Annotated in this window: 45 protein-coding genes, 1 tRNA gene and 3 pseudogenes (1 of these 49 running past the window's edge); 24 read left to right on the top strand and 25 right to left on the bottom strand. The window is 47.8% G+C overall.

Features of this window, described 5'->3' with window-relative positions:
• The 6 genes from fdxH to darG all read left to right on the top strand — a co-directional run.
• Positions 1 to 35 carry the final stretch of a formate dehydrogenase subunit beta gene (gene fdxH / locus LPW36_RS06360; RefSeq protein WP_230608672.1) on the top strand. 859 nt of this gene lie to the left of the window's left edge, so 35 of the gene's 894 nt are visible here — the last part of the coding sequence; its start codon lies beyond the left edge, outside the window; its stop codon occupies positions 33 to 35.
• Positions 22 to 663: a formate dehydrogenase-N subunit gamma gene (gene fdnI / locus LPW36_RS06355; RefSeq protein WP_268991536.1), complete on the top strand. Its 642-nt coding sequence runs from the start codon at positions 22 to 24 to the stop codon at positions 661 to 663. The genes fdxH and fdnI overlap by 14 nt, the downstream gene beginning before the upstream one ends.
• The gene (gene fdhE, locus LPW36_RS06350) at positions 656 to 1,573 is read left to right on the top strand and encodes a formate dehydrogenase accessory protein FdhE (RefSeq protein WP_230608671.1); all 918 of its coding nucleotides are present in this window, start codon (positions 656 to 658) and stop codon (positions 1,571 to 1,573) included. The genes fdnI and fdhE overlap by 8 nt, the downstream gene beginning before the upstream one ends.
• Positions 1,574 to 1,915: 342 nt before the next feature.
• Positions 1,916 to 2,491 (top strand): DarT ssDNA thymidine ADP-ribosyltransferase family protein, encoded by a 576-nt coding sequence (locus LPW36_RS06345; RefSeq protein WP_230608670.1) that lies wholly within the window; start codon positions 1,916 to 1,918, stop codon positions 2,489 to 2,491.
• A gap of 2 nt (positions 2,492 to 2,493) precedes the next feature.
• Positions 2,494 to 3,150, top strand: a complete 657-nt coding sequence (darT, locus tag LPW36_RS06340; protein WP_230608707.1) for a type II toxin-antitoxin system toxin DNA ADP-ribosyl transferase DarT — start codon at positions 2,494 to 2,496, stop codon at positions 3,148 to 3,150.
• Positions 3,147 to 4,214: a type II toxin-antitoxin system antitoxin DNA ADP-ribosyl glycohydrolase DarG gene (darG, locus tag LPW36_RS06335; protein ID WP_230608669.1), complete on the top strand. Its 1,068-nt coding sequence runs from the start codon at positions 3,147 to 3,149 to the stop codon at positions 4,212 to 4,214. The genes darT and darG overlap by 4 nt, the downstream gene beginning before the upstream one ends.
• A 113-nt stretch (positions 4,215 to 4,327) precedes the next feature.
• Here darG and LPW36_RS06330 read toward each other — a convergent pair whose 3' ends face one another.
• The 4 genes from LPW36_RS06330 to LPW36_RS06315 form a co-directional block, all read right to left on the bottom strand.
• Complete coding sequence (locus tag LPW36_RS06330) at positions 4,328 to 5,401, bottom strand: ABC transporter ATP-binding protein (protein WP_230608668.1); 1,074 nt, start codon at positions 5,399 to 5,401, stop codon at positions 4,328 to 4,330.
• Positions 5,394 to 7,163, bottom strand: coding sequence for an ABC transporter permease (locus LPW36_RS06325; protein WP_230608667.1), 1,770 nt, complete (start codon positions 7,161 to 7,163; stop codon positions 5,394 to 5,396). The genes LPW36_RS06330 and LPW36_RS06325 overlap by 8 nt, the downstream gene beginning before the upstream one ends.
• Before the next feature lie 72 nt (positions 7,164 to 7,235).
• Positions 7,236 to 8,321 carry an ABC transporter substrate-binding protein gene (locus LPW36_RS06320; protein ID WP_230608666.1) on the bottom strand — a complete coding sequence of 362 codons (1,086 nt, stop codon included), beginning with the start codon at positions 8,319 to 8,321 and terminating at the stop codon, positions 7,236 to 7,238.
• 663 nt (positions 8,322 to 8,984) lie between these two features.
• Entirely contained in the window at positions 8,985 to 10,049 is a 1,065-nt protein-coding gene (locus LPW36_RS06315; RefSeq protein WP_276574009.1) for an NAD(P)-dependent alcohol dehydrogenase, read from the bottom strand.
• A 226-nt stretch (positions 10,050 to 10,275) separates the two neighbouring features.
• Here LPW36_RS06315 and selA point away from each other — a divergent pair, with 226 nt between their 5' ends.
• Positions 10,276 to 11,667, top strand: a complete 1,392-nt coding sequence (selA, locus tag LPW36_RS06310) for an L-seryl-tRNA(Sec) selenium transferase (RefSeq protein ID WP_230608665.1) — start codon at positions 10,276 to 10,278, stop codon at positions 11,665 to 11,667.
• Positions 11,664 to 13,544 (top strand): selenocysteine-specific translation elongation factor, encoded by a 1,881-nt coding sequence (selB, locus tag LPW36_RS06305; RefSeq protein WP_230608664.1) that lies wholly within the window; start codon positions 11,664 to 11,666, stop codon positions 13,542 to 13,544. The genes selA and selB overlap by 4 nt, the downstream gene beginning before the upstream one ends.
• Before the next feature lie 30 nt (positions 13,545 to 13,574).
• Here selB and LPW36_RS06300 read toward each other — a convergent pair whose 3' ends face one another.
• From LPW36_RS06300 to LPW36_RS17955, 4 genes are all read right to left on the bottom strand, one after another.
• Positions 13,575 to 14,162 carry a YgjV family protein gene (locus tag LPW36_RS06300; protein WP_230608663.1) on the bottom strand — a complete coding sequence of 196 codons (588 nt, stop codon included), beginning with the start codon at positions 14,160 to 14,162 and terminating at the stop codon, positions 13,575 to 13,577.
• Positions 14,163 to 14,504: 342 nt separating this feature from the next.
• The gene (locus LPW36_RS06295) at positions 14,505 to 14,723 is read right to left on the bottom strand and encodes an alpha/beta fold hydrolase (RefSeq protein ID WP_230608662.1); all 219 of its coding nucleotides are present in this window, start codon (positions 14,721 to 14,723) and stop codon (positions 14,505 to 14,507) included.
• A 313-nt stretch (positions 14,724 to 15,036) separates the two neighbouring features.
• Positions 15,037 to 15,177: a type B 50S ribosomal protein L36 gene (gene ykgO, locus LPW36_RS06290; RefSeq protein WP_230608661.1), complete on the bottom strand. Its 141-nt coding sequence runs from the start codon at positions 15,175 to 15,177 to the stop codon at positions 15,037 to 15,039.
• 187 nt (positions 15,178 to 15,364) lie between these two features.
• Complete coding sequence (locus LPW36_RS17955; RefSeq protein WP_420844734.1) at positions 15,365 to 15,775, bottom strand: PsiF family protein; 411 nt, start codon at positions 15,773 to 15,775, stop codon at positions 15,365 to 15,367.
• Positions 15,776 to 16,204: 429 nt separating this feature from the next.
• Between LPW36_RS17955 and LPW36_RS06275 the strand changes: the two are divergent.
• From LPW36_RS06275 to LPW36_RS06265, 3 genes and pseudogenes are all read left to right on the top strand, one after another.
• Positions 16,205 to 16,420: pseudogene (locus LPW36_RS06275) on the top strand (IS5/IS1182 family transposase); the annotation flags it as partial.
• A 157-nt stretch (positions 16,421 to 16,577) separates the two neighbouring features.
• Positions 16,578 to 16,742, top strand: coding sequence for a YnfU family zinc-binding protein (locus tag LPW36_RS06270; RefSeq protein WP_268991534.1), 165 nt, complete (start codon positions 16,578 to 16,580; stop codon positions 16,740 to 16,742).
• A 229-nt stretch (positions 16,743 to 16,971) separates the two neighbouring features.
• Positions 16,972 to 17,823 carry a beta-1,6-N-acetylglucosaminyltransferase gene (locus LPW36_RS06265; protein WP_230608660.1) on the top strand — a complete coding sequence of 284 codons (852 nt, stop codon included), beginning with the start codon at positions 16,972 to 16,974 and terminating at the stop codon, positions 17,821 to 17,823.
• A 21-nt stretch (positions 17,824 to 17,844) separates the two neighbouring features.
• On the opposite strand, the gene LPW36_RS06260 is transcribed toward LPW36_RS06265, so the two are convergent.
• A complete protein-coding gene (locus tag LPW36_RS06260) occupies positions 17,845 to 18,060 on the bottom strand; it encodes a type II toxin-antitoxin system RelE/ParE family toxin (protein WP_420844733.1) in 216 nt (71 codons plus the stop codon).
• Between the two features lie 29 nt (positions 18,061 to 18,089).
• Here LPW36_RS06260 and LPW36_RS06255 point away from each other — a divergent pair, with 29 nt between their 5' ends.
• Entirely contained in the window at positions 18,090 to 19,013 is a 924-nt protein-coding gene (locus LPW36_RS06255) for an IS5 family transposase (RefSeq protein WP_230608659.1), read from the top strand.
• 44 nt (positions 19,014 to 19,057) lie between these two features.
• Here the strand turns inward: LPW36_RS06255 and LPW36_RS06250 are convergent, their stop codons facing one another.
• Positions 19,058 to 19,243: an ORC-CDC6 family AAA ATPase gene (locus LPW36_RS06250; RefSeq protein WP_230608658.1), complete on the bottom strand. Its 186-nt coding sequence runs from the start codon at positions 19,241 to 19,243 to the stop codon at positions 19,058 to 19,060.
• 15 nt (positions 19,244 to 19,258) lie between these two features.
• Positions 19,259 to 19,810, bottom strand: a complete 552-nt coding sequence (locus LPW36_RS06245; RefSeq protein WP_230608657.1) for a recombinase family protein — start codon at positions 19,808 to 19,810, stop codon at positions 19,259 to 19,261.
• 162 nt (positions 19,811 to 19,972) lie between these two features.
• Between LPW36_RS06245 and LPW36_RS06240 the strand changes: the two genes are divergently transcribed.
• Complete coding sequence (locus LPW36_RS06240) at positions 19,973 to 22,978, top strand: Tn3 family transposase (RefSeq protein WP_230608656.1); 3,006 nt, start codon at positions 19,973 to 19,975, stop codon at positions 22,976 to 22,978.
• A 95-nt stretch (positions 22,979 to 23,073) separates the two neighbouring features.
• Here LPW36_RS06240 and xylB read toward each other — a convergent pair whose 3' ends face one another.
• Positions 23,074 to 24,525, bottom strand: a complete 1,452-nt coding sequence (gene xylB / locus LPW36_RS06235; protein WP_230608655.1) for a xylulokinase — start codon at positions 24,523 to 24,525, stop codon at positions 23,074 to 23,076.
• A gap of 309 nt (positions 24,526 to 24,834) precedes the next feature.
• Positions 24,835 to 26,154: a xylose isomerase gene (gene xylA / locus LPW36_RS06230; RefSeq protein WP_230608654.1), complete on the bottom strand. Its 1,320-nt coding sequence runs from the start codon at positions 26,152 to 26,154 to the stop codon at positions 24,835 to 24,837.
• A gap of 576 nt (positions 26,155 to 26,730) precedes the next feature.
• Between xylA and xylF the strand changes: the two are divergent.
• The 9 genes and pseudogenes from xylF (at position 26,731) to LPW36_RS06185 (ending at position 35,499) form a co-directional block, all read left to right on the top strand.
• Positions 26,731 to 27,725 (top strand): annotated as a pseudogene (gene xylF, locus LPW36_RS06225) (D-xylose ABC transporter substrate-binding protein).
• A gap of 78 nt (positions 27,726 to 27,803) precedes the next feature.
• The gene (locus LPW36_RS06220; RefSeq protein WP_230608653.1) at positions 27,804 to 29,330 is read left to right on the top strand and encodes a xylose ABC transporter ATP-binding protein; all 1,527 of its coding nucleotides are present in this window, start codon (positions 27,804 to 27,806) and stop codon (positions 29,328 to 29,330) included.
• A pseudogene (gene xylH, locus LPW36_RS06215) lies at positions 29,323 to 30,493 on the top strand (xylose ABC transporter permease XylH). The gene LPW36_RS06220 and the pseudogene xylH overlap by 8 nt, the downstream one beginning before the upstream one ends.
• A gap of 200 nt (positions 30,494 to 30,693) precedes the next feature.
• Complete coding sequence (gene xylR, locus LPW36_RS06210; protein ID WP_230608652.1) at positions 30,694 to 31,872, top strand: D-xylose utilization transcriptional activator XylR; 1,179 nt, start codon at positions 30,694 to 30,696, stop codon at positions 31,870 to 31,872.
• Between the two features lie 131 nt (positions 31,873 to 32,003).
• Positions 32,004 to 32,098 (top strand) — tRNA-Sec (locus LPW36_RS06205).
• A gap of 162 nt (positions 32,099 to 32,260) precedes the next feature.
• Entirely contained in the window at positions 32,261 to 33,475 is a 1,215-nt protein-coding gene (locus tag LPW36_RS06200) for a tyrosine-type recombinase/integrase (RefSeq protein WP_230608651.1), read from the top strand.
• A gap of 94 nt (positions 33,476 to 33,569) precedes the next feature.
• On the top strand, positions 33,570 to 34,013 hold the full coding sequence (locus LPW36_RS06195; protein ID WP_230608650.1) for a DUF2787 family protein: 444 nt from the start codon (positions 33,570 to 33,572) through the stop codon (positions 34,011 to 34,013).
• A 93-nt stretch (positions 34,014 to 34,106) separates the two neighbouring features.
• The gene (locus tag LPW36_RS06190) at positions 34,107 to 35,117 is read left to right on the top strand and encodes a DUF1281 domain-containing protein (protein WP_230608649.1); all 1,011 of its coding nucleotides are present in this window, start codon (positions 34,107 to 34,109) and stop codon (positions 35,115 to 35,117) included.
• A gap of 157 nt (positions 35,118 to 35,274) precedes the next feature.
• On the top strand, positions 35,275 to 35,499 hold the full coding sequence (locus LPW36_RS06185) for a SymE family type I addiction module toxin (protein ID WP_230608648.1): 225 nt from the start codon (positions 35,275 to 35,277) through the stop codon (positions 35,497 to 35,499).
• A gap of 47 nt (positions 35,500 to 35,546) precedes the next feature.
• Here the strand turns inward: LPW36_RS06185 and LPW36_RS06180 are convergent, their stop codons facing one another.
• From LPW36_RS06180 to LPW36_RS06155, 6 genes are all read right to left on the bottom strand, one after another.
• Entirely contained in the window at positions 35,547 to 35,801 is a 255-nt protein-coding gene (locus LPW36_RS06180) for a DUF596 domain-containing protein (RefSeq protein ID WP_230608647.1), read from the bottom strand.
• 103 nt (positions 35,802 to 35,904) lie between these two features.
• The gene (locus tag LPW36_RS06175) at positions 35,905 to 39,225 is read right to left on the bottom strand and encodes a hemagglutinin repeat-containing protein (RefSeq protein ID WP_230608646.1); all 3,321 of its coding nucleotides are present in this window, start codon (positions 39,223 to 39,225) and stop codon (positions 35,905 to 35,907) included.
• 543 nt (positions 39,226 to 39,768) lie between these two features.
• Positions 39,769 to 40,266: a contact-dependent growth inhibition system immunity protein gene (locus LPW36_RS06170; protein WP_230608645.1), complete on the bottom strand. Its 498-nt coding sequence runs from the start codon at positions 40,264 to 40,266 to the stop codon at positions 39,769 to 39,771.
• Positions 40,266 to 41,180, bottom strand: a complete 915-nt coding sequence (locus LPW36_RS06165; RefSeq protein ID WP_230608644.1) for an endonuclease toxin domain-containing protein — start codon at positions 41,178 to 41,180, stop codon at positions 40,266 to 40,268. The genes LPW36_RS06170 and LPW36_RS06165 overlap by 1 nt, the downstream gene beginning before the upstream one ends.
• 490 nt (positions 41,181 to 41,670) lie before the next feature.
• Positions 41,671 to 42,702: a site-specific tyrosine recombinase XerC gene (gene xerC / locus LPW36_RS06160; protein ID WP_230608642.1), complete on the bottom strand. Its 1,032-nt coding sequence runs from the start codon at positions 42,700 to 42,702 to the stop codon at positions 41,671 to 41,673.
• Positions 42,695 to 45,694: a CHC2 zinc finger domain-containing protein gene (locus LPW36_RS06155; RefSeq protein ID WP_230608641.1), complete on the bottom strand. Its 3,000-nt coding sequence runs from the start codon at positions 45,692 to 45,694 to the stop codon at positions 42,695 to 42,697. Before LPW36_RS06155 ends, xerC (LPW36_RS06160) begins: the two co-directional genes overlap by 8 nt.
• Before the next feature lie 101 nt (positions 45,695 to 45,795).
• Between LPW36_RS06155 and LPW36_RS06150 the strand changes: the two genes are divergently transcribed.
• Entirely contained in the window at positions 45,796 to 46,197 is a 402-nt protein-coding gene (locus LPW36_RS06150) for a helix-turn-helix domain-containing protein (protein WP_230608640.1), read from the top strand.
• 581 nt (positions 46,198 to 46,778) lie between these two features.
• Here LPW36_RS06150 and LPW36_RS06145 read toward each other — a convergent pair.
• The 4 genes from LPW36_RS06145 to LPW36_RS06130 form a co-directional block, all read right to left on the bottom strand.
• Positions 46,779 to 47,048: a hypothetical protein gene (locus LPW36_RS06145; protein WP_230608639.1), complete on the bottom strand. Its 270-nt coding sequence runs from the start codon at positions 47,046 to 47,048 to the stop codon at positions 46,779 to 46,781.
• The gene (locus LPW36_RS06140) at positions 47,048 to 48,073 is read right to left on the bottom strand and encodes a CdiA C-terminal domain-containing protein (protein WP_230608643.1); all 1,026 of its coding nucleotides are present in this window, start codon (positions 48,071 to 48,073) and stop codon (positions 47,048 to 47,050) included. Before LPW36_RS06140 ends, LPW36_RS06145 begins: the two co-directional genes overlap by 1 nt.
• Before the next feature lie 490 nt (positions 48,074 to 48,563).
• Positions 48,564 to 49,595, bottom strand: coding sequence for a site-specific tyrosine recombinase XerC (gene xerC / locus LPW36_RS06135; protein ID WP_230608642.1), 1,032 nt, complete (start codon positions 49,593 to 49,595; stop codon positions 48,564 to 48,566).
• A complete protein-coding gene (locus LPW36_RS06130) occupies positions 49,588 to 52,587 on the bottom strand; it encodes a CHC2 zinc finger domain-containing protein (RefSeq protein ID WP_230608641.1) in 3,000 nt (999 codons plus the stop codon). Before LPW36_RS06130 ends, xerC (LPW36_RS06135) begins: the two co-directional genes overlap by 8 nt.
• A 101-nt stretch (positions 52,588 to 52,688) precedes the next feature.
• On the opposite strand from LPW36_RS06130, the gene LPW36_RS06125 reads away from it, so the two are divergent.
• The gene (locus LPW36_RS06125; RefSeq protein WP_230608640.1) at positions 52,689 to 53,090 is read left to right on the top strand and encodes a helix-turn-helix domain-containing protein; all 402 of its coding nucleotides are present in this window, start codon (positions 52,689 to 52,691) and stop codon (positions 53,088 to 53,090) included.
• A gap of 581 nt (positions 53,091 to 53,671) precedes the next feature.
• Here LPW36_RS06125 and LPW36_RS06120 read toward each other — a convergent pair.
• Together LPW36_RS06120 and LPW36_RS06115 are read right to left on the bottom strand one after the other, a co-directional pair.
• The gene (locus tag LPW36_RS06120) at positions 53,672 to 53,941 is read right to left on the bottom strand and encodes a hypothetical protein (protein ID WP_230608639.1); all 270 of its coding nucleotides are present in this window, start codon (positions 53,939 to 53,941) and stop codon (positions 53,672 to 53,674) included.
• A partial coding sequence (locus LPW36_RS06115; RefSeq protein WP_230608638.1) for a hemagglutinin repeat-containing protein occupies positions 53,941 to 57,671 on the bottom strand: 3,731 nt, incomplete at its 5' end. The genes LPW36_RS06120 and LPW36_RS06115, both read right to left, overlap by 1 nt.

Raw genomic sequence — 57,671 nt, 5'->3', positions numbered from 1 at the left:
ACGATGACGAGGAGGATCATCATGAAGAAAAATAAGATGATTAAACGAGTCTCGTTTATCGATCGAGCGTGTCACTGGACAGTGGTCATCTGTTTCTTTCTGGTGGCGCTGTCGGGCATTGCGATGTTCTTCCCGACCCTGAGCTGGTTAACGCAGACTTTTGGTACACCGCAGATGGGGCGTATTCTGCACCCGTTCTTTGGCGTGCTGATTTTCTGTGTGCTGGTACTGATGTTTTTCCGCTTTGTGAAACACAACATCCCGAAGAAAGAGGATATCAGTTGGTTTGTCCATATTGTTGATGTACTGAAAGGCAAAGAGCATGAAGTGGCTGACGTGGGTAAATATAACCCGGGTCAGAAGGCGATGTTCTGGAGCATTATGGGGTTAATCCTTGTTTTGCTGGTAACCGGCGTGATTATCTGGCGTCCTTACTTTGCTGAGTTCTTCCCGATATGGGCTATCCGCTTAGGTTTAATGCTCCATGCCGTAGCGGCGATCGTACTGATCCACGCTATCCTTATCCATATTTATATGGCATTCTGGGTAAAAGGTTCTATTACCGGGATGATAGAAGGCAAGGTCAGCCGCAAGTGGGCCGCCAAACATCATCCTCGTTGGTATCGTGAAGTTGTAGCCGAGGAAGAAAAAAAGAATGAGTAGTATCCGCATCGTCTCCCCGGACGAAGTGGCAAAAACGGCGGGAGCAATTCCGCCGTTGTTATTTGCCAATTTAAAGAGTCTCTATTCCCGTCGTGCTGAACGCCTGCGTCAGTTGGCTGAAAACCATCCGTTAGGCGATTACCTGAAGTTTGTTGCAACGGTGGTGGATGCTCAGAGCCATGCTCAACACGATCATCCGTTAAAAATTGACCTCTCCGAGACGCTGAACATCTCGGCGGCCACCGGAAATCCTCCGCTGTCGGTGAAGTATTTCCCGCGCACTCAGCACTGGCAACAGCTGCTGTCGGCGATTATCGCCGAGCTGGAGCCGGAAGCGCCGGAGCACGTGTTACCGGTTCTGGAATCGCTGAAGAAGATGGGCACTCAGGAGCTGGAAAACCTGGCCACTGACCTGCTAACCGGTGAAATCGGTAAAGTGGGCAGCGATAAAGCGCCATTCCTGTGGGCGGCTCTGTCGGTTTACTGGGCGCAAATGGCGACTCAAATACCGGGCAAGGCTCGTGCTGAATATGGTGAAGGCCGCCATAACTGCCCAATCTGCGACAGCGCACCGGTTGCCAGCATGGTTCATATTGGTACGGAAGCCGGGTTACGCTACCTGCATTGCAGCCTGTGCGAAAGCGAATGGCATATGGTGCGGGTGAAGTGCTCCAACTGTGAACAAACCGGTAAGTTAAATTACTGGTCGCTGGACAGTGAGAATGCCCCGGTTAAAGCTGAAAGCTGTGGCGACTGTGGAAGCTATCTGAAGATTCTGTATCAGGAGAAAGATCAGTACGTTGAGCCGGTGGCCGATGATTTAGCCTCGCTGGTGCTGGACGCCAGGGTAGAGGAAGAGGGTTTCGCCCGCAGCGCGGTGAATCCGTTCCTGTTTCCTTCGGGAGAATAGCTAGCTTTCTGATATATACTAAAAACAAACAGTGGGTGTTTTTCTATAATGCCCACTGATTTGTTGATGTCTATTTTGTAATACATTCCTATAATCAAGAATTGATTTAATCATTACATAAATTCTTCGCCCATTCCTTGTTGAAATATTTATACCATCTTACTGATTGTTATCATTTGTGTAGGTAATGTCAGGCCATATTCAATGCTTTTAATAGTCAGGCTATTTTCTGGTAAAGTAATTACCAATTCTGCTGGATAAATCTAAGTATCTTAAACCTATAGTAGGATAATGTAGAAATCGTTAATCAGAACATCTGGTTAGTAGAAAGGAATCAAGTATATGGCTGACATTCGTACACAACAATTTCTTTATCACTTGACCGATATAAACAATTTGAGAAGCATTTTTGCCGAAGGATTAAAACCACGTAGTCTTTTACACGATTTTTCAGATGTTGCCGATCCCGATATTATATCGTTACGCCGAACTCGGAAATTAGAGCAATATGTCCCTTTTCATTTCTTTGCCAGAAACCCCTTTGATGGGAGGGTGTCTATTAACAATAGAGATAAAGTGTTTGTACTTATCACCGTTCATCGGAACCATGCGCAAGTTAATAATTGGCGGATAATTCCCAGGCACCTCTTGTCAGGAAGTCATATTACTTTATTAAATTATGACGAGGGAATGGCAGAAATTGATTGGAATACAATGAATCGGCGAGCTTATGATGATGATGAATGTAAGTGTGTTTGTATGGCTGAATGTTTATCTCCAGATATTGTATCTGTTAATGATTTCCACAGCATTTATGTTCCTGATAGTAAAACAGAAAAAATCGTCCTTGCTTTAAAGCAGGAATATAAGTTGAACGTGTTTATCAATAATAATTCGCATATGTTTCTTGGAACTTAATGATGGCTTATGATTATAGTGGCAGTCTCAATCCAGAAAAAGCGTTGATTTGGCGTATTGTCCATCGAGACAATATACCATGGCTATTGGATAACGGATTGCATTGTGGCCATAGTTCTGTACATACAGGCAATTGGATTAATATTGGGAATCCGGAACTGATCAATAAGAGGGCTATGCATCGAGTACCCGCTGGTATGGGAGGCATGTTACATGATTATGTACCGTTTTATTTTACTCCCTTCTCTCCTATGCTGATGAATATTCATAGTGGGCATGGAGGAATTAAACAACGGCCTAATGAAGAGGTGGTGATTTTGGTTAGCAGTTTACATGATGTGGCTGCACAAAATGTCCCTTTTGTGTTTACAGATAGTCATGCTTACTACAATTGGGCAAACTATTATACAGATTTAGTCGATTTGCACAGAATTGACTGGCGTATATTACAAACTCGGGATTTCCGACGGAACCCGGAAGACCCTGCCAAGTTTGAGAGATATCAGGCAGAAGCTTTGGTCTACAAGCACCTCCCGATCTCATTGCTGGGTGGGATGGTGTGTTACAATGATGATGTAAAAGTTCAATTAGAATTCTGGTTATCACAACGTAATTTGAAAATGCCCGTCTATGCTCGGGCAGGGTGGTATTTCTCATGATTAAATATACACAAGGCAATTTGCTGGATGCACCTGTAGAAGCATTGGTGAATACGGTTAATACCATGGGGATCATGGGTAAAGGTATTGCTCTCATGTTTAAAGAGCGCTTTCCTAATAATATGAAGGCATATGCTCTTGCTTGCAAACAGCAGCAGGTAACTACAGGAAAGATGTTTATTACCGAAACGGGGGAATTGATGGGGCCACGCTGGATTGTTAATTTCCCAACTAAACAACATTGGCGTGCAGATTCCAAAATTGAATGGATTGAAGAAGGTTTACAAGACTTACGTCGTTTTCTACTCGAAGAACAGGTAAGTTCTATTGCCATTCCTCCTCTGGGGGCGGGGCATGGTGGCCTGGCATGGTCAAGTGTTAGAGTAGAAATTGAAAATGCACTTGCTGACCTTCATGATATTGATATTTTTATCTATGAACCAACAAAAAAGTATCAGAATGTTGCCAAAAGTAGCGGCGTAAAAAAACTAACACCAGCCAGAGCAATGATTGCTGAACTGGTACGACGTTATTGGGTTCTGGGTATGGAATGTAGTTTGTTAGAGATTCAGAAACTAGCATGGTTTCTGCAGCGAGCTATTGATTTGCACCATCAGGAAGATGTGCTGAAGTTGCATTTTGAATCTCATTATTATGGACCATATACACCTAATCTAAATCATTTACTCAATGCATTGGACGGTAGTTATCTTAAATCGGAGAAACGCATACCGGATAGCCAACCTCTAGATGTTATTTGGTTCAACGATCGAGAAAAAGATCATATAAATACCTATTTACATACAGAGGCTAAGGCATGGTTGCCAGCACTTGAGCAGGTGAGTGAGCTTATTGATGGTTTTGAGTCTCCATTTGGTATGGAACTGTTGGCAACTGTTGATTGGCTGTTGACCCGTGAAAACTGTAAACCCACACTGATTTCAGTTAAAGAAGGGGTAAGACGATGGCCAGCAGGTGAACGCTGGGCTTGCCGAAAGCTTGAACTATTTGATGATAATAGTTTGCAATTTGCGATTGATCGTGTGATGACGTTTCATAGTTAAAGATAAAATATTAATTTAGAGTCATTCATACAAAACACTCCTGATATATTTTTATTTAAATGGCTCGTAAAAATACGAGCCATTTAATCAGTATAAAAAACTACATACAACGACTACCCCGGAAATATCCACACCTGATCCGCAGGCATCGAGAGCCGACAGTGGCTGCCGCTGGCAGGTTTAGTGGTGCCGAAAGCCCGCAATACCGGAGAGTCTTCATTAGACTCACGGAACAGATATTCCCAGTGGCTGCCAAGGTACATACCGGTAAGCAGCGGCAGTTCCAGGCTGTTTTGTTCAGTGGCATCGTTGAGTTTCACCTGCTCAACGCGGATCACCGCGGTGACGTTTTGCCCGACTTTCAGCACGCCTCCCGGCTTGCCCCATAGCTTCCAGCTGTTTCCCTGAATGCAGGCGTAGTCACCAGCAAGTTCAGCAACATGACCATACAGCCGGTTGTTGCTGCCCATAAATTCAGCGCTGAACAGGGTGGATGGCGTAGAGTACATCTCCTGAGGCGTGCCCTGTTGCTCAATCACACCGTTATTCAGCAGCAGAATACGATCGGAGATTGCCATGGCTTCATTCTGATCGTGAGTCACCATCAGCGCTGAGAGCCCTAAATCAACAATCAGACTGCGCAGGAACACCCGCGCCTCTTCACGCAGCTTGGCATCCAGATTGGAGAGCGGTTCATCCAGCAGTAGCACCGGCGGGTTATAAACCAGTCCCCGACCAATAGCGACCCGCTGTTGCTGCCCGCCGGATAGCTGGTGAGGGTAACGCTGGCCTAAGTGACCCAGCCCCAACTGGTCCAATACTGCCTGAACCCGCTGTTTTATTTCGGCGGTTGGGGTTTTACGTAGCTTAAGTGGATAAGCAATATTGTCGAAAATGGTCATATGGGGCCACAGGGCATAAGACTGGAAAACCAGCCCCAGATTGCGCTCTTCCACCGGGATTTCCTGATGGGTGGTGCCGTCATACACCACCCGATCCCCAATGATAATACGACCCTGACAGGGCGCTTCTAACCCGGCGACGGCACGTAATAACGTGGTTTTCCCACTGCCCGATGGACCAAGCAGGGTGACAACCTCGCCTTTTTTCAGCTGCATCGAAACCCCTTTTAATACCGGGTTAGTGCCGTAATTTAGATGCAGACTCTCTACAGTGAGTTCAGTCATTGAGTTTTACTCCAAAACGCAGTGCAATGCCTAAGCCGAACATGACTAAAACAATATTGATAAATGACAGGGCGGCGACGATATCGACGGCACCCGTAGCCCACAGGGAAACCAGCATTGAACCGATGGTTTCTGTGCCCGGAGATAGCAGGTACACACCGGTTGAATACTCCCGCTCAAAGATCAGGAACATCAGCAGCCAGGAGCCAATCAGGCCATAGCGCGCCAGCGGCACGGTAATCTGCCGGGTAACCTGACTGCGTACTGCTCCGGTACTGCGAGCCGCTTCTTCCAGCTCTGCACCCACCTGTAACAGAGCTGAGGAGATCAGCCGCAGGCCATAGGCCAGCCATACCACGGTATAGGCTAACCAGACGCTGAAGATGGTATTACGGGTTGCCCGCATCCAGACAATAACGTTATCCCGGATCCATTGAGCGCCGGGCAGAACTGACATATAACCGTCCGCCAGTGACTTATCCATCCACATTGGGGTGAACAGGAATACCCATAAGAAGGCCAGACCGGCCAGTATTCCCGGCACTGCCCGTGGAATCAGCACGCTATAGTCGAGAAAACGGGTCGTGCGATCCGGTTTACGGTGCATCGCCAGACTAATAAAGGTATAGCAAATGACTGCCAGCGCCCCGCCGAATACGCCGATGGCTACTGAGTTGATAATGGCCCGAATCAGATTTGGCTGTGAGAACACGGTGCGGAAGGTATCCAGTGAGAGCTGATCGAACAGCGAAACCCCCACCCCCCAGTTAGAGACAAACGCGCGCAGCAATATGCCGGTGAGCGGTACGAAAATAGTCACAATCAACCATAAGATAACCACGGCAGCCGATACCCAGCGCCATTTGCCCAACGGCAGCACATGAGCCTGTGACGCTTTGCCTTTTACCGTGACAAAGCGGTTGGCGGTACGCATTAAGCGGCGCTGTAGCATGATTAGCGGAATGGTAATACTGATCAACACTACCGCGACCACCGCCATCAAATGGTAAGAAGGAATGCCCAGTTTGTTGGTCAGTTTGTATAAGTAGGTTGCCAGCACTAGGTTACCTTCAGGATCTCCCAACACTAACATCAGGCCAAACACTTCCAGACCGAGGAAGAACAGCAATACCGTCGCGTACAGAATCGCCGGTCTGACCATTGGCAGGCTAACGGAAATCATCACGCGAAACGGTGAAGCACCGGAAATACGCGCAGCCTCTTCCACATCGGAACCCATATTGCGTAATGCGGAGGAGATATACAGATAGGCGTGTGGCACATGCATCAGACCGGCAATAATGATAATGCTGGTCATGGAGTAGATGTTCCAGGGCACAAATCCAAACAGATCCTGCATCCACAGAGAGAAGAAGCCAACCGGACCGGCGGCAACCACATAGCCAAAACCTAATACCATAGGGGAGACAAACACCGGTACCAGAATCATGGGTTCTATCCAACGACGACCCGGCAGATCGCTTCTGACAATCAGAAACGCCAGAATACCACCTAGAGGAATAACAATGACCACCAGCCCGATAGCCAGAATAAATCCGCTTTTCAGCGCTTTATAAAAATCCGGATCGTCAAACACGAAGCGGTAGGCATCGAGGCTGAAAGTTTTGTCAGGAACAAAAAAAGGAGCAGACAGAAAGCTTTGGGTGACAATAAGCGCTAAGGGGCCATAGATAAACAGTGCCGTTAGCATCACTACTACACCGCGCGGCAAACTCTGCTTTATTTTGCGCAACGAGTACATGATAAAACCCTGTAGAAAAGAGAAGGGTTAACGGCAAGAGCATCATGGCTCCTGCCGTTAGAGTCTTTGTTATTATTTACCGGTGACAGAACGCCATTTTTTCAGGTAGTCCAGACGCTTATTCTGCTCCAGGTACTCCAGCAGCGTTTCATTAACCGGAATCGGTTTCAGTGAACTACCCAGTAATTTGGTGGTACCCGCTACGTCGTTATCACCGCTGATATCGTCGCGGATAGAGGTGATATTGGCCTGATTGGCAACAATATCCTGACCTTTTTGTGACAACAGGTAGTCCAGCCACAGTTTGGCGGCGTTAACGTTTTTCGCCTGTTTGCTGATAAAGGTCACGCGGGAAAGCACCAGGGTGTAATCCGATGGATAAGCGATACCCAGCGATGGGTCTTTAAGCGCTCGGGTTTTTGCATAAGGTTCCAGAATGTTGTAACCGATCAGGTTCTCTCCGGAAGAGACGCGTTCCAGCATAGTACCGGTTGATGACTGAACCACCATGCCAGCACTGGAGATATCTTTCAGGTGATCCCAGTACTTAGGATCGTTTTTCATATCTTCAACCGAGAGCATAAAGCCAAGAGCAGATTTTTCAATGTCATAGGTGGTGACTTTGTTTTTAAATTTGTCCGACTGACTTTTCACTAACTCGCCCAGCGCCGCGTGAGACTTCGGAATTTCATCTTCTTTAATCAGGCGCTTGTTATAGATGAATACCAGCGGCTCATAGGTAGTGCCATAGGCGGTGTCTTTCCATACCGCCCAGGTCGGAATTTTACCGGCTTCTGGTGATTTATAAGTTAAGGCATAGTCGGTAGCCAGCTTCAGCCCGGTATCCATAGCAGAACTCCAGACAACATCGCCGCTGCCGCTGGATGATGCTTGCTCGCTGATATAACGGTTATACAGTTCGGTACTGTTCATATCATTATATTCAACGGTGATGTTTGGGTAGAGGGTTTCGAACCCTTTAATAATCGGTGCGGCGGCGGCGGTATCGGTGGTGGAATAGATCACCACTTTGCCTTCTTTATTCGCGGCATCGATGATTTTTTGGTAGTCGGCAGGGTAGTTTTCAGGGGCAGCCAGAGCGGAACCAACGGACAGGGTTAGCATACTGACGATGAATAAATTTGATTTCTTGGACATGCTAGTATTCCCATTAATTATCAGGTTATAGACAAAATTAAGTATGGGTGGAAAGGGGTGGATGACAAGGTGAGGATAAGTGAATGTTAATTAAGTGTGACGAAATTCAAGTTATTGTTGTTTGGTTGTTAATTTTTGCATTGAGGGTTTGAGGGGGCGAGGGGTTTTGGGGGTGGGGGGTGTGGTTTTTATGGAGTTAATTAAGGTTTTTTATTTAACTGTTTGATAGAAAATATTTTTTTGTAGCGTTTTTTGCCAAGAGAAGGTTTCGTTCACGAATAGTGCAGCGTCCAGATTGGCAGTGGTGGGTGTGGCCGAGCAGGGAGGCATTTGGGCGAATGCCCCCCTGCACCCCCCGCGCCTTCGCACCCGAATCCAGGTCGCCTCGCGGCGACTTCCCTCCGCCTTCGTTCGGGTTTACGCACCGGCGCAGAGCCGGAGTACTCGCCTCATCCATGAGGCTCGGCCCTTTGGGCCAGCACTTCGTGCTGTTCAAAATTGCTCCTGCAATTTTGTCCGGCGTCGCTGCGCCTCGACCCGCATCCTTGCGGGTCGTGCTGGCCTCACTCAGTCGTCGGCTGAATTCCAGTGCTCCTTTGAAGGTCAGGGAATTAAGGGCCTAAAGGTCACAAACCTAAAAGAGCAAAGAATAAGGGCTGGGAATTACAGGTTTTCCGTCTCTATCGATTTCATATCAATCACAAACCGGTATTTGACGTCGCTTTTTAGCATTCGGGTGTAGGCCTGGTTGATTTCCTGAATGTTGATCATTTCTACGTCGCAGGTGATGTTGTGCTGGGCGCAGAAGTTGAGCATTTCCTGGGTTTCGGCGATGCCGCCGATCAGTGAACCGGCCAGGGTTTTGCGGCCCATGACTAATATTCCACTGTGCATCGGGGGTTCTACCGGTTCCAGCAGACCGACCAGTACGCAGGTGCCGTCGCGTTTCAGGGTAGAAAGGTAAGGGTTAAGATCGTGCTGTTGAGGAACGGTATCCAGAATGAAATCAAAGTGATTACTCACTGCCTTCATCTGGTCAGCATCGGTAGACAGTACCACGTGATCGGCACCCAGTCGGGTGGCTTCCGGAGCTTTGCTTATTGAGCGGGTGAACAGGGTGACATCAGCTCCCAACGCTTTGGCGAATTTTAACGCCATATGGCCTAAACCCCCTAAGCCAACAACTGCCACTTTATGGCCTTTGCCAATCTTCCAGTGGCGTAGTGGCGAGTAAGTGGTAATACCGGCGCACAGTAAAGGTGCTGCGGATTTCGGATCGAGTTTTTCCGGCAGGCGCAGTACAAACTTCTCGGAAACCACAATAGATTCTGAATAGCCGCCGTAAGTGATGCTGCCATCATGGCGATCTTTACCGTTGTAGGTAAAAGTGGCGATGTTCTCACAAAACTGTTCAAGGCCGTCCTGACAGGAGGCACAATGCTGACAGGAATCCACCATACAGCCAACGCCAACCCAATCTCCCGGTTTATAGTGGGTAACATTCTTACCGACGGCGGTGACCTGACCAATAATCTCATGGCCGGGAACCACCGGATAAATAGTGTTATGCCACTCATTACGGGCCTGATGGATATCGGAGTGGCAAACGCCACAGTATAAAATCTTGATAGCTACATCGTCTTCTCGCGGGTCACGACGAATGATGGCGTGAAGAGCAACCGGAGACGTAGCGGAAGTAGCAGCAAAGCTGCGAATATTCATAGTCATAGTGATTATCACCTTGTAGCGCTGACGGAATAAAAAGATGGATGAGCGGGAGTAAAGCGTGCCCCATCCATACAGCATAAAAATTATGCTGACTGCTATTAAGCGTAGCCGCCATTGGCTGATTTCACCATTTCATTGATATCATTCACGACCTGATAAGCTTAGGCTTCACGTTATGGCGTTGAGCCGATATATTAGCGTCATTGATTTTTAACAGGCCGCACTCATGAATAATCAAACACAATCCCTGTACAGCCAGCTTCCTTCGGTGGATCGCTTACTTAATGAGCCGGATATAGAGCCACTATTGCTGCAATTTGGCCAGCATCTGGTGGTGTCGTCGCTGCGTGATTTACAGCAACAGGCCCGACAGGAGATTAGCCAGTTCAATCGATTGCCCGAGTGGAGTCATAACTGGATTGAAGCGGTTAGCAACCATCTGATGCAGAAACAGCGCAGCGGCTTACAGCCGGTATTTAACCTGAGCGGAACCGTGCTGCATACAAATCTGGGGCGTGCGCTGTTGGCGGAGGAAGCCATTGATGAAGTTGCCAGCGTTATGCGTCAGGCCGTGACGCTGGAGTACGATCTGGATGGCGCAGGGCGTGGTCATCGGGACAATGTGATTTCCGATTTGCTGAGTGAATTAACTGGTGCAGAAGCGGCCTGTATCGTGAATAACAACGCGGCGGCGGTGATGCTGATGCTGGCTGCGGTAGCGGCAGATCAAGAAGTTATCGTTTCTCGCGGTGAGCTGGTGGAGATTGGTGGTGCATTCCGGGTGCCGGATGTGATGCGTCAGGCGGGGTGTAAGCTGGTGGAAGTGGGCACCACTAACCGTACACACCTGCGTGACTACCGCGAGGCGGTAAGTGAAAACACCGGTTTACTGATGAAAGTACATACCAGTAATTACAGCATTCAGGGTTTTACGGCGGCGGTTGATGAGCAGGAGCTGGTAGCGCTGGGGCGTGAGCTGAATTTACCGGTAGCCACTGACCTTGGCAGCGGTTCATTAATCGATTTACAACAGTATGATCTGCCCGCCGAGCCAATGCCGCAAAACCTGATTGCTGCCGGTGTGGATTTAGTCACTTTCTCCGGCGATAAACTGTTGGGTGGCCCACAGGCGGGGATTATCCTCGGTTCGAAAAAGTGGATTGAGAAAATCCAACGCCATCCGTTAAAACGCGCACTGCGCGCCGGAAAGCTAACGCTGGCAGCGCTGGAAGCCACATTGCGTCTTTACCAACAGCCGGAACGTCTGGCGTACTCTCTGCCGACTTTGCGCCTGTTAAGCCGTGATGCCGTTGAAATGAGGGAAATGGCGGCGCTGTTACTTTCTCCATTACAGGCTTGTTACGGCGGGAATTTCACCGTACAGGCGGAGCATTGCCTGTCGCAAATTGGCAGTGGATCATTACCGGTAGATCGCCTGCCCAGCTATGCCCTGACTTTTGAGCCAAAAGATGGCCGGGGCCGAACGCTGGAAGCGCTGGCGGAAAAATGGCGCGCTCTGCCAAAACCGGTGATTGGTCGGATACAGGAAGGAAAACTATGGCTGGATCTACGCTGCCTTGAAGATGAATCAGAATTGCTGGAGATGCTGTTAGCATGATTATTGCCACTGCCGGACACGTTGACCACGGAAAATCCACGTTGCTGCAAGCGCTGACCGGCGCCGGCAGCACCGATCGCCTGCCGGAAGAAAAACGCCGGGGAATGACCATTGATTTAGGCTATGTCTTTTTGCCGTTGGAAGCGGGTCAGGTACTGGGTTTTATTGACGTTCCGGGCCATGAAAAGTTTTTGGCAAATATGCTGGCGGGCGTTGATGGTGTTCAGCATGCGTTGCTGGTCGTGGCCTGCGACGATGGCATTATGGCGCAAACCCGGGAACATCTGGCCATTTTACGGCTGGTGGGCATTCCTGCCATTACCGTTGCCTTAACCAAAGCAGATCGGGTCACACCGGAGCGGGTTGCCAGCGTCAAAAGCCAGATCGCTGATGAGCTAAGTGCTCAGGGTTGGAGTGGTTGTCCACTCTTTATTACTGCAGCACCACAGGGAACGGGCATCGCAGAGTTACGCCAACATTTAATCAATTTATATCAGCATCAAAGCGAAGATAGCGAAGCATCAATACACCGTTTTCGTCTGGCGGTTGACCGTAGTTTTACCATCAAAGGCAGCGGCCTGGTGGTAACCGGAACCGCATTTAGCGGACAGGTTAGCGTAGGAGATACCCTGTGGCTGACGGGCGCTAATCGACCGGTTCGGGTAAGAAGCATTCACGCCCAGAATCAACCGGCAGAGCGGGCGGGGGCCGGTGAGCGTATCGCGTTAAACATCACCGGCGATATGGGTAAGCAGGATGTAAACCGTGGAGACTGGCTGTTACAGCAAGCCCCCCCCGAAGCCGGAGACAGAGTTCTCGCGATTCTCCATTGTGATAAGCCTATTCGCCATTGGCAATCGGTACATTTGCACCATGCGGTTAACCATATTACTGGCCGTATTTCGCTGTTACAGGAAGGGGCGGTTAGCGCGGGCAGCGACGTTTTAGTGGAGCTGGTGCTGGATGAACCTCTGTTACTGGCAGAGAACGATCGCATCATTGTGCGCGATATCAGCGCCCGTGAAACTCTGGGCGGTGCGCGAGTGTTGTTACTTCAGCCGCCGCGTAGAGGAAAACGCCAGCCGGAATATCTTGAAAAGCTTGGCCAGCTCAGTCAGACACAAGATGATATGCAGGTTTTACAGCTGCGTCTGGCGGAAGGCAGCTTATCCCTTAAAGCATTCGGTTGGGCGCGTCAGTTAACCGACGACGGGCTACCAATGTTGTTAACGGCGTCAGGTTGTAAAGTGGTGGGTGATACCGCACTGCAACAGGAAAAAGTGCAAGAGTTCCAACAGCGGTTGATAGATACCCTGAGCGATTTCCATCAGCAGCATTTGGATCAGTTGGGGGTTGGGCGGGCCAGATTGCGCCGGATGGCGCTACCCTCAGAGCCGGAAGCCTTAGTGTTCTCACTGGTTGATATGTTGTTGGCGGAAAAACGTCTGAGTAACAGCCGGGGTTGGCTGCATCTGCCGGAATTCAGCCTGGCATTTACGCCTGATGAACAGGAGATATGGCAGCGTATAGAAGAGAAGTTTGGTGATGACCCCTACTGGGTGCGGGATTTAGCTTCCGAGCTGGCGTTGGATGAGCAACGGGTGAGAGCCGTATTGCGTAAAGCGGCGCAATTGGGCCATATCACCGCAGTGGTGCGTGACCGTTACTACCTGAGCGGTCGTATTCGCCAGTTTGCCGATTTGATTCGTACTATGCACACCACTCAGGGAAGTACCTGCGCTGCTGATTTTCGCGATCGGCTGGGGGTAGGACGTAAGCTGGCGATTCAGGTTCTGGAGTTTTTTGACCGTAGTGGCTTTACCCGCCGGCGCGGTAATGACCACTTACTTCGCGATCAGGGGCTGTTTCTGGATTAAACTGTTAAGCCCGCGGTATAAAGTGCGGGCTTACTTTTGTTCTTCAGGTGTTTTTTCTTCCAGCGCCTTTTCTTCTTCTGCGGCTTTAATTACTTTGCTTTCAATGGCAAAAGGATCGATACCACGTTTTTGCATACGGTAGAAACGAATAATATTGAAGCCGTTCATCAACAGAAAACTCCCTTCAATCAGGGTTCCGCCAATCGAGCCAGCCCAAATGTTGTGGGTAACCCAACAGGCGGTTGAGCACCACATAATGCTGCGCATCTTTAAACCATGAGTGCGGAACATTGCCCAGGTACTGGCAATGGTACCGGCAATCGGCAGGGCTTCAATTGGGTGCTGAATTTTCATGGTGGCTAATATTAGCGTCAGGGTAATAAAGATCATCATGACCCAAAGGTTACGCCACCAGATGGAGGTGATGGTACGTATTGCACTCAGCAGTACGCTCATTGCAGCCGCATTGGCGCCCATCATAAAGAAGTGACAACTCATGATGGTTGAATAGGCAGAAAGCTGATATTTAAAACCGCGCTCATTGCGGTTAAAAAACATGGTAATCCCTACCAGAAACGCCACGCCGCCCACAGCCTGAGCAGCCCAATAAAATGTCATGACCAGAATGTCCTTACAGAAAGTATTGCTATATTTTTGCAGATAATAAAACGTGAGAAGCGAATCTCATCACTTAGATTTATTCAGAGATACTCTTGGTCAGGTCATTTTAGAAATGGCTGTTTCAGTCGCTAATTAATGTGAAGTTTATCACACTTTAATCGGGTGCTCCCATAGCATTGTGAGCAGGGTTAAAATATAGTCGGATATCAGGACATTCCTGAATTAATCGGGGTTTCTGTTTATAAAATCATAGAACTTTAAACAATAATAAAACGGAAAGCCCATCTGGCAGTTTGCTTTACAGTGTATCGTTTTACTTCAGGGGCATTTTTATGTCGATTAGTTGTTCTCCATTGCCGTTACCGCTTTGTCGCTGCTCTCATATCCACGCAGGTCGGCAGTAACAATAGTAAAGTGTTGAGCAAGAGCTGGCGCTACTTTATGCCACATCATATGGGGATGACCATGAAGCATCAGCAATGCTGGTCCCTGATCGGTGGTACAATAACTAATATCAATATGATTAACTTCGTATTTTTGTTGTTCTAATTCAGCCAATATCGCGGCATCCTCCCGTTATCAGATCGTTTTTATCATTGTAAATAGCCTTCTGACATTAACAATAGAGCGTTATGTGAACGGATTAAACACGCTTTGTGTTTAATTAGGTTGAAAAATGAGCAGTATTTGAAGGTGCAGGTATTGATTAAGTTAGTGACTACTAACTTATTAATGAAGATAAGTCCATTATCATGAATATTTATTTTTTCAGTATTGGATGCCAATAATTTAGAAAATCAGCCAGTCACGAAATATAGTTAGTAAGCACTCACCGGGAGAGTGCTTTTCACTAAATTGAGAAGAAAAATGGTTAACGTTTTTTCTTTCCACCCTGTACCGCTTTAAATCGCGGGTTGGTTTTGCATATAACGTAAATCTTGCCCCGACGGTGCACCACTTTACAATCAGGATGGCGCTGCCTGGCGGAACGTAGAGAACTTAAGACCTGCATGATTACCTCTGAATTGATATGTTATAATATAACATTTATAAGTATGCACTTACCTTAAGGCTGGGTCAATCGAGGGATGATAAAAAATGATCGGGTGATTAGTAGGGAATGAAGGCGTCGGGCTGGATAAATAACGAAACAATATCCCGCCTTGTGGCGGGATATAACTGGTAATAAGCAGGAAGGGTCAGGCCGCTTTTTTCAGACAGGTATTCATAAAGGTTTTGCGGTCGTCGCCTTTTAGCGCTTTATCACCGGCTTCTTTATTACATTCGGCCATTTTTTGCTGTTGTGGCGTTACCGCTTTTTCAGCGGTATCCGCTTTGCCTTTCAGGCAACTGCTCATAAAGGCTTTACGGTCGTCGCCCTTCAGGGCTTTATCACCGGCTTCTTTATTACAGTCAGCCATTTTTTGCTGTTGAGCGGTCATTTTCTTTTCGCTTTCAGCGGGCTTGGCTTTCAGACAGTTACTCATAAAGGCTTTGCGTTCATCGCCTTTAAGATCTTTATCTGTTGCTTCTTTATTACAGTTGCTCATTTTATCGCGCTGGGCGGTTTGTGCTTTGGTTGGTTCCTTTGCTGTAGTATCGGCGGCCATGGCGGCTCCGGATAAAAAACAAAGACTTAAAACAACGGGCAATACAGAAGAAATACGCATCACAATTACTCCCTTCAAATAGTGGAAATCGTGTTAAGCATAGACCTTGTCACCATAAAGTAATACAGCGAGGCAAAAAAAATTACCGATATGAAAGCCAGATCTGGAACGATAATACCTTATTATTGGGGTCTGATGCTCAGTGGAACGAAAACTCACGTTAAGCAATGTTTTCTTCCTCTGAGCATCAGACCCCTCTACACACCCCACAGAACATTATGCTGCTGGACGCTGCATAACGTTCTGAAGGTCGGCCAGACCAGTGATTGCCATCGGGATGGCTTGCCGAGTTGGGACTCGTCACACTGATTCGGCTCCCCCAACGGCACAACTCCCTGAACGGGAATAGCAACCCAGCGCTATGAGATTCAACGGCTGAGCGGGAGCAATGCACGGTGGAAATGGACAACAGATTACAACCGTCGGTCGATAGCGGAAACGGCGATGTACAGGGTAAAGCAGTTGTTCGGTGGTTCGCTGACGTTGCGTGACTACGATGGTCAGGTTGCAGAGGCTTTGGCCATGGTACGTGCGCTGAACAAAATGACGAAGACAGGCATGCCAGAAAGCGTGCGTATTATCTGACAACTGCAACCGGCTACGAAGATGCTTGCCCTAAATCTGATTTATTCAACAAAGCCCGTACAACCCTAAAGTAAAGAGACTTAAATATAACAAATAGTGAGCTATCTACAACATTTAAGCGTACACTGGAATTCAACATCTCTGCTGGATAAAAGATATGTCTATCTTTGATAGTTTTAAGATGTTTCGTGACAAATCAGTCGATGTCACATGCCCTAAATGTTCTCGCATAGCTGAACAGAGTATGCATAAATTAAGAAAAAATATAACGATGGTTTGCCCTCATTGTGGATATTATTTCCGAGGTGTAGAAGATTGCTAAATATTCACATCCATTTTTCACGATCATCAATATAATTAACGTGCGAAAAATGAAATGCCTGATAATAGATTTAATATTGTAATTAACTGATTTAGTTAAAAATAAGTAATTATCGCGCGCTATTTATAGTTAAAAGTCACTTTTCTATTTAACCAACTTCACTCTCACCCTTAATATTGTAGTATGGTTATTATAAGTGTGTTGAGTTGAAAATATGAGGCTATTTTACATGATTGCATATTTCATGTTAGTTCATCGCTATCCCAATCAATTCAAGAGATTATTTAAATCTATTTATCATGAAAAAAATCATTATGTAATACATATCGATAAGCGTGCTGGTAAAAGTATTTTTGATGAAATAAGCTTGTTTTTGAGTAATTATAATAATACCTCATTATTAGAAAGTAAAGAAGCTATATGGGGTGGGTATAGTTTGGTAGATGCCCAGTTGCGTGGTATCGAAAAACTTGTAACCAGTGGTTCGGCATGGGATTACTTCATAAATTTAAGTGGACAGGATTTTCCATTAAAAAACCAAGCTTTTATAATGGAGTATCTTAGTGCGTTTGATTGCTGCGAATTTATAAAAGTAGTTAACCAAAATCTGGTTAGACCGGAAACCATGCATAGGATAAAAGACTATGTTCAGGAAATAAATGGAGAGCTGGTTGTATCCACTGTATCTAATAGACCGTTTTTGAAAGGTGTTACACCATACATAGGTAATCAGTGGATGATATTAAGTAAGAGTTTTTGCGAGTTTATCACCTATAGTCCAGAGTTAAGGGTTTTTAAGGATTTTTACCGTAATACATTAATTTCGGATGAAAGTTTTTTTCAAACCGTATTGATGAATACCACATTTAAATCCAGGATAATTTATGATGATAAAAGAGAAATTGACTGGGTCGAGTCAAGTGATATTAAATTGCGCCCTCGTGATTTTTTGACTGGGGATTCAGAAATGCTAATAAATAGTAAAAATCTATTTGCTAGAAAATTTGATGAAAATACTGATAGCGGCATTCTCAGTATACTTGAAAACAGCATGAAATTGTCTGCTGTTAGCGCTTTATGATTTTGATAAATATGAGATTTTTCACCGACTTTCCCGTGTGTGCCATATACGCAATATATAGATGTTTGAATTAATAATTTCATATCGAACTTCATATTCTCCGACTAATATCTTTCTAATTTCTCTTGGTTCAAATTGAAACAACTGTTCTCCTATATGGGGATTAGATACCAGAACCGTAGGTGCCTGGGGGCTTTGTTGAATAAATCGAACTTTTAGGTGATTGGCGGATCTTATCGCTACAGTCTCTTCCGCATCGGATCCCCATGGCAAAGCAAAAGTTTAAAATCACTAACTGGTCAGCCTACAACAAGGCACTCAGACAGCGTGGTTCGCTGACGATCTGGCTTGATGAATCAGCTATTGCTACATGGACTGACAGGGCACTGCCTAAAGGTCGTGGCCGACCTCTTCACTACACCGATATGGCGATCTCCACGGTTCTGATGATGAAGCGCGTGTTTAATCTGCCGCTCCGGGCATTACAGGGCTTCATTGACTCGATTTTTACGCTGATGGCTCTGCCGCTGCGCAGCCCGGACTACTCTCTGGTCAGTAAGCGGGCAAAGTCGGTTAACGTCAGCTTTAAAACGCACACGCGGGGTGAGATAACGCATCTGGTAATTGATTCCACAGGACTTAAGGTCTTCTGTGAAGGTGAGTGGAAAGTCAAAAAACACGGCAAAGAACGCCGTCGTATCTGGAGAAAATTGCATCTGGCGGTTGATGCGAGCACGCATGAGGTTATCTGCGCTGACCTGTCACTGAACAACGTTACCGACGCAGAAGCTTTCCCGGGACTTATCCGGCAGACACACCGGAAAATCAGGTCAGCGGCGGCGGATGGTGCTTATGATACGCGGCGATGTCACGACGAACTGCGTCGCAAGAAAATCAGCGCCCTCATCCCGCCCCGAAAAGGAGCGGGTTACTGGCCTGATGAATATGCAGACCGCAACCGTGCTGTTGCGAATCAGAGGCTGAGCGGGAGCAATGCACGGTGGAAATGGGCAACAGATTATAACCGTCGGTCGATAGCGGAAACGGCGATGTCCAGAGTAAAGCAACTGTTCGGTGGTTCACTGATGCTACGGGACTATGATGCCCAGGTTGCAGAGGCTTTAGCCATGGTGCGTGCGCTGAACAAGATGACGAAGGCAGGGATGCCAGAAAGCGTGCGTATTGCCTGACAGCACAAACAGCTATGGGGATGTTTACCCCAAATCTGATTTATTCAACAAAGCCTGAATAAAGCGCTTTTACCAGTTCCACGTCTGCCGACAACAACAGTCCGGTCATCAGTTTCAATTAGCGTCCTAAAATCAGCAGTTTCAATAAACGCGCTACTTAACATTTTTTTATCATTTTCTGCTGTTGTATCGCCGAACGGATTAGACTTTGAAGTAATATTAAATTCCATATTCAACCTTTTGTGTTAGTTGCTTTCATTTATCACTTTATATACTGTTGAACGTGCAATATTCATTGTTTTTGAGATATACGTAGCTCCTAATCCTTGTTTCCACATATCCAGTATGTCATCTCTTTTTATTTTTCTCTTTCTGCCAAATACTACTCCATTTGCCCTTGCTTCTTGGCGACCTTCATTTGTTCGCTCTAATATTCTTTGGCGTTCAGCTTGCGCCACTGCTGATAAAATAGTTACGACCATTTTACCAATTTCTCCGTCAGTACTAATCCCATCATCAATGAATCGGATTGCCACTCCTTGTGCATCGAAAGTTTTTATCAACTGAATCATATCGGCAGTGTCGCGACCAAGGCGGTCTAGTTTTTTAACCAATATGACATCACCCTCTTCCACTTTCATTCGCAGGAGATCCAGTCCCTCCCGGTCGGTAGAGCTACCTGATGCTTTATCAGTAAAGATGCGGTTTCCTTTCACTCCTGCATCTTTGAGTGCCCTGACTTGAATATCGAGAGACTGTTGGCTGGTTGATACCCGCGCATAACCAAAAAGTCGCATAAAACGTCTCCAAAATCGAATGTCGGACAAATAATGTCCATTATATCAAAAAAACGACTTAATCGACAGTTTAGCCATACTGTTTTATGATGTCTGATAATTTATAATATTTCGGACAGTTACAAAATTGTTAACTTGTAACCTTCAGGCAGGGAGGCTGATATGCCCGTCGATTTTCTGACCACTGAGCAGACTGAAAGCTATGGCCGGTTCACCGGTGAACCAGATGAGCTTCAGCTGGCCCGCTATTTTCATCTTGATGAGGCAGACAAGGAATTTATCGGAAAAAGCAGAGGCGATCACAATCGTCTGGGAATTGCCCTGCAAATAGGGTGCGTACGTTTTCTGGGTACCTTTCTCACCGATATGAATCATATTCCTTCCTGCGTCCCGCATTTTATCGCCAGACAGCTCGCTATCCACGATATCACCGTGCTGGCAGAGTATGGTCAGAGAGAAAATACCCGTCGTGAGCATGCCGCGCTGATACGTCAGCATTATGATTATCGCGAATTTGCCTGGCCCTGGACTTTTCGTCTTACCCGTCTTTTATATACCCGGAGCTGGATAAGCAACGAACGTCCGGGACTGCTTTTCGACCTGGCGACAGGATGGCTGATGCAGCACCGAATTATTCTACCCGGTGCTACCACGTTAACCCGGCTGATTTCAGAGGTAAGGGAAAAGGCAACGCTGCGTCTGTGGAACAGGCTGGCAATGATACCGTCTGCCGTGCAGCGTTCACAACTGGAGACGCTGTTGGGCCCCGCAGCTTCCGGTCGCCTGTCTTTGCTGGAATCACTGAAAAAAGGTCCGGTGACCATCAGTGGCCCGGCGTTTAATGAGGCAATTGATCGCTGGAAAACGCTGAGCGATTTTGGTTTTCATACTGATAACCTGAGTGCGATCCCGGCTGTACGTCTGAAAAATCTCGCTCGTTATGCGGGAATGACTTCGGTGTTCAATATCGCCAGGATGGCCCCGCAGAAAAGGACAGCGATACTGGTTGCCTTTGTCCTTGCATGGGAGACGCTGGCGCTGGATGATGCACTGGACGTTCTGGATGCCATGCTGGCTGTTATCATCCGTGATGCCAGAAAGATTGGGCAGAAAAAACGACTACGATCTCTGAAAGATCTGGATAAGTCAGCACTGGCGCTCGCCAGCGCGTGTTCGTACCTGCTGAAAGAGGAAACGCCGGACGAATCAATTCGGACCGAAGTATTCAGCCACATCCCGAGGCAAAAACTGGCCGACCTTATCGCACTTGTCCGTGAAATTGCCCGGCCCTCAGACGATAACTTTCATGATGAAATGGTGGAGCAATACGGGCGGGTTCGTCGTTTCCTGCCCCGTCTGCTGAATACCGTCAAATTTTCAGCAGCTCCCGCCGGGAGCTCCACTCTGAATGCCTGCGATTACCTCAGCCGCGAGTTCAGCTCAAGGCGGCAGTATTTTGATGATGCACCAACGGAAATCATCAGCCGGCCATGGAAACGACTGGTGGTTAATAAGGAAAAACATATCACCAGAAGGGGATACACGCTGTGCTTTCTCAGTAAACTGCAGGACAGCCTGAGACGGCGGGATGTCTACGTTACCGGCAGTAATCGGTGGGGAGATCCCCGCGAAAAATTACTACAGGGTGCAGACTGGCAGGCAAACCGGATTAAGGTTTATCGTTCCCTGGGGCACCCGACGAATCCACAGGACGCAATAAAATCGTTGGGCCTTCAACTGGACACCCGTTACAAGCAGGTAGCCGCACGCCTTGGCGAAAATGAGGCGGTTGAACTGGATATTTCCAGCCCAAAGCCCAGGCTGACAATTTCTCCCCTCGCCAGTCTTGACGAGCCGGACAGTCTGAAACGACTGAGCAAACAGGTCAGTGATCTTCTCCCGACTGTAGATTTGACAGAGCTGTTGCTCGAAATCAATGCCCATACCGGATTTGCTGATGAGTTTTTCCACGCCAGCGAAGCCAGCGCCAGAGTTGACGATCTGCCCGTAAGCATCAGCGCCGTACTGATGGCTGAGGCCTGCAATATCGGTCTGGAACCCCTGATACGGTCAAATGTTCCAGCCCTGACCCGACACCGGCTGAACTGGACAAAAGCAAACTACCTGCGGGCTGAAACAATCACAAGTGCGAATGCTAGGCTGGTTGATTTTCAGGCAACGCTACCACTGGCACAGGTCTGGGGTGGTGGCGAAGTGGCCTCTGCAGACGGAATGCGCTTTGTTACGCCGGTCAGAACAATCAATGCCGGGCCGAACCGCAAATACTTTGGCAATAACAGGGGGATCACCTGGTACAATTTTATTTCCGATCAGTATTCCGGCTTTCATGGCATTGTTATACCGGGGACTCTTAGAGACTCAATCTTTGTGCTGGAAGGCCTTCTGGAACAGGAAACCGGGCTAAATCCCACGGAAATTATGACCGATACCGCCGGTGCCAGCGACCTTGTCTTTGGTCTTTTCTGGCTGCTGGGATATCAGTTTTCCCCGCGCCTAGCTGATGCCGGTGCTTCGGTTTTCTGGCGTATGGACAATGACGCCGATTATGGGGTGCTGAATGATATTGCCAGAGGGCAGTCAGATCCCCAAAAAATAGTCCTTCAGTGGGACGAAATGATCCGGGCTGCGGGCTCCCTGAAGTTGGGAAAGGTACAGGCTTCGGTGCTGGTTCGCTCGTTATTGAAGAGTGAACGCCCTTCCGGACTGACTCAGGCAATCATTGAAGTGGGGCGCATCAACAAAACGCTGTATCTGCTTAATTATATTGATGATGAAGATTACCGTCGGCGCATTCTGACCCAACTAAACCGGGGAGAAAGTCGCCATGCCGTTGCCAGAGCTATCTGTCACGGTCAGAAGGGTGAGATAAGAAAGCGATATACCGATGGTCAGGAAGATCAACTGGGTGCACTGGGGCTGGTCACTAACGCCGTCGTGTTATGGAACACTATTTATATGCAGGCAGCCCTGGATCATCTCCGGGCACAGGGTGAAACCCTGAATGATGAAGATATTGCACGACTCTCACCGCTTTGCCACGGGCATATCAATATGCTCGGCCATTATTCCTTCACGCTGGCAGAACTGGTGACAAAAGGACATCTGCGGCCGTTAAAAGAGGCGTCAGAGGAAGAAAACATTGCTTAACGTGAGTTTTCGTTCCACTGAGCGTCAGACCCCTTATTCATCACGTTGATTAAGCCTGCTCACCATGTGGATTTAGTGAGCAGGCTCGGTTTTGATTAGCACAATGGCAGGAGTTGTTGATAAAGCGATTTAAACGTTGCTCTTCTTTCCTGATAGAGCGCATAAAGTTCAGGATTGGGTTGATGGCGCTGTTCCAACGGCAGCTCCGGGCAGAGATCTGCCAGTGCAACCCCTTGGTTCATAGCAATTTGTGCCAGCCGTGCAGCACCCAATGCCGGACCCACGTCACCACCGGTACGGTATTCCAGCGTTTGACCGCTGATATCCGCCAGAAGTTGGCGCCAGTACGGGCTGCGGGCTCCGCCGCCAATCAGGGCAATTTGGGTCGGTTTCAAACCGGTGGCGTGCAACACGTCCATCCCTTCTGCCAGCGCAAAGCTCACTCCTTCCAGTACTGCTCTGGCCAGATCGGTTGCGTTATGTTGATGAGTCAGCCCCCAGAATGCTCCTTTAGCCGCCGGGTTATTGTGTGGCGTGCGTTCCCCGGAAAGGTAGGGCAGGAACCACACTGGTGTATCGGCAGGCGGTGCTTGTTCAATGGCTTTCAGCAGTTCAGGTACGCTGGGAATATTGGTTAACTTACAGGCCCAGTCAAGGCAGGAAGCTGCACTCAGGATCACTGACATTAAGTGCCAGGTATTTGGCAGTGCATGACAGAAGCTGTGAACTGCGCTCTCCGGATTACTGAGAAAGCCATCGCTGACGGCAAAATAAACGCCGGAAGTTCCCAGCGAAAGCATTGCCTGTCCTGCGCGATACAGTCCGATACCAATGGCTCCCGCTGCGTTATCACCACCACCGGCAGCGACCGGAATTTGACCAATCTTCCAGCGTGTAGCGATGTCCGCTTTAACGTTGCCGGTAATCTGGCAGCCTTCAAACAGTTTTGGCATATTATCGCGGCTGAGATTGCAGGCGGAGAGGATTTCATCGCTCCAGTCGCGTTTACCAACGTCCATCCACATGGTGCCAGCCGCATCGGACATATCGCTGGCCAGTTCACCTGTAATCAGTAAGCGTAAATAATCTTTTGGTAGCAGAACCTTGTCGGTTGCCTGAAAAACGGCGGGCTCATGTTGTGCTACCCACTTTAATTTTGGGGCGGTAAATCCTGGCATCATCAGGTTGCCGGTAATGGCCCTTGATTGAGGAACCTGCTTTTCCAGTGCCATACATTCGGCAGCACTGCGGCCATCGTTCCATAAAATGGCAGGGCGTAATACCTTCATCTGCTTATTCAGCAGGGTAGCGCCGTGCATTTGCCCGGTCAGCCCCATAGCCTTAACCGAACTTAAATCGTGTTGAGCCGCCAACGCCAGCATCGCCCGATCGGTGGCTTGCCACCAGTCATCAGGGTTTTGCTCTGACCAAAGGGGATGAGGACGGGAAATGGAAAGTGCTTCAGAGTGAGTGGCAATAACCTGCTGCTGCTCGCTAAGGAGGATAACTTTTACGCCGGAAGTGCCGAGGTCGATACCGATGTACATTGCGTTAATCCCTTATATGTAAGGTCATGTCGTGGTGTAAGTTTCGCCGTTAGTCGCTCAGTGTCTATGTCGGCATTGTGCTACCGGCGAGCAGGGGCATTAGGGCGAATGCCCCTGCACCCCGCGCCTTTCGCACAGGAACTCAGGTCGCTGGCGCGACTTCCCTCCTCCTTCGTTCGGGTTTACGCACCGGCACTGATTCGCTCCAGGCGAAGCAGTGCCTCGCCGAACATCCATGTTCGGCGTGCTACCCTCTCTCAGTCGTCGGCTGAGTTCAAGTGCTCAAATAATAACGTCAAGGTCAAGGAACTATCCAAATAAATATCGGTTCACTAAGTTCTCCAGCAGCTCCTGCTGCCCTGACTTATGCTGTGGTTGCAGATTATTGCTTTCCACATGCTTCGCCAGAGATTTCAGTGAGCTTTCGCCTTCCAGAATTTGTTGACCCAGTTTGCCATTCCAACCGGCGTAGCGCTCGGAGACTTTTTGATCCAGTTTACCGTCTTGTACCATCTTAGCGGCAACTTTCAGCGCCAGAGCCATGGTATCCATCGCGCCAATATGACCATAGAACAGGTCGTACTTATCGGTGCTCTGACGACGTACTTTTGCATCGTAGTTCAGGCCGCCGGTAGTGAAGCCGCCTGCTTTAATGATTTCATACATAATCAGTGCGTTTTCTTCTACGCTGTTTGGGAATTGGTCGGTGTCCCAGCCCAGTTGAGCATCGCCACGGTTAGCATCAACAGAACCGAAAATGCCCAGCGCAATGGCAGAGGCGATTTCATGGTGGAAACTGTGGCCTGCCAGCGTCGCGTGGTTAGCTTCGATATTAACCTTAATTTCTTTTTCCAGACCAAACTGCTTCAGGAAGCCATAAACCGTTGCCACATCGTAATCATACTGATGCTTGGTTGGTTCTTGTGGTTTTGGCTCAATCAGCAAGGTGCCGTTAAAACCAATCTTATGTTTATGTTCTACCACCATTTGCATAAAGCGACCAAGCTGTTCGCGCTCCTGGCGCAGGTCGGTATTTAACAGGGTTTCATAACCTTCACGACCGCCCCACAGCACATAGTTCTCACCGCCCAGACGTTGAGTGGCCTGCATAGCACTGACCACTTGAGTTGCGGCGTAAGCAAATACTTCCGGATCCGGGTTAGTTGCCGCACCGGCAGCGTAGCGTGGGTTAGTGAAGCAGTTAGCCGTGCCCCATAACAGTTTTACACCGGTTGCCTGTTGTTTTTCTGCCAGTACATCGGTGATTAACGCCAGATTATTCAGATATTCTTTAATGGTGCTGCCTTCAGGGGATACGTCCACATCGTGGAAGCAGTAGAAAGGCACATTTAGCTTATGGAAAAACTCAAAGGCAACATCCGCTTTTGCTTTTGCCAGCTTGATGGCATCACCTGCCGATTGCCATGGACGGTCAAACGAACCTACGCCAAACATATCGGCACCATTCCAGCAGAAGGTGTGCCAGTAACAGGCGGCAAAGCGCAGATGGTCAGCCATACGCTTACCCAGAACCAACTCATCCGGGTTGTAGTGGCGGAAGGCCAGTGGATTGTTACTGGCGGTGCCTTCGTAGCGCACCTGGTCAAGTTTATCGAAATACTGAGTCATGGTGGTTTCCTTTAAGCGATGTATTTAGGTCATTTGGTCAAGTGCATTCAGCGTGATTTATTTATCGCTGAAACAACCAGCGCAATAAATAATAAAAATGCGTTATTACATTTTTTTAAAATATAAATGGACGCAATTCTGGCGCTATTTGTTTTATATGTAGGGAATCATAAAGATTTAAAAAAATGAGGGTTATTCCTGGATTTGAATAGTGAATTACGAAATTTAACTACTGTGATTATGCTCACAATAATAAGCCTTAAAACGGTAAGGTAATTATTTTTGAAAATGTCTTTTTTTATCATCTTTTTAAGATATTATTTTTATATACAATATGTTATGTTTATTTTTTAAAGTGAAGCTATTTATTTATATTTTAATTTTCTCAGTAAAATATGACCTCTCTCATAAAAATGAAAATAAACTAAAAAACGTAATAACGGGGTAAGAATCTGTAATTGATACTCGGGTTATAACTGATAACACTATAGTGGTTAAATATTTATTGGTAATAAATAGAAACGGGGAAATACCCACTTTCACTGAAATAGCTTAACCAAAATAGGATGTTATCAAATGAAATTAAAGCATGTTTTACTTGCCGTTTGTGCATCGCTGGCGCTATCAGGACACATGGTAAATGCCAAAGAAGTCAAAATAGGTATGGCGATTGACGATCTGCGTTTAGAACGCTGGCAGAAAGATCGCGATATCTTTGTCAGCAAAGCCGAGTCGTTAGGAGCCAAAGTGTTTGTACAGTCTGCCAACGGTAACGAAGAGACCCAAATGTCGCAGATTGAGAATATGATCAACCGTGGCGTAGACGTACTGGTGATTATTCCTTAGAACGGTCAGGTGCTGAGTAACGTTATTGCAGAAGCGAAGCGCGAAGGCATCAAAGTACTGGCTTATGACCGCATGATTAACGATGCGGATATCGATTTTTATATCTCCTTTAATAATGAGAAAGTGGGTGAACTGCAGGCTAAGAGCCTGGTTGAACGCGTACCTCAGGGCAATTATTTCCTGATGGGCGGCTCACCGGTAGATAACAATGCCAAGCTGTTCCGTCAGGGGCAGATGAACGTACTTAATCCTCTGATTAAAGACGGCAAAATTAAGATCGTTGGCGATCAGTGGGTTGATGCCTGGTTGGCAGAAAACGCGTTGAAAATCATGGAGAACGCCTTAACCGCTAACAATAACAAAATTGATGCGGTCGTTGCTTCCAATGATGCCACCGCCGGTGGTGCGATTCAGGCGCTGGTAGCTCAGGGGCTGGCGGGTAAAGTTGCTATCTCTGGTCAGGATGCTGACCTTGCCGGAATCAAACGTATTGTTGCCGGTACTCAAACCATGACAGTGTATAAGCCTATCAGCAAGCTGGCGATGCGGCGGAGATAGCGGTAGAAATGGGTAAAGGTGAAACGCCCAAAGCCAACGCCACCCTGAATAATGGCAAAAAGGATGTGCCATCTTATCTGCTGGCCCCAATTCAGGTTGATAAATCCAACATTGATTCAACCATTGTGGCCGATGGCTTCCACAGTAAAGAGAGCATCTATAACTGATTTACCTGCAATCGGGTGCCGTGTAAGCAGCACCCTGCATCAGCTTAATGGTCGTTATCTCTTTGTGGAGTACATGTGATGCCACATCTGTTAGAAATGAAAAATATCACCAAAGCTTTTGGTGATATCAAAGCCGTCGATGACATCTCTTTAACGTTAGATGCCGGGCAGGTGCTCTCTTTATGTGGAGAGAATGGTTCCGGTAAATCAACGCTGATGAAAGTGCTGTGCGGCATCTACCCATACGGTCAGTATCAGGGTGACATTCTGTTTTCCGGCGATCTCATACAGGCAAAAACCATTCGTGATACCGAGCAGAAAGGCATTGCCATTATCCATCAGGAGCTGGCACTGGTGAAAGAGATGACCGTGCTGGAGAATATCTTCCTTGGTTCGGAGCGTGGGCGTTTCGGTATCATGGATTACGACAGCATGTTTTTGCGCTGTCAGCGCTTGTTACAACAGGTGAAGCTGGCGGTGAGTCCGGATACCAAAGTGGGGGAGCTGGGGCTGGGCCAACAGCAACTGGTAGAAATTGCCAAAGCGCTGAATAAGCAGGTGCGGCTGCTGGTGCTTGATGAGCCAACGGCGTCACTGACGGAAAGCGAAACCGAAATTCTGCTAAATATTATCCGTGACCTACAGAGCCATGACATTGCCTGTATCTACATCTCTCACAAACTGAATGAAGTGAAAGTCATCTCCGATCTGATCTGCGTAATTCGCGACGGTAAACATATTGGTACCCGTCAGGCCAGTGAGATGAGCGAAGAAGATATTATCGCCATGATGGTGGGCCGTGAACTGAAAGAGCTTTACCCTCAGTCGGAGCATACCATTGGTGAGGAAGTGCTGCGGGTGGATAATCTGACCGCCTGGCACCCGATTAACCGCCATATTCGCCGGGTGAACAACGTCTCTTTCTCGTTGCATAAAGGGGAGATTCTGGGAATCGCCGGTTTGGTGGGCGCGGGAAGAACGGAAACCGTTCAGTGTCTGTTTGGCGCCTATCGTGGCCGCTGGGAAGGGGACATAAAAGTTGGCGGAAAAACGGTAAAGGTCCGTAACTGTCAGGATGCCATCAGTCATGGTATTGCCATGGTGCCGGAAGACCGTAAAAAGGACGGTATTATCCCGGTAATGGGTGTCGGTGCCAATATGACGCTGGCGGCACTGGATGACTTTAGCGGCTGGTTGAGCATACTGGACGATGCCAAAGAGCAGTCTATCATCCAGCAATCCATCGAACGGCTGAAGGTAAAAACCTCATCGCCGGAATTAGCCATTGCCCGCCTGAGTGGCGGCAATCAGCAAAAAGCCATTCTGGCTAAATGTCTGTTACTCAATCCTAAAATTCTGATTCTGGATGAACCAACCCGTGGCATTGATATCGGTGCCAAATATGAAATTTATAAACTGATTAATCAACTGGTTGAGCAGGGTATTGCCCTGATTGTTATCTCTTCAGAATTACCCGAAGTGCTGGGACTTAGCGATCGGGTATTAGTGATGCACGAAGGCTGTATTAAAGCAGATTTAGCTAACCGGTCTTTGACACAAGAACAGATTATGGAAGCGGCACTCAGGAGTGAACAACATGTCTAATGAAACGTTATCAATCACAGGAAACACCGGCGTAAAAGCAGCAGGCCCTGTTCAGCCAAAGCGCGTTAACCTACAGGTTTTCGTGATGCTGACCGCTATTGTGGTGATTATTCTGTTTTTCAGCGTAGCGACGGACGGTGCCTATATCAGCGCACGTAATATCTCTAACCTGCTGCGTCAGACGGCGATTACCGGCATTCTGGCGGTGGGGATGGTATTTGTCATTATTTCGGCAGAAATCGATCTGTCGGTGGGGTCGATGATGGGCCTGCTCGGCGGAGCGGCGGCGATTTTTGACGTTTGGTATGGCTGGCCTCTGCCGTTGACGATTGTCGTTACTCTGGTGATGGGCCTGTTATTAGGCGCATGGAACGGCTGGTGGGTTGCCTATCGTAAAGTGCCGTCGTTTATCGTGACGCTGGCAGGAATGTTAGCCTTCCGCGGTATTTTGGTGGGAATTACTAACGGTACCACTGTTTCACCAACCAGCAATGCCATGTCGCAAATTGGGCAGAGCTATCTGCCGGATAGTCTGGGTTTTGGTATTGGTATTGGCGTGATGGTGCTGTTTGTTATCTGGCAATGGCGTCAGCGGGCACATCGTGAAACGCTGGGGTTGCCGGTGCCCGGTAAAAGCAGCGATGTGGGTCGTCAGGCTATTACCGCAGTACGCTATCTACCTGCTGAATGACTATCGCGGTGTGCCAACCCCGGTACTGATACTGGCTGCGTTAATGATGGTGGGGATCTTTATGGCAACCCGCACTGCATTTGGCCGTCGTATCTACGCTATCGGTGGCAATATTGATGCGGCCCGCCTGTCGGGTATTAACGTGGCGCGTACCAAGCTGGCGGTGTTTGCTATTAATGGGGTGATGGTAGCGATTGCCGGTCTGATCCTCAGCTCTCGCTTAGGAGCGGGTTCACCTTCTGCCGGTAACATTGCAGAGCTGGACGCTATCGCCGCCTGCGTTATTGGTGGAACCAGTCTGGCGGGTGGTGTGGGTAGCGTTGCCGGTGCGGTAATGGGGGCGTTTATCATGGCCTCACTGGATAACGGCATGAGTATGCTGGACGTTCCAACTTTCTGGCAGTACATCGTTAAAGGTGCCATTTTACTGTTGGCGGTATGGATGGATTCTGCAACCAAAAAACGCGCCTGATAGATTAATCTGGCGGCTCCGTACATATTTTCGGCTATGTGTTTATTGGTTAGCTGAAAAGTGTGCGGAGCGTTGTATTTTCCGCAGTGTGACCTGACAGGTTATGGATGATTGTGTTACTCAATTCAACCTGAACAGAGGGTTGCCGACCCAGCGGCAGTGGTGATTTATCTTGTGTGTTGATCGGGAAATTGAACGCCATGTTTGAAAAACGCTTCCGTATTACGCTGTTGTTTAATGCCAATAAGGTTTATGACCGGCAGATTATTGAAGGTGTTGGCGAGTACTTACAGGCTTCTCAATGCGATTGGGACATCTTTATCGAAGAGGATTTTCGCTGTCGGATAGACAGTGTTAAAGACTGGTTGGGCGATGGAGTGATTGCCGATTTTGACGACCCGGAAATAGAGCTGGCGCTAAATCAGGCGAGTATACCGGTGGTAGGGGTTGGCGGCTCTTATCACCGACCGGAGGATTACCCTCCGGTTCATTATATTGCCACTGACAACCACGCACTGGTGAGCACCGCCTTTATGCACTTAAAGGAGAAGGGGCTGAACCACTTTGCCTTTTACGGGCTGCCACACCATATCTCTCATCGCTGGGCAACGGAACGGGAGCATGCTTTCCGCCAACTGGTTACCGAAGGGAATTACCGTTACTCCGTTTATCAGGGAATGGAAACCGCACCGGAGAACTGGAAACATGCCCAAAACCGTCTGGCGGACTGGCTACAAAATCTGCCGGCCCATACGGGGATTATTGCGGTTACCGATGCCCGTGCTCGCCATTTGCTACAGGTGTGCGAACATCTGGATATCGCCGTGCCGGAGAAAATGTGCGTTATCGGCATTGATAATGAAGAACTGACCCGTTATTTGTCGCGGGTGGCGCTCTCTTCTGTGGCTCAAGGTTCGCGCCAGATGGGCTATCAGGCGGCCAAGCTGTTGCATAAGCTGCTAAAGCAGGGTGATTTTCCGGTTCAGCGCATTTTGGTTCCGCCGGTGAAGGTGGTGGAGCGTCGCTCAACGGACTACCGTTCTCTGCATGATCCTGCGGTGATTCAGGCGATGCATTTTATCCGCTATCATGCCTGTAAGGGCATTAAAGTGGAGCAGGTGTTGGATGCGGTAGGCATTTCCCGTTCCAATCTTGAAAAGCGTTTTCGTGATGAAACCGGTAACACCATTCATGGCCTGATCCATCAGGAGAAGTTGAATCGGGCCAGTGAGTTTCTGGCTGCCAGCACTCTGTCGATTAATGAGATTTCCCAGATGTGCGGTTATCCGTCGTTACAGTATTTCTATTCGGTATTTAAGAAAGAGTACGGCATCACGCCAAAAGAGTATCGGGATAAGTTCGGCGAGCTGGTGTACTGATTGCGAGCCGGTGGTGGTTGTGAGCAGGAGCAAAAACCGCGAGATGGGGGGAAATTAGCAGTTCCATCCCATTCGTTTAACGGTATAATCGACGGGCTCATCTGTTACAGCACTTCTGTTGTTTCTAAAACGGAAGGTCATCGTCCCCGGTGGGGCGGCTGGACTTCAAATCCAGATGGGGCCGCCAGCGGTCCCTGGCAGGTTCGACTCCTGTGACTTTCCGCCAATTCAGTTCTTCTGATGTCAATCGACTTCAATGATATCCTTGTAAAGCCTGAATAAACTCATGGTTATGCTCTCTATTTGTCAATACACATCAACTGGAATCAAGATGATCGTGGGGGCATAATAGGGGGCATATAATTGCCCATTTTTGGAGGTGCCCCCAATGAAGCTAACAGCCAGACAAGTAGATACGGCAAAGCCTAAAGATAAGTCATATAAGCTCTCCGATGGTGGAGGATTATATTTAGAAGTCTCAGTTAATGGTTCTCGTTATTGGCGAATGAAGTATCGTTTTGCGGGTAAAGAAAAACGCCTATCTTTCGGAGTTTATCCTGATATTTCTCTAGCTAATGCTCGAGAGAAGAGAGAGGCCGCTAAGAAAATACTTGCTGCCGGAAATGATCCTGGTGAAGTAAAAAAGGCAGAAAAGTTAGCTCAAAAGCAACTAACAGAAAATACCTTTGAAGCTATTGCTAGGGAATGGCATACATCGAAAGCAGATCGCTGGTCTATCCGTTATCGTGATGAAATTATCAGTACATTTGAAAGCGATATATTCCCGTTCATTGGAAAACGTCCAATTACTGAAATTAAGCCGATGGAACTGTTAGAGGCATTAAGACGGATGGAGAAACGCGGTGCATTGGAGAAATTACGCAAGGTTCGTCAGCGTTGTGGAGAAGTGTTTCGCTATGCGATTGTTACCGGTCGAGCTGAATATAATCCTGCGCCAGACCTTGCTAGTGCATTAACCCCACATCAAAAGAATCATTTTCCATTCTTAAAGGCTGATGAATTACCACACTTTCTTCGTGATCTATCTGGTTATACTGGTAGCGTAATTACTAAGTTAGCCACTAAATTCCTAATACTAACAGCCGTCAGAACACAAGAGATGCGTTTTGCGCGATGGGAAGATATTGATTTTGAAAATAGTGTTTGGCATGTTCAGGTTGAAATAATGAAGAAGCGTCGACCTCATATTGTCCCGTTATCTCAACAGGCTATTGATATACTTAACCAGTTACAACCGATTACTGGTCGCTATCCCTTAGTCTTTATTGGTAGAAATGATCATAGTAAACCTATTAGTAAAGAGAGTGTGAATCAGGTTATCGAGCTTTTAGGATATAAGGGACAAACGACAGGACATGGTTTTAGACACACAATGAGCACGATACTTAACGAACAGGGATATAACTCTGATTGGATTGAGATACAGCTCGCCCACGTTGATAAGAATAATACCCGTGGTACCTATAATCATGCTCAATATCTGGATGGGCGTAGAGATATGCTTCAGTGGTACGCGGATTACATGGATGATTTAGAGAGAGGGGGTAATGTAGTTCATGGAACGTTTAAGAGACGGGCTTAATCTGTCTAATTAGAATAGAAATATGAAGAGAGAGGTGGCTTGTGCTGCCTTTTTTTTGTTTATATATAATTAATAATGCGAATGAGAATTATTTATGAATTATTCTTCGGCTCGACTAAAAAAGCAATCAGGAAATATCCGAATCACTTGTGATCTACCGCTCTTTAAACCTTTTAGCAGCATACTCACTCAGGTAATAAAGCATCATTCTGACGTTTTTAGTCTCACACTTAATTATCAAAGCCATAAAGCAGAATTGAATGGGTACCGCCCTGTAGAAATTCGACTGGAAAAACAACCTGACAATAACTGGTCAATTTGCTATATCACGGAGTTTTACTATTCAGGTTTATCAAACACCCCTAAATTAGAACCCTTTGTCGATTTTGATTTCAGTATGGGGACTGGTCATCAGGCAGATTTATCACCAGAATCAATCACCACATATTCTGGGCTATTTAGCTTATGGCAACGCAATTTTTGTCGTTATTATTCTTATGGTGTTTATCAACAACACCTCAGTATTGAAGAGAAATAATTAGCTCTATTTTCACTTTATAGCTCCTTTCCGTGAGGGTACAGCCCTCATGGGTTATACCCTCTTTTTTTATGTTCAAAAGAGGAAAATATCATGCCAAATTTATGTGCCAACCATCTGGATATCACAGGTGAATCACCTCAACTTAATGCGCTGGAAGACTGGTTAATAGGTAAATCCCCATTACTGGCCTATCAACGAGCCATTTATCAAAGTATTAAGCTCCTGGTTGCTGGCTGTGCCGGAATACGGGTACCAACCCTCCTGGAGCATGAAACTCAACCAGTGCAGTGGCATTTTCCGCCACTGCCGCAATTAGTATCACCAGGAACCACTGGCGTATTTAGTCCCGAGAATCTTGCGTTTACCCGTTGGTTAAAATTACTAAAATGTAACCCGATACTGGATAAGCATTATTGTCAGGTGATTGAACGCTATTGGCAACAAAGTGGCCTGAAGGATATACGCTGGGAGAATCTGACCGATGCACAACAAGAAACTGTTAATACGCTGTTTCATAAAAAGTACGCTGACTGGTTTGGCACTTTAGCCTCTGATAAACCGATATCATTTGCAGAATTCTGGAATGATATGGGAACCGATGCACTACCTGTTCAGGCATTTCCAATGGATATGCGGGAACTGATACCAACCTATTTAGCCTATGAACTCAATGGATTCAGCGGTGGACTATGGCATCCTCTGTCAGATGATGAACCGGACCATGAGCGGTGGCGTAATTTTCAGCCCAGGAGCAGTAGTTATGGTTTGTACCTTGATTTATATGGTATCAAATCCCCGAAAGCTTATAACTTGTATTATAACCGCCATAACACAAGCAACATTACCGTGGATTTCGACAGTCCCTGGGGCCCGCCAAATGAGGCAGTCATGGAAGCCTTAAGCAAGCGCTTTGATTGCCAACTGATACATTATTATTGTGAGGAAGGAGATTGTTTTTGTGGGCGGGGAGAATATGAACAAGGTACTCAGATTGAAAGAGTCAGTGATGAATTGGTGTATGGGGAAGCAGATGACGAGGATATGTCTGAAATCATTGGCCCGGATTATATTCTAGAGAATATCAGCCATTTTGGCGGTTAAGATGCGATAATTATCAGAAATCAGGTTGCCAGTGCCATGGCACGAGTGACACCACCGACAACGAAAGAAGAGAGTTAACACTAACGCAGACTGAAGGTGTCTCACCACCCCCAGCCTGCTAGCCACAAGCAACTGGACAGATAAGAGGTCGTTACTCATGGCTAATCGCGATTGTAAGTCACAACAGGCCGTTAAAGCAAAACAACCACAACCCCGTCATTACACCGTGGGATATGCCCCCAACGGCGGTAAAACCCGGCCCAGCCCACAGATTAAAATCAGCGGTAACTGGCTGGAAGAGTTGGGGTTTACCACCGGGCAGCCGGTGACTGTGACCTCTGAGCGGGGGCGGATGGTGATTGAGGTCGATGTTAATATTTGACGGTTAAAACAGAAGATCCCGATACGATGATCGGGATCTTTTCTGTCCTAAGCCCACTCAAGAGAGCCATCTTCAAGTACCCAAACAGGCTCCGCAGGACATTCGTCAAAATAAAACCAAAGCCCTTCCTGCATCTCGTCTTTTGTTTTAGGGAACTCTCTATGAAAATTCGTTAGTTGTTCATCTAGTGAATTATTAAGAAGCTCTCCTTTCTTATGTAATTTCAAATGATTTTCTTTTATTAACCTTTCTAATACCTCAAAAAATATTCGTCTATTTTCATCATATGAAAACTGATCCATATCATACCCTTCGGGGACACATTGTCCCCACATCAGATAGAAAGAGCCTGTTTCCGAGTAAGTTCTTATTCGATAATATTCCTGGTCACTTAACATTGGTCTATTACCTAAACTTTATTTCTATATTTCTGAGTCCGTTTTCAAGCTGAGTCATTTGTGGATTTCCTTTTATATCGACAGTCCAGCGAGCGCCGGTGTTAGAAGAAGATATATTTCTTAATGTAATATTAGTTCCATCCTGTAGCCGAGTTGTATAAATACCATCTTTTACTTTTGTTAAAGGTTGGCCAGCTAATTGTTCAGCATAATTATATATCTGATTATCAGTTAAATTTTGGCTCTCAAAAACTCTCGTTGTATAACGATTTCCGCCACTTCCTTGCCTGATAGTCTGACCATCTATCGTTAACTCTTGAGAAGGTGAGTTCTTATCATAAATTTTTGACAGTTCATCAAAGCGGCTTTGTTGCTGTTCCCGGTTACGCGCATTCTCTTCATCCTGCGGCCCCCATCCTCCCGGAGTCCCAGAACCCGTTCCACCCATATCAGCTTTTTCAGCATCCGTCAGATTTCTCGCTACATTTGGCACCGGCGGCTCATCATCCCCAAATATCGATGCAATAATCGCCCCGAGACCAACAGCACCACCGCCGCCGCCACTGTTCCCGATAACGCTACCACCGCCATCCATAACACCTATGCCGTCTTTACAGTACACCGGACCACATTTGTTACCCAGCGCATTATTCTCAGTCGCATTCTTCCCAGCCTGCGCCCCAGCAAACGCATTAGCAGTACTATCCCCGGTGATCCCTCCTGCCAACCCCGCCGCCACGGTGCTTAACAAACTCACCGTTTGTCTTTGTTCTTCCGTCAACATATCACGTTCGGTATTTGGGTAAAGCTGTTTGGCAATGTACTCTCCCATTGCCGCACCTGCCGCGCCAGCTAATGCTGAGTTACCATTGGTATTCGCCACCACCGCGCCCAATACCGCATGGGCCATGATATTTGCTGCATCATTATCTTTGGTCAGATTTTTAATCACATTCGCCACATAAGGAGCTGAAGCCCCCGCCAGCGCCTGTGACATATCGCCTCCAGCCAGCCCCTGCAATGCAGCCACTGCCGCCTGTGTCGCCCGCTGAACATCACCACCGGTACCAAATGTGCGTAACCCGTTCTCATAGGCCCGATCTTCTATGGCCTTCTGAGTGATTTCCAGCCCCCCGGCTTGCAACTCAGCCTCCGCTTGCGCTAACGCTGCCGGGTCTTTCTTCGCTTTCTCACCGTAAATCGCACCCTGAGTAGCAACGATATCGATCATCTGACCGCCTATCTCACCTATCAGTTGGATCTCTTTTAACCGGTTCTGCTCTTTCTCTTTATCAAAGATAGGACTGATACTGCCGTTGGCATTCTCAACATCACGGCTCAGGTCAGCAATATCTTGCTGCTGATTCGCCTTATCCCTGATAACAATAGTCCCTTCCGATATCGCCGCCTGTGTCGTGCCAGATGCACTACCGTCATTACCACCAACAGCAATCATACCGCCTGCAACGTTGCCGATAAATTTACCGCCACCGTCACCACCGGCACTAATCCCTACACCCTGACGTTGCGTCTTAAACTCGGCTTTATTCTCAATATTGCTGAAGCCCAGAGTACCGGTATCAAGCTGGTTTTTATCCGCACTGGCAGTACTGCTGATAACCGCACCATCAAGCTGAGTGTGATTACCTACCGTAATATCAAAACCACCAAGACCTGCATAAATCCCGGTCTGTTCCTGAACGCTATCATAAGTGCTGTGCATCTTATCGCGGCTATAGCTGAAATTACCGCCTGCGTTAGAACCCCAAAGCGGGATGCTAACTCCCCCGCTGACGTTCTGCTGCTTCGCATCGTAATTATCGCTGTCCTGCTGGCTTTGCAGCCACAGGTCACGCCCCACATTCATGGTAACCTGTTCACCGCTAACCAGAGCGCCAGTCAGCGCCGTATCACGCTGGCTGTTGATAGTCAGTTGATTACCGGTATCAATGGTGGTTTCTGCCCACTGGGTGCCATTCCCTTTGTCATGACCGCTACCCTTATTGGCATTAGCAAATATGCTAACCCCCATCTTGCCTTCAGTACCGACACCCGCGCTAACGCCAATGGCACCACCGCTGCTGCTGTTTTTTCCGGTAGTTTTCTGGGTATTTGCCGCTCCCGTCAGCAAGATATCGCGTTCTGCGCTTAGCGTAGTGTCTCCACCGGCTTTAAGCTGGCTACCGCCAATCACAATATCGCCACTGGTAGCACCATCGCCTTTACCATAGGCGATAATATTCAGGTCATTACCCGCATTCAGCACCGAGCCTGTAACCGTATTTTGATCCAGATGTTGTTGCGAAGAGGATTTCTGAAAGCCAATAGAGGCGCTGATACCCACCAAATCATTAGATTTATCTTTAACATCTTTTAGGCTGTCCAGCACTGCGCCCTGTGCAGCCTGCACACCATACAGCGCTGACTTCACACCATTGAGCGCCGCCAGACGGTCATCACTTTCATCTTTGGCCTGCTGAGCGGCAGTAAAGCCTGAGTTAATCGCTCCACCGACCACCCCGGAAAGTGCCAGATTAAGCCCCTGAGTTTTCTGCTCATAGCGTTCATCACGCTGACGCAGATCATGCCCCGGATCGATCAGCACGTTATCGGCAATAATATTGATGTCTTTTGAGGCGATCACATCGGAACCACCAATATGAGCCTGCTCACCGGCAAAAATACTCACGCTTCCGCCGGTGGAACCAATCATGCTGGCGCTCTGGCTTTGGGTGGTGCTGGCATCATCAATCTGATGGCGCGAGCTGGTTGTGCCAATGGTAAAGCCCAGGCCACCACCGCTAAATACACCGCTCTTTTTCTTTTCATTCAGTCGGTAAGTGGATTGCTCTTCCACCGCCGCCAGAATATTGACGTTATTACCGGCTTTTAATTTCAGGTCACCATCACCAATAACCGATGAACCGGTAATATTCAGGTCATGGCCGGCAGATAAGGTCACATTATCACCGCTAAACAACGAACCTTTTTCACTGGTCGCGTAATCCTGCTCCACTTTATGGGTAACAGTTTTCGACATGAAACCGGATTTCTTTTTGGTTTCCTCAAAGAAACGATAATCACTTTCTGTTGCCGTAGTGATATTGATATCCCGGCCGGCATTGGCATAAACGTCTTCTTTTGCCGTCACCGATGCAGCCTGAGCATTAATATCCTGACCCGCAATAATCTGAACATGTTTACCGCCGACAATCTCGGTGCCCTGCTGGCTAACAGATTCGGTTATTTCCTGTTTGCGTTTACCGTGGGTCTCTTGATACTCACGGCTTTCTGCCGTGGTCAGGTTGACGTCACGACCGGCAGCCAACGAAACTGAATTTCATTAAAATATTAATGAATAACCACAAGAATTATATCATTCATAACGCCCGGTATTTTCAGCATAAAAAAGCCGGTATTTCTGGCATAAAATATGCTCAATTATTAATCGGTAACATTAGAATCCAATTGGATTCTAATGTTTAAAATAACAACAAAAACTAGATCCTAGTGAGATTCTTCATGTAGATTCCAATTAGAATCTATAGCATCTATCCATTTGATTTATAATAACAGAATCCTAATGGATTCCTGCTAGATTCTTAATGGAATCCTTGCGGATTCTGCAAGGATTACTCATCCAAAAAAAGTTAAAAATAAAAAAACATTTAAAATCTAATACACTGAAATATAGATTAAATCATGCAAAATGCAATTTTGCGTGGGGTGTGGTAAATGAAGGTCAAAGAGTGAGTATACTGGCAACGTTTTTATCGGGTGGAATTTTTAAATTTGTGCGACAGGAATTTTTATCTAATCCCGACCCGTTCAAGCAGGTCAGGATTTCAATAATAATTTAACTTGATATTATTTATTTGCAGCGACTCAATGCCAGGCGAAGACCAGCACCGATTTCAGCCGGTGAATTGTCTACAGAAAGAATAACATCTTCAATACCATCACCTTTAGTTCTTCCCCAGGCTTCCAGTTTTTCATGGCGGGTTGGGGATATCTTGATTACATTATTTACCAGATGGATACTGCAATTTTTCATATCTTTAAATAATGCACGCTTAGATTTATAACCGTATTTTTCCATTAACATAACTATCCAAGCAGCATATTGCTCTTTACCTTTTTCGCGATCAAAGAAGGTCTCACATTCTTTAACTGTCAATGTTCGACTATCAGACAATGCTTGTAATATTGTTTCACCAATATCATTCTCACTGGCATCAGATTGTAATAAATGAGGTAAAAATAGAGAATCTCTACGGACTCGCCCAAGTCCCGAGTATGTTTCTATACTTATAAATTCTTGTGTAACAAAAACATTTACCCAATAATCCTGATCTTTATTAAATTTCATTATTTCACCTGCGTTACTTTAACGACTACACCCTGACTCTTACCGTACTCAATGGCTCGATTAATTTCTGTCCATTGTTTTTTGGTTGTATTAGCTGGTATAGCCAATTGAATTTCTCTATTAACAATCATTGATGATGTGAGCGTGTCACCAGAAAGTGATGCTTTCTCAAACTTCGCAGCGGCATCAATATTTCCTTTGATCGAGCTGTAGACCTGATTAGGGTTAGCCAGTTTCGCCATCGTCTGTGTATCCATTGATTTGGCGCTTACTGCTGTTTTGGTTGCGCCATCGTAGTAATCAAACGTCTTAAAGTTTTGAGGCAATCTGGCATCGGCAGGAAGACTAGCACCTACATAATCCTCCCACGGCATTCCCTGCTTCAAATTGCCCTGCCCCCACTTCAGTCCAAGCTCTGACGCGCTCACGGTAGCCGCCGCCGTATTTCTACCGGCAAACGAGATTGCCGCTTTTACCAAATCCTTCGCCAACAACCCACCAGAGAGCAACATAGCCTGACTCTCCGGGTCTGCAATAAACGTCGCAAACTTCGCCCAGTCAGCACTATTGGTATCTATCTTCGCCAGATCCTGTGAGTTCCAGTATTGAACATAAGCTTTAGCCTGATCGTCTCGCATCACCTCAAGACCAAGGATATCCCCCATCCATTCCGGTCGTTCAGTGGCTTGTATGCCACCATAAGCCAGTTCTTTATCCCAACCCAGACATATCAACGGGTCAGTGGCACATTTCGAATCCAGCTCAGCACTGCGTTCATCGCTGATTTTCTGATATTTCGCTATAACGGCCTGACAGTCTCCGCCTGTCGCCCGGCATGTCTGCATTTCTTTATCAAACGCCAGACTTTCATCAGAACTTAGATAGTTATTCTCCACAACAACTTCATCCGACATGAAGTTGTGTGTCGAACACCATTTTTACCAGTGCTATCAGTATGTTGCAAGCCATTTTTACCAGTGCATTTTGATGTCCGGACGACGAAGCCCCGACGCGCACTTTGGCACCCCGTTAGCCACTTTCCCCAAGACTGTTAAAGAGCAGACAACACCCACATCATACCAGCAGTATTAACCGCTGCCATTACCTGTTTTACCCTTTCGGGGTTTGACCAGAACCGGGGACGGTTTCACAGCTTGCGACGCACAGGATGTGCCAGTGACGCGAAGCACATGGATGTGCGAGAGCGTCCTGTGAGACTGGCGCCGGTTGGCGGGCACGGGCTGGCGAGGCCCGTCAGACGACCTCAGACGCGTTATAAGCGCCTGTTCATTAAAGCCAGGGGTTTACTTAACGAAAGAGATTAATGCGGAATGAGGCGGGAACCGACGGGATTTTGCGGGATATCACCGTACCGGCTCGTGACTCAGCGGACTATGCCACCGTTTACTCTACTGACGCCGGGTTACTGTCCTTCAGTACCGCCGGGTGGGTGGCCGTATGCACCGCCTGTAATGCACGGATACTCACCTGTGTATAGATTTGCGTACTCTCCAGACTCGCATGGCCCAGCATCGCCTGTATCCAGCGGATATCTGCGCCATTTTCTAACATCTGGGTCGCCATCGCATGACGGAACAGATGGCAACTTCCCCACGTCGCAAGACCTGACGTTTTGATGTAATGGCCCACCGCATGGGTAATGCCGTTCGGTTGTAACCCCTTCACGCCGTCCATCGCCACGAACAACACCTTAAGGTCGGGGTTAACGATTAAGGCGGGTCTTACCTGATGAAGATAATGCTGTACCCACCACAGCGCCCTGTCCCCTATCGGGATGACCCGGTCTTTCTTTCCCTTACCCTGTACCACCGTCAGCGTTTTTCGACTGCCGTCCACGCTGTACACCGCAAGGTTAGCCGCTTCGGCTCTACGTATTCCCGTTGACCACAGTAACTCCATTAATGCCCGGTCACGGATACCCTGTGCGGTCGTTAAGTCCGCCAGACTCAGCACCTGCTCCACCTCCTCCACGCTCAGGATATGACGCGGCAGCCGTTTCTCCAGCCTCGGCAACTCAAGGTCTGCCGCCGGATTCGCCAGTATCAGTCCCTGCTGCGTCATCCAACGGAACCACACCTGTAACGGTTGCAGCGTGGTACGCTGGGTTCGGGGGCTTAACGGCTCACCATTCTTTTTACGATACTGGTGCAGATGACGCTGGTAACGCTCAAGGACAGGGCGGGTGATTTCACCGGCATAATGCAGCCCACGCTCTGCTGACCACTGGATAAAACGGTAACTGTGATGTGTCTGCGTCTTCAGCGTCGTCTCTGACCAGTTGCGCTCCCTGCGCCATGCCACGAACCGCAACAGTAATGCATACAGGCTCTTCGGGTCACTCGCCGGGCCGATAGGTTTACGATAGACCTCATCCACCGTCAACAGCGCATCTTTACGGGGTTGACGGTTAGCCATGAGTCACCGCCAGTGCTTGCTTATCCTTGCGGGTGACGGTGGTAACCGGTTTCTTTTTTCCCTTTATTACTGCGTTCGCATCAGCACCAACTTGCGAACCCGTCAGACCTTGTGCTATCTGAGTTGGCGCAGCATTTTTCTCATCCAACTTGATACCAACTCGGGGGCAACTTGGCACCAACTTACTCTTTTCACAGTCCAACTTGCGCTCTTCGCTCGCGCTGTTTTCCACTTCAAGCAGTCCGCACAGATGCGCCGCACCCTCGCCGCCACCGTCCCACAGCAGTTCGTATTGCAACAGATGCCCACGACTGCCGCCATGCAGCAGCAGGTATTCCATTTCAACCAGTCGCATACAATGCACCTTCAGTTGGTTATCGCTCCAGTTGGTGGCGGCCCGGATATCCCTACGGGTGAAGCGCACCTCTCCGTGCTGACAGTTCTTCTGCTGTGCCATCGCTTTCACCATCGACTGAACCAGTACCAACAGTTTTCTCGTCTGCGGTGGCATCTCGTCCAGCGTTCGCCCTAACACTTCATGAGCCAGCTTATTAGCCAGTGCGATATCACTTTTCTGCACCTCGATATACTCAATAACCTTTCCACGATGTTCTGCCCGTTTCACCTCTCGCTGATACTGGTGCAACAGCGTTATCGACTGGATTAACGTCAGATACTTCATATGGTCGCGCCGGGTTCGGGTTTTATCTGATAAGAATGTCAGTTGATGGGCGAACGGATTGACCACCTTCAGCGGCCGCAGTAACCGTTGCGCATTCTGGTGCAGTCTGGTTAAGTAACCTTTTTCACTCTCGGCCAACAGACCTTCCAGTGTCTGGTTATGCCGCTGAAGCGCATGGATGGCCTGCGTCTGTTCCCGTGATTCATTCACCGTTAACACTAAGCAGCGGTTTAGCAGTTCTTCATCCACGTCGATGGCTGTGGTGGTTAACATCAGCATCACCGGACCCTGTACCCGGTATTCCCGCGTCACCAGTTCGCCACTTTGTTCGTTCTTGCCGGTTGACGCTATTTTCAGCTCCCCGTCGCTTTGTAACAGCTTTAACGCATAGGCTGCCTGTCGTACCCCTTCTTCTTCCGCTATGGCCAGTATCTTATGTTGCAGTGAGGTTTCGCCCAGATAGTAGAGGCTCTGACCGGTCATGGCCGAGTATTGTATTCGTTCTTCTTCCGGCATCAGACCCAGCACCGCATCCATCAGGCTGCTTTTACCGGCTGCCGAACTGCTTTGTATCAGCACCGCCAGCGGCTTATCCAGCTTGCGACTCACCGCTGCCAGATAGCCGGTTAACAGGTTGGTCGATTCACCCACCACGCCACAGGATGCCAGGTCATTCACCACCCGTTCACTCAGCTCAGGGGATGTGAGTAACTCAAGGGCTGCCAGCTCATCTTCACCGCTGACCACCACTGAAGGAGGTTCACTCTTTGAAGCCTGAAGCTGTTCATCCTGCTTCTGCTCCAGCATCAGCAGCACCCGACCACATTCCCGTTTCATCACCGCAGACTCACACTCAAGCTCACCGGCTGCTGTGCTAATATATCCTTGGCGGTGGCGCGAACTGTACATATCCAGACTGTCCACATGAAACAGCCCGGTGGTTTCATCCCTCACCTGTACGCTGACTTTCATCACTTCACTGACGGTGTTTTTCTGCCAGCCACGCACCCGCCACACGCGAGGGCCACAGCGTAACAGCAGTTCACCCGTGCCGGTCTGTTCGCACGGCACCACATCAACCACCGGCACCGGGGCGGCTAAAAAAGAAGGTGTATCCCCGCCTGATGATGCAGTTTCATGACTGAAAACCACCCCCGGCCCGGCACCCTTTCCCATCCACTGCGCCTGTTGCAGCGCCAGACCTAACGCCGATTCAGGGTGACCGCTTTTCAGCGCATACTCGTTGGCATCCATCCCTTGCGGGAACCGTACCCGCCATGCCTCGATACCGAGTTCCAACAACTCACCGGCAACAGTTTCCGCCCCCCGATCGCCAGCTTCGTCCCTGTCGTAGGCGATCATGACCCGCTTTACGCCGTGATACTGCAACGCATCAAGATGATCTTTGTTAAAACCATTGCACCCGTAAGCCGCTATCACATTGCGGAACCCCGCACACCAGAACGTCATCGCATCGATTAATGCCTCACACAGGATGATGTCAGTCGAGGCTTTCATGACGTCTTCATTCCACACGCCACCTAACGGTGACGGCAGGTACAGGTGTTTCGGGTTGCCCTTGATGATTTTGTAGTCCGGCTGGGTGCGACGACCATACAACTGTAACACCCGCCCACGGTGTGCCACATGAGCTGATTCAGACCAGCCAATAACCGGCATCACCACACAGCCACGGAAGTGGTCCTGATTGGTGGTTGAACGCAACACACCCAGCCCGGCCAGCTTGCCACGCAACCGCTTGCCCTCTTTACTGTACGCTGACGGTAATATCCCGGCCTCACCGGACACACCATGCAGCCCGGCAAACCCCAGTTTAAAGTGACTCACCAGTTCCGGGTGAGTCAGACCACGGCGAACCAGCCATTCCTGCGCCTCCGGGCTGTTCAGCAGATTCTGATGGTAAAAGTCGATAACCTGATTGAGCAGCGCCTGACCATCATCATCAAGGTCAGTCAGTCTGGCCCGTGGTGCCGATTGTAGCCCCGCAGAGACGGCTAAAGAAGAGGTGGAAGGCAAGCCTCTTAATATCCCCACCGCCTCTTGCAGGCTCTGATTCAACGTTTTCATCTGCCAGTCAATCACCGATCCCGCTGCACCGCAGCCAAAACAGTGATACAGGTTTTTGGTCGGGCTAATCACCATGGACGGGGTTTTCTCCGCATGGAACGGACACAGCATCACATAATCTTTGCCCTTCCTCTTCAGCTTATGCCCCTGAGATTCGGCCAGCATCAGTAACGATACATCGCGCTTTAGCTCATCAATTTCATGTTTGGGAATACGGGGCATAAAAAGGATTCCTTTAAAAACTTGTCAATGGACATTTATGTAGATAATATTATCTACATAATATTTGATTTGCAACAAACAGTTAAAAAGGAGGCTGTATAATGAATACTTTCATTTTATTATGTGAAGGTATGGATATGTCAGCATTTGCAGAACGCCTTCGTTTACTGCGTGAAGCCCGCAGTTTGAGCCAAGTTCGCCTAGCTGAGCTGCTAAATGTAGATCCACGTGCTTATAACCGCTGGGAAAAAGGGACAACTGCACCTCACCTTGATACTGTGATTAAGATTGCAGATGTACTTCAAGTATCAATTGATGAATTGGTTGGCCGTAAAGCGATATCTGATGACGTGAAGGTTCGTAATCACATCTTACATTTATTATGGCAAAAGGCTGATTCATTGCCTGATTCTGAGCAACAAGCGTTGATAACTGTGTTAGACAGTTTTGTTAAGAAGGCAATGGTAGAACAAGCGATGAGATTAAACGGTGTTAAACGCTGAGTAGTGCGGCAATAATAAGTTCGCTCTTCACTATTGAGAACCAATAAATAAAATCTAGGTCAGCGTATTTATCTGATCTGAATTTTTAATATTAACACTTTCAGCATTTTTCTTAGCAATACATTCATGAAGGTATTTCCCCGTATCTTATCACTGACAACGGCCGGTATTTCTGGCATAAAATATATTCAATTATTAATCGGCAACATTAGAATCCAATTGGATTCTAATGTTTAAAATAACAACAAAAACTAGATTCTAGTCAGATTCTTCATGTAGATTCCAATTAGAATCTATATCACCTATCTATTTGATTTATAATAACATAATTCTAATGGATTCCTGCTGGATTCTTAATGGATTCCTTATCCAACAAAAAGTTAAAAATAAAAAAACATTTAAAACCTAATACCCTGAAATATAGATTAAATCATGCAAAATAAAATTTTGCGTGGTGTGTGGTAAATGACAGTCAAAGAGTAGGTATGTGAGCAACATTTTTATTCAGAGGGATTTTTTAATTTGTTCGACAGTAATTTTTATATATCCCGATCAGTTTGAGCTGACCGGAATTAACATTTTTATTTAGTTTCTTTTATATAATAACTAAACCGATTACTTCCTAGAGGATCTTCAACTAATAATCTACCACACTCAGGACACTTATATACATCGGTTCTGAATTGATTATATTCACTAAAAAAAGACTCTGAATCAAATTTACCTCCAATCTCATCCCACTTAGTAAAAAGAGCCGCCATATCTTTTTGAGGAATAAGATCATATAAAAAATCTTCTTCCATTGTGTGTACAACCATTACGTATCCACATTGACATGCTAACTTTGACATTATTTCGCCCCTGACGCTGGTCGTTCAAAACGGTAAATTTGTCCTTTTGAATCTTGAAAAAATACTGTATTGATATTCTTAACTGATGGTTTTCCCCATAATCTAGATGACATAGATTGCATATCTTGTAGAGATAAATCAATTTGAGTCAGTACTGCTGTTGTTTGACTATCTTTCTTCTCTATTGCTTTGACAATATTGCCCAAACTTACTGTTTGAGGTGTATAGACATCAACTTTACCAATACCATTAACCCATAAGTCTGGCGTGCGGACGCCAGAAATACCTTTATCGGAAGCTGTCGCCTTATACGTAACATCATAACCCAACTCACTAAAGGTGCTTCCAGCCCTTAGCTCATTACCATTTGGCTTTGCACCAAACTCATAAGTTACTTGCCCCTTAGATAAGGCATTCTCAGCTTTACTAATAATATTCTGGCTAGCCAAACCACCAAATATTGCCGCCGTTCCCAGACCAATATTGAGTGCACTCTCGCCATACTTTCCATCAATCGCCTGACCAATACCCGTTCCTGCCTGATAAGCGCCGCCAGCAGCCAGGCTTGCACGAGCCGCTGTTCCCACACCACCCGGCAAAGCTAATAACACCTCAGTTCCTATCGCCGCCTGACCAGACTGAACGCTATACCCTTTTAAGTAACTAACTGCTTCGTTATAAGCCTTTGCCTCAGCGTCCGTTGCCATAAAGGCTTGATTGTTAGCTATCATCCGTACAGCTTCTGCCGCTTTTTCCGGTGAATAACCGTAAAGGATTTGTAATTCAAGACCGTATTGATTGAGTTGACCAGCCAGTTCTTGTTTTTCACTATCAGTCATAAGCTGGCCTGACTGATATTTACCCAGCAGAATATTACTGGCCCGGTCTTCATTGGTGAGTCTGACGATATTTTGTGAGGCTTCCAGCAAGTTATTACCCGCCTTCTGATCGTCCAATGCTTTCATCAACGCTTCATTTTTTGAAGGTGACAGCGCATTATTCTCCACAACAACTTCATCCGACATGAAGTTGTGTGTCGAACACCATTTTTACCAGTGCTATCAGTATGTTGCAAGCCATTTTTACCAGTGCATTTTGATGTCCGGACGACGAAGCCCCGACGCGCACTTTGGCACCCCGTTAGCCACTTTCCCCAAGACTGTTAAAGAGCAGACAACACCCACATCATACCAGCAGTATTAACCGCTGCCATTACCTGTTTTACCCTTTCGGGGTTTGACCAGAACCGGGGACGGTTTCACAGCTTGCGACGCACAGGATGTGCCAGTGACGCGAAGCACATGGATGTGCGAGAGCGTCCTGTGAGACTGGCGCCGGTTGGCGGGCACGGGCTGGCGAGGCCCGTCAGACGACCTCAGACGCGTTATAAGCGCCTGTTCATTAAAGCCAGGGGTTTACTTAACGAAAGAGATTAATGCGGAATGAGGCGGGAACCGACGGGATTTTGCGGGATATCACCGTACCGGCTCGTGACTCAGCGGACTATGCCACCGTTTACTCTACTGACGCCGGGTTACTGTCCTTCAGTACCGCCGGGTGGGTGGCCGTATGCACCGCCTGTAATGCACGGATACTCACCTGTGTATAGATTTGCGTACTCTCCAGACTCGCATGGCCCAGCATCGCCTGTATCCAGCGGATATCTGCGCCATTTTCTAACATCTGGGTCGCCATCGCATGACGGAACAGATGGCAACTTCCCCACGTCGCAAGACCTGACGTTTTGATGTAATGGCCCACCGCATGGGTAATGCCGTTCGGTTGTAACCCCTTCACGCCGTCCATCGCCACGAACAACACCTTAAGGTCGGGGTTAACGATTAAGGCGGGTCTTACCTGATGAAGATAATGCTGTACCCACCACAGCGCCCTGTCCCCTATCGGGATGACCCGGTCTTTCTTTCCCTTACCCTGTACCACCGTCAGCGTTTTTCGACTGCCGTCCACGCTGTACACCGCAAGGTTAGCCGCTTCGGCTCTACGTATTCCCGTTGACCACAGTAACTCCATTAATGCCCGGTCACGGATACCCTGTGCGGTCGTTAAGTCCGCCAGACTCAGCACCTGCTCCACCTCCTCCACGCTCAGGATATGACGCGGCAGCCGTTTCTCCAGCCTCGGCAACTCAAGGTCTGCCGCCGGATTCGCCAGTATCAGTCCCTGCTGCGTCATCCAACGGAACCACACCTGTAACGGTTGCAGCGTGGTACGCTGGGTTCGGGGGCTTAACGGCTCACCATTCTTTTTACGATACTGGTGCAGATGACGCTGGTAACGCTCAAGGACAGGGCGGGTGATTTCACCGGCATAATGCAGCCCACGCTCTGCTGACCACTGGATAAAACGGTAACTGTGATGTGTCTGCGTCTTCAGCGTCGTCTCTGACCAGTTGCGCTCCCTGCGCCATGCCACGAACCGCAACAGTAATGCATACAGGCTCTTCGGGTCACTCGCCGGGCCGATAGGTTTACGATAGACCTCATCCACCGTCAACAGCGCATCTTTACGGGGTTGACGGTTAGCCATGAGTCACCGCCAGTGCTTGCTTATCCTTGCGGGTGACGGTGGTAACCGGTTTCTTTTTTCCCTTTATTACTGCGTTCGCATCAGCACCAACTTGCGAACCCGTCAGACCTTGTGCTATCTGAGTTGGCGCAGCATTTTTCTCATCCAACTTGATACCAACTCGGGGGCAACTTGGCACCAACTTACTCTTTTCACAGTCCAACTTGCGCTCTTCGCTCGCGCTGTTTTCCACTTCAAGCAGTCCGCACAGATGCGCCGCACCCTCGCCGCCACCGTCCCACAGCAGTTCGTATTGCAACAGATGCCCACGACTGCCGCCATGCAGCAGCAGGTATTCCATTTCAACCAGTCGCATACAATGCACCTTCAGTTGGTTATCGCTCCAGTTGGTGGCGGCCCGGATATCCCTACGGGTGAAGCGCACCTCTCCGTGCTGACAGTTCTTCTGCTGTGCCATCGCTTTCACCATCGACTGAACCAGTACCAACAGTTTTCTCGTCTGCGGTGGCATCTCGTCCAGCGTTCGCCCTAACACTTCATGAGCCAGCTTATTAGCCAGTGCGATATCACTTTTCTGCACCTCGATATACTCAATAACCTTTCCACGATGTTCTGCCCGTTTCACCTCTCGCTGATACTGGTGCAACAGCGTTATCGACTGGATTAACGTCAGATACTTCATATGGTCGCGCCGGGTTCGGGTTTTATCTGATAAGAATGTCAGTTGATGGGCGAACGGATTGACCACCTTCAGCGGCCGCAGTAACCGTTGCGCATTCTGGTGCAGTCTGGTTAAGTAACCTTTTTCACTCTCGGCCAACAGACCTTCCAGTGTCTGGTTATGCCGCTGAAGCGCATGGATGGCCTGCGTCTGTTCCCGTGATTCATTCACCGTTAACACTAAGCAGCGGTTTAGCAGTTCTTCATCCACGTCGATGGCTGTGGTGGTTAACATCAGCATCACCGGACCCTGTACCCGGTATTCCCGCGTCACCAGTTCGCCACTTTGTTCGTTCTTGCCGGTTGACGCTATTTTCAGCTCCCCGTCGCTTTGTAACAGCTTTAACGCATAGGCTGCCTGTCGTACCCCTTCTTCTTCCGCTATGGCCAGTATCTTATGTTGCAGTGAGGTTTCGCCCAGATAGTAGAGGCTCTGACCGGTCATGGCCGAGTATTGTATTCGTTCTTCTTCCGGCATCAGACCCAGCACCGCATCCATCAGGCTGCTTTTACCGGCTGCCGAACTGCTTTGTATCAGCACCGCCAGCGGCTTATCCAGCTTGCGACTCACCGCTGCCAGATAGCCGGTTAACAGGTTGGTCGATTCACCCACCACGCCACAGGATGCCAGGTCATTCACCACCCGTTCACTCAGCTCAGGGGATGTGAGTAACTCAAGGGCTGCCAGCTCATCTTCACCGCTGACCACCACTGAAGGAGGTTCACTCTTTGAAGCCTGAAGCTGTTCATCCTGCTTCTGCTCCAGCATCAGCAGCACCCGACCACATTCCCGTTTCATCACCGCAGACTCACACTCAAGCTCACCGGCTGCTGTGCTAATATATCCTTGGCGGTGGCGCGAACTGTACATATCCAGACTGTCCACATGAAACAGCCCGGTGGTTTCATCCCTCACCTGTACGCTGACTTTCATCACTTCACTGACGGTGTTTTTCTGCCAGCCACGCACCCGCCACACGCGAGGGCCACAGCGTAACAGCAGTTCACCCGTGCCGGTCTGTTCGCACGGCACCACATCAACCACCGGCACCGGGGCGGCTAAAAAAGAAGGTGTATCCCCGCCTGATGATGCAGTTTCATGACTGAAAACCACCCCCGGCCCGGCACCCTTTCCCATCCACTGCGCCTGTTGCAGCGCCAGACCTAACGCCGATTCAGGGTGACCGCTTTTCAGCGCATACTCGTTGGCATCCATCCCTTGCGGGAACCGTACCCGCCATGCCTCGATACCGAGTTCCAACAACTCACCGGCAACAGTTTCCGCCCCCCGATCGCCAGCTTCGTCCCTGTCGTAGGCGATCATGACCCGCTTTACGCCGTGATACTGCAACGCATCAAGATGATCTTTGTTAAAACCATTGCACCCGTAAGCCGCTATCACATTGCGGAACCCCGCACACCAGAACGTCATCGCATCGATTAATGCCTCACACAGGATGATGTCAGTCGAGGCTTTCATGACGTCTTCATTCCACACGCCACCTAACGGTGACGGCAGGTACAGGTGTTTCGGGTTGCCCTTGATGATTTTGTAGTCCGGCTGGGTGCGACGACCATACAACTGTAACACCCGCCCACGGTGTGCCACATGAGCTGATTCAGACCAGCCAATAACCGGCATCACCACACAGCCACGGAAGTGGTCCTGATTGGTGGTTGAACGCAACACACCCAGCCCGGCCAGCTTGCCACGCAACCGCTTGCCCTCTTTACTGTACGCTGACGGTAATATCCCGGCCTCACCGGACACACCATGCAGCCCGGCAAACCCCAGTTTAAAGTGACTCACCAGTTCCGGGTGAGTCAGACCACGGCGAACCAGCCATTCCTGCGCCTCCGGGCTGTTCAGCAGATTCTGATGGTAAAAGTCGATAACCTGATTGAGCAGCGCCTGACCATCATCATCAAGGTCAGTCAGTCTGGCCCGTGGTGCCGATTGTAGCCCCGCAGAGACGGCTAAAGAAGAGGTGGAAGGCAAGCCTCTTAATATCCCCACCGCCTCTTGCAGGCTCTGATTCAACGTTTTCATCTGCCAGTCAATCACCGATCCCGCTGCACCGCAGCCAAAACAGTGATACAGGTTTTTGGTCGGGCTAATCACCATGGACGGGGTTTTCTCCGCATGGAACGGACACAGCATCACATAATCTTTGCCCTTCCTCTTCAGCTTATGCCCCTGAGATTCGGCCAGCATCAGTAACGATACATCGCGCTTTAGCTCATCAATTTCATGTTTGGGAATACGGGGCATAAAAAGGATTCCTTTAAAAACTTGTCAATGGACATTTATGTAGATAATATTATCTACATAATATTTGATTTGCAACAAACAGTTAAAAAGGAGGCTGTATAATGAATACTTTCATTTTATTATGTGAAGGTATGGATATGTCAGCATTTGCAGAACGCCTTCGTTTACTGCGTGAAGCCCGCAGTTTGAGCCAAGTTCGCCTAGCTGAGCTGCTAAATGTAGATCCACGTGCTTATAACCGCTGGGAAAAAGGGACAACTGCACCTCACCTTGATACTGTGATTAAGATTGCAGATGTACTTCAAGTATCAATTGATGAATTGGTTGGCCGTAAAGCGATATCTGATGACGTGAAGGTTCGTAATCACATCTTACATTTATTATGGCAAAAGGCTGATTCATTGCCTGATTCTGAGCAACAAGCGTTGATAACTGTGTTAGACAGTTTTGTTAAGAAGGCAATGGTAGAACAAGCGATGAGATTAAACGGTGTTAAACGCTGAGTAGTGCGGCAATAATAAGTTCGCTCTTCACTATTGAGAACCAATAAATAAAATCTAGGTCAGCGTATTTATCTGATCTGAATTTTTAATATTAACACTTTCAGCATTTTTCTTAGCAATACATTCATGAAGGTATTTCCCCGTATCTTATCACTGACAACGGCCGGTATTTCTGGCATAAAATATATTCAATTATTAATCGGCAACATTAGAATCCAATTGGATTCTAATGTTTAAAATAACAACAAAAACTAGATTCTAGTCAGATTCTTCATGTAGATTCCAATTAGAATCTATATCACCTATCTATTTGATTTATAATAACATAATTCTAATGGATTCCTGCTGGATTCTTAATGGATTCCTTATCCAACAAAAAGTTAAAAATAAAAAAACATTTAAAACCTAATACCCTGAAATATAGATTAAATCATGCAAAATAAAATTTTGCGTGGTGTGTGGTAAATGACAGTCAAAGAGTAGGTATGTGAGCAACATTTTTATTCAGAGGGATTTTTTAATTTGTTCGACAGTAATTTTTATATATCCCGATCAGTTTGAGCTGACCGGAATTAACATTTTTATTTAGTTTCTTTTATATAATAACTAAACCGATTACTTCCTAGAGGATCTTCAACTAATAATCTACCACACTCAGGACACTTATATACATCGGTTCTGAATTGATTATATTCACTAAAAAAAGACTCTGAATCAAATTTACCTCCAATCTCATCCCACTTAGTAAAAAGAGCCGCCATATCTTTTTGAGGAATAAGATCATATAAAAAATCTTCTTCCATTGTGTGTACAACCATTACGTATCCACATTGACATGCTAACTTTGACATTATTTCGCCCCTGACGCTGGTCGTTCAAAACGGTAAATTTGTCCTTTTGAATCTTGAAAAAATACTGTATTGATATTCTTAACTGATGGTTTTCCCCATAATCTAGATGACATAGATTGCATATCTTGTAGAGATAAATCAATTTGAGTCAGTACTGCTGTTGTTTGACTATCTTTCTTCTCTATTGCTTTGACAATATTGCCCAAACTTACTGTTTGAGGTGTATAGACATCAACTTTACCAATACCATTAACCCATAAGTCTGGCGTGCGGACGCCAGAAATACCTTTATCGGAAGCTGTCGCCTTATACGTAACATCATAACCCAACTCACTAAAGGTGCTTCCAGCCCTTAGCTCATTACCATTTGGCTTTGCACCAAACTCATAAGTTACTTGCCCCTTAGATAAGGCATTCTCAGCTTTACTAATAATATTCTGGCTAGCCAAACCACCAAATATTGCCGCCGTTCCCAGACCAATATTGAGTGCACTCTCGCCATACTTTCCATCAATCGCCTGACCAATACCCGTTCCTGCCTGATAAGCGCCGCCAGCAGCCAGGCTTGCACGAGCCGCTGTTCCCACACCACCCGGCAAAGCTAATAACACCTCAGTTCCTATCGCCGCCTGACCAGACTGAACGCTATACCCTTTTAAGTAACTAACTGCTTCGTTATAAGCCTTTGCCTCAGCGTCCGTTGCCATAAAGGCTTGATTGTTAGCTATCATCCGTACAGCTTCTGCCGCTTTTTCCGGTGAATAACCGTAAAGGATTTGTAATTCAAGACCGTATTGATTGAGTTGACCAGCCAGTTCTTGTTTTTCACTATCAGTCATAAGCTGGCCTGACTGATATTTACCCAGCAGAATATTACTGGCCCGGTCTTCATTGGTGAGTCTGACGATATTTTGTGAGGCTTCCAGCAAGTTATTACCCGCCTTCTGATCGTCCAATGCTTTCATCAACGCTTCATTTTTTGAAGGTGACAGCGCATTATTCTCCACTGCATTCTTTCCAGCCTGCGCACCAGCTAAAGCACTCGAACTGCTATCTCCCGTAACGCCACCAGCCAATCCTGCAGCCAGCGTACTCAATAATGAAACAGTCTGCTTCTGCTCTTCGCTTAGTTTATCTTTTGATATACCAGGATAAAGCTGCTCTATTATCAGGTTCCCGATGAGTTCGCCAGTCGCTGCGCCAGCAGCACCGGCTGCAGCATTGCCACCGTTCAGTTCTGCATTCACCGCGCCTAAAATAGCGTGAGCAACAGCGCTGGCTGCTTTGTCGCCTTCCAGCGGTTTCAGCATATGCGCCAACTCTGGCGCAGCCGCAGAAGACAGTATTGCACCAATATTACCACCACCGGCAAGTGCCTGTATGGCTGCTGTAGCACCGCTAATACCCCGTTGCAGGCTGCTACCGGTTCCATAATCCTGCATTGCCGTTCGACCAGCCTGTTCAGCAATGTCCTTTTCGCTCGGATTACTGTTGCCTTCGTTAACTAGCTGTGTTTTTGCTGCCGCCAGTGCTTCCGGGTCTTTCATTGCATTCTGTTTTGCAATTTCGCCCTGTGTACGCACAATATCTGCCGCCTGCTGACCGATTTCCCCGATAGTTTGCACCGTCTCAAGACGCTTTTGCTCTTTCTCCTTGTCGAAGATTTTACCAATGCTGCCGTTAGCATTTTCAGTATCACGACTCAGGTCAGCAATATCCTGCTTCTGATTTGCTTCATCACGAATGGTAATATTGCCATTAGCAATGGCTGACTGAGTGGTACCTTCCGCATGTCCGGACTTATTCATGCCCGTCAACATACCGCCAGCCATATTTCCGGTGAAATCGCCGCCCTGTGATGGCATCGCTCCACCACTGATACCCACACCCTGATGCTGAACCTTATAGTCAGCTTCATTATGAATATCCGTCCAGCCCAACGTACCGGTATTGAGATTATTTTTATCTTCTGTCGCAGTGGAAGAAATCACACCGCCATCAAGCTGGGTATGATTGCCTACGGTGATATCAAAGCCACCTTTACCGGCATAAATACCGCTTTGTTCCTGCACTGAGTCATAATCACTGGTCATTTTGCTCTGACTGGCATTCAGATATCCACTGCCCGTCATTGAACCAAACGTAAAGCTACCGCCCGCGGCCACACTATGTTGTTTGCTGTCATAATCTTCACTGTCCTGCTGGCTACTGATAGTAAGATTACGCCCCGCATCAACGGTCACTTTATCGGCGCTGACCAGTGCACCATTCAATGTGGTATCGCGTCCACTGGTAATCGTCAGCGATTTACCACTATCAACCGTAGTTTCAGTCCACTCGGTACCGTTACCTTTCTCTTTGCCCTTTGACGAATTCACCCCGGCAAAAATACTCAAACCCGCGCCATTACTACCGCCACCGAAACTTATGCCAACATTACCGCCGCTACTGCTGTTGCTTCCAGTGGTTTTCTGGGTATTTGCTGCACCCGTCAGGAGAACGTCATTTTTGGCACTCAGGCTGGTATCGCCACCGGCTTTCACCTGACTTCCGGCAATGATGATATCGCCACTATTTGAGCCAGACGCGGTTTTATTATTCCCTGTTGCTGTGATAGACAGATTATTGCCCGCATTAATCGTGCTGCCACTGACGTTGTCGCTTTGGTGATGTTGTTCAGATTTCGATTTTTGGTGACTTAACGAAATACTGACACCAATACCATTGTTTGGGTCACCGTTTGCCTGTGCCAGTTCTACACCCTGAGCAGCTTGCACACCGGAGAGTGCGGCCTTAACACCCTGAAGTGCCGCCAGACGGTCATCACTTTCTGACTTCGCTGACTGCGCCGCACTCACTGCATTATTGATAGCACCGCCTACTGCACCAGAAAGGGCGACAGTGATACCAGTAGATTTCTGCTCAAACTTCTGATCTACCGTGCGTTTATCGTGACCTGGGTCAATCATTACGCTGTCACCGGTAATACTGATATCACGATTTGCAATCACATCAGAACCACTGACTCTCACCTGATTACCGGCCGCGATACTGACATTTCCTCCCGTACTACCGATGGTGGAAGCACTCTGGCTTTGAGTCGTACCGGCTTCTTTACGGTCGTGGGTGGTTTTACTGGTACCAATCGTAATACCAATACCTCCGGTCCCCATTACGCCAGATTTTTTGGTTTCCTTAAAGCGCCAGGAGGTGTCCGTATCCGTCGCTGCGATGATGTTGACATCATTACCTGCATTCAACCTGACATCTGCATCCCCAACAACCGAAGAACCCTTGACCGTCAGGTCATTGCCCGCAGTGACAGTCACATTATCACCGGAGAGCAGGGTGCCTTTCTCCCGGGTGGCGCTATCCTCACTGATGGTATGGGTCGTCTTTTTGCTAAGGAAGCCACTGCTGCTCTTTTTCTCTTCCTTATACGAGTAATCGCTTTCTGTTGCGGTGGTCAGTGTCACATCACGTCCGGCATGCAGTGTAATATCACTTCCTGCCACGACATTGGCTGCTTCAGCCGTGACATCCCGACCTGCAATAATGGTTGTTTTATCACCGCTCAGAATCTCCGTGCCTTGCTGGCGTACGGATTCATTAATTTCTTTCTTGCGCTTACCGTAGGTTTCCTGATATTCCCGGCTTTCTGCCGTGGTCAGATTAACGTCACGCCCGGCAACTAATGCAACGGAATCCTCTGCGGTAATGCCTGCAGCTT

Origin of the sequence: Limnobaculum eriocheiris (assembly GCF_021010575.1) — a bacterium.
In the GTDB taxonomy this organism is placed as follows: Bacteria; Pseudomonadota; Gammaproteobacteria; order Enterobacterales; family Enterobacteriaceae; genus Limnobaculum; species Limnobaculum eriocheiris.
Note: the sequence above shows the minus strand (reverse complement) of the source record. Positions and strands in the feature narration are given on the sequence as shown.

Coding starts and splice junctions, on each gene's coding strand:
- fdnI (WP_268991536.1), top strand. CDS start 22: ATGAAGAAAAATAAGATGATTAAACGAGTCTCGTTTATCGATCGAGCG.
- fdhE (WP_230608671.1), top strand. CDS start 656: ATGAGTAGTATCCGCATCGTCTCCCCGGACGAAGTGGCAAAAACGGCG.
- LPW36_RS06345 (WP_230608670.1), top strand. CDS start 1,916: ATGGCTGACATTCGTACACAACAATTTCTTTATCACTTGACCGATATA.
- darT (WP_230608707.1), top strand. CDS start 2,494: ATGGCTTATGATTATAGTGGCAGTCTCAATCCAGAAAAAGCGTTGATT.
- darG (WP_230608669.1), top strand. CDS start 3,147: ATGATTAAATATACACAAGGCAATTTGCTGGATGCACCTGTAGAAGCA.
- LPW36_RS06330 (WP_230608668.1), bottom strand. CDS start 5,401: ATGACTGAACTCACTGTAGAGAGTCTGCATCTAAATTACGGCACTAAC.
- LPW36_RS06325 (WP_230608667.1), bottom strand. CDS start 7,163: ATGTACTCGTTGCGCAAAATAAAGCAGAGTTTGCCGCGCGGTGTAGTA.
- LPW36_RS06320 (WP_230608666.1), bottom strand. CDS start 8,321: ATGTCCAAGAAATCAAATTTATTCATCGTCAGTATGCTAACCCTGTCC.
- LPW36_RS06315 (WP_276574009.1), bottom strand. CDS start 10,049: ATGACTATGAATATTCGCAGCTTTGCTGCTACTTCCGCTACGTCTCCG.
- selA (WP_230608665.1), top strand. CDS start 10,276: ATGAATAATCAAACACAATCCCTGTACAGCCAGCTTCCTTCGGTGGAT.
- selB (WP_230608664.1), top strand. CDS start 11,664: ATGATTATTGCCACTGCCGGACACGTTGACCACGGAAAATCCACGTTG.
- LPW36_RS06300 (WP_230608663.1), bottom strand. CDS start 14,162: ATGACATTTTATTGGGCTGCTCAGGCTGTGGGCGGCGTGGCGTTTCTG.
- ykgO (WP_230608661.1), bottom strand. CDS start 15,177: ATGCAGGTCTTAAGTTCTCTACGTTCCGCCAGGCAGCGCCATCCTGAT.
- LPW36_RS17955 (WP_420844734.1), bottom strand. CDS start 15,775: ATGGCCGCCGATACTACAGCAAAGGAACCAACCAAAGCACAAACCGCC.
- LPW36_RS06270 (WP_268991534.1), top strand. CDS start 16,578: ATGTCTATCTTTGATAGTTTTAAGATGTTTCGTGACAAATCAGTCGAT.
- LPW36_RS06265 (WP_230608660.1), top strand. CDS start 16,972: ATGATTGCATATTTCATGTTAGTTCATCGCTATCCCAATCAATTCAAG.
- LPW36_RS06255 (WP_230608659.1), top strand. CDS start 18,090: ATGGCAAAGCAAAAGTTTAAAATCACTAACTGGTCAGCCTACAACAAG.
- LPW36_RS06250 (WP_230608658.1), bottom strand. CDS start 19,243: ATGGAATTTAATATTACTTCAAAGTCTAATCCGTTCGGCGATACAACA.
- LPW36_RS06245 (WP_230608657.1), bottom strand. CDS start 19,810: ATGCGACTTTTTGGTTATGCGCGGGTATCAACCAGCCAACAGTCTCTC.
- LPW36_RS06240 (WP_230608656.1), top strand. CDS start 19,973: ATGCCCGTCGATTTTCTGACCACTGAGCAGACTGAAAGCTATGGCCGG.
- xylB (WP_230608655.1), bottom strand. CDS start 24,525: ATGTACATCGGTATCGACCTCGGCACTTCCGGCGTAAAAGTTATCCTC.
- xylA (WP_230608654.1), bottom strand. CDS start 26,154: ATGACTCAGTATTTCGATAAACTTGACCAGGTGCGCTACGAAGGCACC.
- LPW36_RS06220 (WP_230608653.1), top strand. CDS start 27,804: ATGCCACATCTGTTAGAAATGAAAAATATCACCAAAGCTTTTGGTGAT.
- xylR (WP_230608652.1), top strand. CDS start 30,694: ATGTTTGAAAAACGCTTCCGTATTACGCTGTTGTTTAATGCCAATAAG.
- LPW36_RS06200 (WP_230608651.1), top strand. CDS start 32,261: ATGAAGCTAACAGCCAGACAAGTAGATACGGCAAAGCCTAAAGATAAG.
- LPW36_RS06195 (WP_230608650.1), top strand. CDS start 33,570: ATGAATTATTCTTCGGCTCGACTAAAAAAGCAATCAGGAAATATCCGA.
- LPW36_RS06190 (WP_230608649.1), top strand. CDS start 34,107: ATGCCAAATTTATGTGCCAACCATCTGGATATCACAGGTGAATCACCT.
- LPW36_RS06185 (WP_230608648.1), top strand. CDS start 35,275: ATGGCTAATCGCGATTGTAAGTCACAACAGGCCGTTAAAGCAAAACAA.
- LPW36_RS06180 (WP_230608647.1), bottom strand. CDS start 35,801: ATGGATCAGTTTTCATATGATGAAAATAGACGAATATTTTTTGAGGTA.
- LPW36_RS06170 (WP_230608645.1), bottom strand. CDS start 40,266: ATGAAATTTAATAAAGATCAGGATTATTGGGTAAATGTTTTTGTTACA.
- LPW36_RS06165 (WP_230608644.1), bottom strand. CDS start 41,180: ATGTCGGATGAAGTTGTTGTGGAGAATAACTATCTAAGTTCTGATGAA.
- xerC (WP_230608642.1), bottom strand. CDS start 42,702: ATGGCTAACCGTCAACCCCGTAAAGATGCGCTGTTGACGGTGGATGAG.
- LPW36_RS06155 (WP_230608641.1), bottom strand. CDS start 45,694: ATGCCCCGTATTCCCAAACATGAAATTGATGAGCTAAAGCGCGATGTA.
- LPW36_RS06150 (WP_230608640.1), top strand. CDS start 45,796: ATGAATACTTTCATTTTATTATGTGAAGGTATGGATATGTCAGCATTT.
- LPW36_RS06145 (WP_230608639.1), bottom strand. CDS start 47,048: ATGTCAAAGTTAGCATGTCAATGTGGATACGTAATGGTTGTACACACA.
- LPW36_RS06140 (WP_230608643.1), bottom strand. CDS start 48,073: ATGTCGGATGAAGTTGTTGTGGAGAATAATGCGCTGTCACCTTCAAAA.
- xerC (WP_230608642.1), bottom strand. CDS start 49,595: ATGGCTAACCGTCAACCCCGTAAAGATGCGCTGTTGACGGTGGATGAG.
- LPW36_RS06130 (WP_230608641.1), bottom strand. CDS start 52,587: ATGCCCCGTATTCCCAAACATGAAATTGATGAGCTAAAGCGCGATGTA.
- LPW36_RS06125 (WP_230608640.1), top strand. CDS start 52,689: ATGAATACTTTCATTTTATTATGTGAAGGTATGGATATGTCAGCATTT.
- LPW36_RS06120 (WP_230608639.1), bottom strand. CDS start 53,941: ATGTCAAAGTTAGCATGTCAATGTGGATACGTAATGGTTGTACACACA.